General features: G+C 69.7%; 46 protein-coding genes and 3 pseudogenes (1 of these 49 cut by a window edge). 16 read left to right on the forward strand and 33 right to left on the reverse strand.

Going from position 1 to position 44881, the window contains the following annotated elements:
• The 6 genes and pseudogenes from ABZ624_RS23740 to ABZ624_RS23765 all read right to left on the reverse strand — a co-directional run.
• On the reverse strand, window positions 1-851 hold the 5' portion of the coding sequence (locus tag ABZ624_RS23740; RefSeq protein WP_360092291.1) for a bifunctional class I SAM-dependent methyltransferase/NUDIX hydrolase. The gene continues 316 nt to the left of window position 1, outside the view; only the first 851 of its 1167 coding nucleotides appear in the window; it begins with the start codon at window positions 849-851; its stop codon lies off the left edge, out of view.
• A 23-nt stretch (window positions 852-874) separates the two neighbouring features.
• Window positions 875-1456 carry a class I SAM-dependent methyltransferase gene (locus ABZ624_RS23745; protein ID WP_360092294.1) on the reverse strand — a complete coding sequence of 194 codons (582 nt, stop codon included), beginning with the start codon at window positions 1454-1456 and terminating at the stop codon, window positions 875-877.
• Window positions 1453-2625, reverse strand: coding sequence for a methyltransferase domain-containing protein (locus ABZ624_RS23750; protein WP_360092297.1), 1173 nt, complete (start codon window positions 2623-2625; stop codon window positions 1453-1455). Before ABZ624_RS23750 ends, ABZ624_RS23745 begins: the two co-directional genes overlap by 4 nt.
• Before the next feature lie 19 nt (window positions 2626-2644).
• Window positions 2645-4003, reverse strand: a pseudogene (locus ABZ624_RS23755) (ABC transporter ATP-binding protein); the annotation flags it as partial.
• A 269-nt stretch (window positions 4004-4272) separates the two neighbouring features.
• Complete coding sequence (locus ABZ624_RS23760; RefSeq protein WP_360092300.1) at window positions 4273-5115, reverse strand: ABC transporter permease; 843 nt, start codon at window positions 5113-5115, stop codon at window positions 4273-4275.
• Window positions 5115-6113, reverse strand: coding sequence for an ATP-binding cassette domain-containing protein (locus ABZ624_RS23765; RefSeq protein WP_360092303.1), 999 nt, complete (start codon window positions 6111-6113; stop codon window positions 5115-5117). Before ABZ624_RS23765 ends, ABZ624_RS23760 begins: the two co-directional genes overlap by 1 nt.
• Before the next feature lie 63 nt (window positions 6114-6176).
• On the opposite strand from ABZ624_RS23765, the gene ABZ624_RS23770 reads away from it, so the two are divergent.
• Entirely contained in the window at window positions 6177-6848 is a 672-nt protein-coding gene (locus ABZ624_RS23770) for a TetR/AcrR family transcriptional regulator (protein WP_360092306.1), read from the forward strand.
• A gap of 27 nt (window positions 6849-6875) precedes the next feature.
• On the opposite strand, the gene ABZ624_RS23775 is transcribed toward ABZ624_RS23770, so the two are convergent.
• From ABZ624_RS23775 to ABZ624_RS23805, 7 genes and pseudogenes are all read right to left on the reverse strand, one after another.
• Window positions 6876-7373 (reverse strand): hypothetical protein, encoded by a 498-nt coding sequence (locus ABZ624_RS23775; protein ID WP_360092309.1) that lies wholly within the window; start codon window positions 7371-7373, stop codon window positions 6876-6878.
• Between the two features lies 1 nt (window position 7374).
• Window positions 7375-9414, reverse strand: coding sequence for an integrase (locus ABZ624_RS23780; RefSeq protein ID WP_360092312.1), 2040 nt, complete (start codon window positions 9412-9414; stop codon window positions 7375-7377).
• Between the two features lie 137 nt (window positions 9415-9551).
• Window positions 9552-11294 carry a hypothetical protein gene (locus ABZ624_RS23785; protein WP_360092315.1) on the reverse strand — a complete coding sequence of 581 codons (1743 nt, stop codon included), beginning with the start codon at window positions 11292-11294 and terminating at the stop codon, window positions 9552-9554.
• Entirely contained in the window at window positions 11279-12745 is a 1467-nt protein-coding gene (locus ABZ624_RS23790) for a site-specific integrase (RefSeq protein WP_360092318.1), read from the reverse strand. Before ABZ624_RS23790 ends, ABZ624_RS23785 begins: the two co-directional genes overlap by 16 nt.
• 105 nt (window positions 12746-12850) lie before the next feature.
• Window positions 12851-13459 (reverse strand): annotated as a pseudogene (locus ABZ624_RS23795) (ABC transporter ATP-binding protein); the annotation flags it as partial.
• Between the two features lie 582 nt (window positions 13460-14041).
• Window positions 14042-14449 (reverse strand): ANTAR domain-containing protein, encoded by a 408-nt coding sequence (locus tag ABZ624_RS23800; protein WP_360092321.1) that lies wholly within the window; start codon window positions 14447-14449, stop codon window positions 14042-14044.
• Between the two features lie 283 nt (window positions 14450-14732).
• Window positions 14733-14927 carry a hypothetical protein gene (locus tag ABZ624_RS23805; protein WP_360092324.1) on the reverse strand — a complete coding sequence of 65 codons (195 nt, stop codon included), beginning with the start codon at window positions 14925-14927 and terminating at the stop codon, window positions 14733-14735.
• A gap of 121 nt (window positions 14928-15048) precedes the next feature.
• Between ABZ624_RS23805 and ABZ624_RS23810 the strand changes: the two genes are divergently transcribed.
• The gene (locus tag ABZ624_RS23810) at window positions 15049-16083 is read left to right on the forward strand and encodes a DNA topoisomerase IB (RefSeq protein ID WP_360092327.1); all 1035 of its coding nucleotides are present in this window, start codon (window positions 15049-15051) and stop codon (window positions 16081-16083) included.
• Window positions 16084-16365: 282 nt separating this feature from the next.
• Here the strand turns inward: ABZ624_RS23810 and ABZ624_RS23815 are convergent, their stop codons facing one another.
• Window positions 16366-17964, reverse strand: a complete 1599-nt coding sequence (locus ABZ624_RS23815) for a YibE/F family protein (RefSeq protein ID WP_360092330.1) — start codon at window positions 17962-17964, stop codon at window positions 16366-16368.
• A gap of 695 nt (window positions 17965-18659) precedes the next feature.
• Here ABZ624_RS23815 and ABZ624_RS23820 point away from each other — a divergent pair.
• The gene (locus tag ABZ624_RS23820; RefSeq protein ID WP_360092333.1) at window positions 18660-20726 is read left to right on the forward strand and encodes a putative Ig domain-containing protein; all 2067 of its coding nucleotides are present in this window, start codon (window positions 18660-18662) and stop codon (window positions 20724-20726) included.
• A 103-nt stretch (window positions 20727-20829) separates the two neighbouring features.
• On the opposite strand, the gene rpsN is transcribed toward ABZ624_RS23820, so the two are convergent.
• On the reverse strand, window positions 20830-21135 hold the full coding sequence (gene rpsN, locus ABZ624_RS23825; protein ID WP_360092336.1) for a 30S ribosomal protein S14: 306 nt from the start codon (window positions 21133-21135) through the stop codon (window positions 20830-20832).
• The gene (gene rpmB / locus ABZ624_RS23830; protein WP_360092339.1) at window positions 21135-21371 is read right to left on the reverse strand and encodes a 50S ribosomal protein L28; all 237 of its coding nucleotides are present in this window, start codon (window positions 21369-21371) and stop codon (window positions 21135-21137) included. Before rpmB ends, rpsN begins: the two co-directional genes overlap by 1 nt.
• Before the next feature lie 82 nt (window positions 21372-21453).
• Here rpmB and rpmG point away from each other — a divergent pair, with 82 nt between their 5' ends.
• Genes rpmG through rpsR form a run of 4 tightly spaced genes read left to right on the forward strand, consistent with a single transcriptional unit; the run spans window position 21454 to window position 23315 of the window.
• Entirely contained in the window at window positions 21454-21618 is a 165-nt protein-coding gene (gene rpmG / locus ABZ624_RS23835) for a 50S ribosomal protein L33 (RefSeq protein ID WP_069776639.1), read from the forward strand.
• Window positions 21619-21623: 5 nt separating this feature from the next.
• Window positions 21624-21881 carry a type B 50S ribosomal protein L31 gene (locus ABZ624_RS23840; RefSeq protein WP_360092342.1) on the forward strand — a complete coding sequence of 86 codons (258 nt, stop codon included), beginning with the start codon at window positions 21624-21626 and terminating at the stop codon, window positions 21879-21881.
• Window positions 21878-23053 carry a GTP-binding protein gene (locus ABZ624_RS23845; RefSeq protein ID WP_360092345.1) on the forward strand — a complete coding sequence of 392 codons (1176 nt, stop codon included), beginning with the start codon at window positions 21878-21880 and terminating at the stop codon, window positions 23051-23053. The genes ABZ624_RS23840 and ABZ624_RS23845 overlap by 4 nt, the downstream gene beginning before the upstream one ends.
• A 19-nt stretch (window positions 23054-23072) precedes the next feature.
• Window positions 23073-23315, forward strand: coding sequence for a 30S ribosomal protein S18 (rpsR, locus tag ABZ624_RS23850; protein WP_360092348.1), 243 nt, complete (start codon window positions 23073-23075; stop codon window positions 23313-23315).
• An 8-nt stretch (window positions 23316-23323) separates the two neighbouring features.
• Here the strand turns inward: rpsR and ABZ624_RS23855 are convergent.
• Window positions 23324-23473, reverse strand: a pseudogene (locus tag ABZ624_RS23855) (50S ribosomal protein L32).
• Between the two features lie 41 nt (window positions 23474-23514).
• Between ABZ624_RS23855 and ABZ624_RS23860 the strand changes: the two are divergent.
• On the forward strand, window positions 23515-23850 hold the full coding sequence (locus ABZ624_RS23860; RefSeq protein ID WP_360092351.1) for a metalloregulator ArsR/SmtB family transcription factor: 336 nt from the start codon (window positions 23515-23517) through the stop codon (window positions 23848-23850).
• Window positions 23851-23852: 2 nt separating this feature from the next.
• On the forward strand, window positions 23853-24578 hold the full coding sequence (locus ABZ624_RS23865; RefSeq protein WP_360092354.1) for a cation transporter: 726 nt from the start codon (window positions 23853-23855) through the stop codon (window positions 24576-24578).
• Between the two features lie 33 nt (window positions 24579-24611).
• Here ABZ624_RS23865 and ABZ624_RS23870 read toward each other — a convergent pair whose 3' ends face one another.
• From ABZ624_RS23870 to ABZ624_RS23890, 5 genes are read right to left on the reverse strand one after another with little or no spacing between them, the layout of a single operon-like run.
• Window positions 24612-25070, reverse strand: coding sequence for a Fur family transcriptional regulator (locus tag ABZ624_RS23870; RefSeq protein WP_360092357.1), 459 nt, complete (start codon window positions 25068-25070; stop codon window positions 24612-24614).
• Window positions 25071-25084: 14 nt separating this feature from the next.
• Window positions 25085-25954: a metal ABC transporter permease gene (locus tag ABZ624_RS23875; RefSeq protein ID WP_360092360.1), complete on the reverse strand. Its 870-nt coding sequence runs from the start codon at window positions 25952-25954 to the stop codon at window positions 25085-25087.
• Window positions 25951-26859, reverse strand: a complete 909-nt coding sequence (locus tag ABZ624_RS23880) for a metal ABC transporter permease (RefSeq protein ID WP_360092363.1) — start codon at window positions 26857-26859, stop codon at window positions 25951-25953. Before ABZ624_RS23880 ends, ABZ624_RS23875 begins: the two co-directional genes overlap by 4 nt.
• Window positions 26846-27787, reverse strand: a complete 942-nt coding sequence (locus tag ABZ624_RS23885) for a metal ABC transporter ATP-binding protein (RefSeq protein WP_360092366.1) — start codon at window positions 27785-27787, stop codon at window positions 26846-26848. Before ABZ624_RS23885 ends, ABZ624_RS23880 begins: the two co-directional genes overlap by 14 nt.
• 9 nt (window positions 27788-27796) lie before the next feature.
• On the reverse strand, window positions 27797-28771 hold the full coding sequence (locus tag ABZ624_RS23890) for a zinc ABC transporter substrate-binding protein (protein WP_360092369.1): 975 nt from the start codon (window positions 28769-28771) through the stop codon (window positions 27797-27799).
• Window positions 28772-29058: 287 nt separating this feature from the next.
• On the opposite strand from ABZ624_RS23890, the gene ABZ624_RS23895 reads away from it, so the two are divergent.
• The 4 genes from ABZ624_RS23895 to ABZ624_RS23910 all read left to right on the forward strand — a co-directional run bounded on the left by ABZ624_RS23895 (window position 29059) and on the right by ABZ624_RS23910 (window position 33939).
• Complete coding sequence (locus ABZ624_RS23895) at window positions 29059-30546, forward strand: Y4yA family PLP-dependent enzyme (RefSeq protein WP_360092372.1); 1488 nt, start codon at window positions 29059-29061, stop codon at window positions 30544-30546.
• Window positions 30543-31862 (forward strand): pyridoxal-phosphate dependent enzyme, encoded by a 1320-nt coding sequence (locus tag ABZ624_RS23900; RefSeq protein ID WP_360092375.1) that lies wholly within the window; start codon window positions 30543-30545, stop codon window positions 31860-31862. Before ABZ624_RS23895 ends, ABZ624_RS23900 begins: the two co-directional genes overlap by 4 nt.
• A 6-nt stretch (window positions 31863-31868) precedes the next feature.
• The gene (locus tag ABZ624_RS23905) at window positions 31869-33077 is read left to right on the forward strand and encodes an aminotransferase class V-fold PLP-dependent enzyme (RefSeq protein WP_360092378.1); all 1209 of its coding nucleotides are present in this window, start codon (window positions 31869-31871) and stop codon (window positions 33075-33077) included.
• A gap of 97 nt (window positions 33078-33174) precedes the next feature.
• Window positions 33175-33939, forward strand: coding sequence for a class I SAM-dependent methyltransferase (locus ABZ624_RS23910; protein ID WP_360092381.1), 765 nt, complete (start codon window positions 33175-33177; stop codon window positions 33937-33939).
• Between the two features lie 16 nt (window positions 33940-33955).
• Here ABZ624_RS23910 and ABZ624_RS23915 read toward each other — a convergent pair whose 3' ends face one another.
• The 10 genes from ABZ624_RS23915 to ABZ624_RS23960 all read right to left on the reverse strand — a co-directional run bounded on the left by ABZ624_RS23915 (window position 33956) and on the right by ABZ624_RS23960 (window position 42945).
• Window positions 33956-34348: an SCO5389 family protein gene (locus tag ABZ624_RS23915; protein ID WP_360092384.1), complete on the reverse strand. Its 393-nt coding sequence runs from the start codon at window positions 34346-34348 to the stop codon at window positions 33956-33958.
• A 45-nt stretch (window positions 34349-34393) separates the two neighbouring features.
• Window positions 34394-35353: an adenylyl-sulfate kinase gene (locus tag ABZ624_RS23920; RefSeq protein ID WP_360092387.1), complete on the reverse strand. Its 960-nt coding sequence runs from the start codon at window positions 35351-35353 to the stop codon at window positions 34394-34396.
• A 292-nt stretch (window positions 35354-35645) separates the two neighbouring features.
• Window positions 35646-36896 (reverse strand): S53 family peptidase, encoded by a 1251-nt coding sequence (locus tag ABZ624_RS23925; protein WP_360092390.1) that lies wholly within the window; start codon window positions 36894-36896, stop codon window positions 35646-35648.
• 315 nt (window positions 36897-37211) lie between these two features.
• Window positions 37212-37574, reverse strand: a complete 363-nt coding sequence (locus ABZ624_RS23930; protein ID WP_360092393.1) for a metalloregulator ArsR/SmtB family transcription factor — start codon at window positions 37572-37574, stop codon at window positions 37212-37214.
• Complete coding sequence (locus tag ABZ624_RS23935) at window positions 37561-37950, reverse strand: (2Fe-2S) ferredoxin domain-containing protein (protein ID WP_360092396.1); 390 nt, start codon at window positions 37948-37950, stop codon at window positions 37561-37563. The genes ABZ624_RS23930 and ABZ624_RS23935 overlap by 14 nt, the downstream gene beginning before the upstream one ends.
• Window positions 37951-37988: 38 nt before the next feature.
• Window positions 37989-39014 (reverse strand): hypothetical protein, encoded by a 1026-nt coding sequence (locus ABZ624_RS23940; RefSeq protein ID WP_360092398.1) that lies wholly within the window; start codon window positions 39012-39014, stop codon window positions 37989-37991.
• Window positions 39011-40060, reverse strand: a complete 1050-nt coding sequence (locus ABZ624_RS23945; RefSeq protein ID WP_360092401.1) for a GTP-binding protein — start codon at window positions 40058-40060, stop codon at window positions 39011-39013. The genes ABZ624_RS23940 and ABZ624_RS23945 overlap by 4 nt, the downstream gene beginning before the upstream one ends.
• A gap of 9 nt (window positions 40061-40069) precedes the next feature.
• Complete coding sequence (locus ABZ624_RS23950) at window positions 40070-40345, reverse strand: hypothetical protein (protein ID WP_360092404.1); 276 nt, start codon at window positions 40343-40345, stop codon at window positions 40070-40072.
• Entirely contained in the window at window positions 40288-40764 is a 477-nt protein-coding gene (locus tag ABZ624_RS23955) for a Fur family transcriptional regulator (protein WP_360092407.1), read from the reverse strand. Before ABZ624_RS23955 ends, ABZ624_RS23950 begins: the two co-directional genes overlap by 58 nt.
• 201 nt (window positions 40765-40965) lie before the next feature.
• Window positions 40966-42945 (reverse strand): heavy metal translocating P-type ATPase, encoded by a 1980-nt coding sequence (locus tag ABZ624_RS23960; protein WP_360092410.1) that lies wholly within the window; start codon window positions 42943-42945, stop codon window positions 40966-40968.
• Between the two features lie 96 nt (window positions 42946-43041).
• Between ABZ624_RS23960 and ABZ624_RS23965 the strand changes: the two genes are divergently transcribed.
• Window positions 43042-43440 (forward strand): metalloregulator ArsR/SmtB family transcription factor, encoded by a 399-nt coding sequence (locus ABZ624_RS23965; RefSeq protein ID WP_360092413.1) that lies wholly within the window; start codon window positions 43042-43044, stop codon window positions 43438-43440.
• Window positions 43441-43488: 48 nt separating this feature from the next.
• On the opposite strand, the gene ABZ624_RS23970 is transcribed toward ABZ624_RS23965, so the two are convergent.
• Window positions 43489-43632: a hypothetical protein gene (locus tag ABZ624_RS23970; RefSeq protein ID WP_360092416.1), complete on the reverse strand. Its 144-nt coding sequence runs from the start codon at window positions 43630-43632 to the stop codon at window positions 43489-43491.
• A 65-nt stretch (window positions 43633-43697) separates the two neighbouring features.
• Here ABZ624_RS23970 and ABZ624_RS23975 point away from each other — a divergent pair, with 65 nt between their 5' ends.
• Together ABZ624_RS23975 and ABZ624_RS23980 are read left to right on the forward strand one after the other, a co-directional pair.
• The gene (locus tag ABZ624_RS23975) at window positions 43698-44012 is read left to right on the forward strand and encodes a hypothetical protein (protein ID WP_360092419.1); all 315 of its coding nucleotides are present in this window, start codon (window positions 43698-43700) and stop codon (window positions 44010-44012) included.
• 48 nt (window positions 44013-44060) lie between these two features.
• Window positions 44061-44576 carry a tyrosine-type recombinase/integrase gene (locus ABZ624_RS23980; protein WP_360092422.1) on the forward strand — a complete coding sequence of 172 codons (516 nt, stop codon included), beginning with the start codon at window positions 44061-44063 and terminating at the stop codon, window positions 44574-44576.
• Window positions 44577-44881: the final 305 nt, after the last annotated feature.

Consider the following 44881-nt stretch of genomic DNA (forward strand, 5'->3'; position numbering starts at 1 on the left):
ACGACCGCCTGCTGTAGTGACTCGCCCGGCTCCACCGTGCCGCCGGGCAGTTCTCGTGTGCCCAGCCGGTGCCGGCCCAGGAGCAGGCCCCGGGGTCCGAGCAGCGCAGCGCCGACGCCGACGGCCGCGTGGGCGGCAGGCGGTTTCGCGGTGCGCGGACGGGCGGTGATCCGGGCCGGTCGGTGGGCCTGGAACAGCCGGTAGGAGGCGTGGTTGTTCTCCTCCGGCGCGTCGAGGACGGTGACGCCCTGCACGCGGAACCCGTACTGCACGAGCAGGTCTTCCCACAACTCGGGGGTGAGCACCCACATGTGCACGGTGAGGTCGTCGCCGCCTGCCAGGCGCAGGATCTCCGGGCGTGGGGTGACGGTCGAGGTCGGGCCGTCGCCGACGGAGTTGGTGTGCAGCACGGTGAAGCACAGCCGTCCGCCCGGCTTGAGGGCGGTCGCCAGGGCGGGTAGGAGTCGGTGCGGGTCGAGGAAGTGGAAGGTGCTGAGGGAGTAGATCACGTCGTACGGCGCTGCCGTGCCCAGGTGGTCGACGGCGTCGGCGTGGACCAGCCGCAGGCCCGGCACATCGGGGTAGCGGGCGCGGGCCCGCTCGATCTGGCTGAGGGAAGCATCGACGGCGTCCACGTGTGAGCCGTAGGTGCGGGCCAGGTGGGCGGCGTGCCGGGCGGGGCCGCAGCCGATGTCCAGGACACGCAGGCCGCTGAGGTCCCCGAGAAGATCATCCCCCGGCCCGTTCGCTGCGGGGCCCCAGGTGATCCGGTCCACTTCCGTGAGGGGCGTACCCTGCCGCAGGTGGTGTTCTCCGTACGCCTCCCAGATGAGGCGGGTCTGCCGTTCCATGTCCAACGTTCTGGCTCCGATGTTCAGGGGCGGAGTGCGTAACAGCGCAGCACGTCGATGTCCGCGGTGCGTACGACGGACCAGCCCGCGGTGAGGATCTCGGCCTCGACGGGGCTGATCCCGAGGCGCTGGCAGGGATCACCGACCTCACGGCGGCCGGCGAGTTCGGTGACGACCCAGAAGGTCCCGCCGGGGGCGAGGACCTGCCGGACGCGGTCCAGGAAAGCCGGCTTGTCGTCCATCCACCGGTACACCAGGCGGCAGGTGACGACCGCATACGCGGGATACGGCAGTGCGCTCAGGTCGTCGGTGGTGAAGTCCATCAGCCGCCAGGCCGGGCCACCATCGTGCTGGGGAACCTGGGTGTTCCGGGCTGCGGCGATGGCGCTGGGCGCGAAGTCGATGCCGGTGGTGTGGTAACCGAGCTGGTGGAGGTGGCCAGCGAGGGCGCCGTCGCCGGTGCCGATGTCGAGCGCCGGGCGTCCGCGGCCGGGTCCAACGTGGTCGGCCAGCAACGTGGCCTCGGCCCGGTTAACCTGCCGGTATCGGCGCCCGCCGGCCCAGAGTGGCTCCCAGTAGTCGGCGGTGGCTGAGGTGGTCGTCATTCGGCTCCTTCTGGCGAGCGGGCTGGGCCTGGCTGTTGGGCGAGACAACGGCCTTGGCCGTCGGTGAGCAGGGCCGCGGCGCGGGGAACGACGGGCCAGTCGGTCTTGATCCGCGTGTGCTTCTTGTGGAACAGGTGTAGGCCGCCGGTGCCGGCGCTTGTCGGTCCGGTGCCGTCCTGGAGCCGGACGGTGATGTGCGGGCAGGGCGCGGCGCGGTCGTTGCGCTGTCGGTGCTGGACGTGCTCGGTCATCTCCGTGGCCGACAGGTGACCGGTCGGCCCGTAGCCGTGAACGGCGAACTCGTATACGCCTTCGCCGTGATCGCCGTCCCCGATCCGCTCGTGTGCCAGCGTGCGAGTGACGTCCCGCGCACGATGGCCCCGCCGCGCCGGTGCGGCGGCGGGGGCTGATGGCGCTGGTGTCGTAGTCCGGGTCGACGGACAGGCAACAGAAGTCGGGGCGCGCAGGTGCGGGTCCCATGCGCCGGCGCCCTGCACGGGGACGAAGCCGCACACGGTCAGCGGCTCGTCACTGATGAGCGCACCGTCACGTTGGGTGAAACCGATGGACCACACGTACGGGTGGAGGCGTAGCACGGCGACGAGGCGTCCGCCTGCTGCGACCATGTTGATCCACGGCAGGTCCCAGGCGGTGAGCGTGACGATCACTGCGTCGAAGTCGTCTTCGGGGACGGCCTCGGTGGGCAGATGTTCGGCGTCCGAGGCGAGGACACGGACACGGTCGTATCCGGTCGTGGCGAGGAAGCGAGTGGAGCGGTCGGTGACGTCTGCGTCGATGTCGGCGGTGGTGACCTCTCCGGCCGGGCCCACCAGTTCGGCGATCAGGGCGGCGTCGTAGCCGCCCGAGCCGATCTCCAGGACGCGGTGGCCGGGCCGGAGACGGGCGGCTTCGAGCATGTCGGCCTGGAGCCACGGTTCGCTGACGGAGCTGCAGATGCGGCCGTCGGGCGTGTGCCGGGTGGGGATGATGTCATCGGCGTACGCGGTCTGCACAGGCACTTCCGGTGCGCAAGCATGACGGGGAGCCCTGCGCAGGGCGGCCTCGACAGTGGTGGTGCGGATGTGTCCGGCTGCGAGGAGACGATCGACGAGCCGGTTCCGCAGTGCGCTGGGATCGTGTTCCTGCGCGGTGGTGGGAGGAGTCGTCACGCTGGGCCTTTCGAGGGGGTCATGCGGGATCGGCGAGGGTGGGGGAGCCGGGGCGGGGGATGGTGCCGGCGGGGGCGTACTGGGCGGCTTGCGCGTTGAACATCGAGGCGTAGCGCCCTTGGGTGGCCATGAGTTCGTCGTGGCTGCCGTGCTCGACGAGCCGTCCGTGGTGCAGAACGTAGATGCGGTCGGCGTAGCGGACGCCGGACATGCGATGGGTGACCAGGACGACGGCCCGGTTCGGGGCGGCGAGCTCGCGGATGCGGTCGAAAGCGGCGATCTCGGCTTCCGGGTCGAGGGCGGAGGTGGGCTCGTCGACGATGAGCACGCCGTCGTCGTCCGAGGTGGAGCTGCGCCAGTGGGTTCTGGCGAGCCCGATCTTCTGCCACTCGCCGCCGGACAGTTCGCTCGCGCCGCGGAACATCCGGGCCAGCAGGCTGCGCAGCCCCTTGGGAAGTTTCGCGACGACCGGTCCGGCACCCGCGTAGTCGACGGACGGCTGGAGGTCCTCGGGGCCGGCTTCTCGGGCGGGCCGGCCGATTCGGATGTTCAACCCCGCGGTCACGGGCCAGCGTTGGAAGTCCTGGGTGAGAAGTGCGACGCGTTCGAAGACCTGGGAGCGGTCCAGGGAGGAAACCTCGGCGTCACCCCACCGCACGGTCCCGCTCTGCGGCAGCAACAGGCCCGACAACACCTTCATCAGCGTGCTCTTGCCCGAGCCGTTCTCGCCGACCACGGCGGTGACCGAACCCATGGGCAGAGCGAGCGAGACCCCGTCCAGGGCGGGGGCTTCCCGGTCCGGGTAGCGGTAGCCGACCCGGTCGAGGACGACCTGCTTCACCTGTGCGGGAACGGGATCGCCGCCGCTGGGGATGGTGCGTCGTGTCGCCTCGTCCAGGAAGCGGGCGTGGTCGCGGACGTAGAGGGACTCCTCGTGCAGCTGGTTGATGTTCATCACCAGCGCGCCCAGGCTCGCCGAGCCGGACCGGACGGCGATGACGGCGGTCCCGGCCACGGCCAGGCTCATGTGCCCGCTCGTGATCAGCAGGAACAGGGCCGCGTACGTCGCCGCCATGGCAAGGCCGGACAGTGCGGCGGCCACCCACTCGGTGACGGCTTTGCCGGCGGCCAGCCGCTCCTGCTCGGCCTCCGCGCTCTCGGCCATACGCTCGTAGCGGCTGAGCAGGAACGGACCGACGGCGTGGATGCGCACTTCCTGCGCGGCGGTGCGCTCCGTGAGCAGGTTGCCGATGAGGCGGCTGGCCCGCACATGCTCGACCCAGCTCATCACCGACACGTACCGTTCCTGCGCCACCCGCATCGCACCCCAGCCGCGCGGCGCCGCGATCAGGATCAGCATCGGCAGCAGGACCGGGTGAGTCGTTGCAGACGCCGTGTCCCCCGCAGGCCGTGTCCCATTAGCGGTGGGTCGACGCCTCGGCTCGTGTCACGTGACGGCGGCGCATCGTGTCTCTTTCATCGGTTGTCGGAGCGACGGAAGCCGCGCTGCTCTGGCTGATTGATGCCCATCATCTCAGGCCCAGGTTGTCGCCAGGATCCAGGCGCCGCGGGGCTCGCCGCAGAAGCGTGGCCGCACCCGAGGGCTCCACTTGGGGCGGCCACTCAGGTGTGGCCTGGTCGCCAGGGTCAGGTGACGACGCGGCGCTGGAAGTGGTGCATCCCTTGCCAGAGGAGCAGGGCCGTGAGGCCGATGAGGGCTGGGTAGACGATGTAGAGGCTCAGGTGTGGGGCGGTGGTGACCGAGGCGCGGAAGCCTTCGCTGACGTAGGTCAGGGGATTGGCCAGGGACAGCGCCTGGACCCAGCGGATCTGGTCGAGTGTGCTCCACGGGTAGAGGGTGCAGCCGAGGTAGAGCAGCGGTGTCAGCATGATCGCGAATAGCGCGGTGACGCTGCGCGGATCGAGGGCGGTACCCAGGAAGAGGCCGAGACCGGAGCACATCAGTGCCCCGATCGGTGCCAGGGTCAGGAGCACGGCCCAGTGGAGGTGGAGGTCGGGCCGGGCTGAGGGGACGAACTCCGCGAGCGGGAAGACGACGACCGCGGCCAGCAGGCCCTGGAGCGCACCGGCGAGGACTTTGGCGAACGCGACGAGCCCGACGGGAATCGGGGACAGCACGCGGTCCTCGATCTCCCGTGTGTAGCCGAACTCCTGCACCAGTGGCATGGCGACGGCGAAGATGCCCTGGAAGAGGACGACCATCGCGAGCATTCCCGCCAGGAGCGTGGTGGCCTCATCCGCCGCCTGGGCGCCGGAGCCGTGGCCCGGTGTGATCTTCGGGGTGACGTAACCGAGCACGAACAGCAGCATCAGCGGTTGCACGACGGTGCGGGCGACGAAGTTGCTCGGCTGCTTGCGCAGGACCGTGAGGTCGCGGGCGAGCAGGGCGCCGACCGCGCGGCAGGTCGCGATGGCGGAGGGGCGGATCGGTGCGGCGGCTGGGGCGAGAGCAGCGGTGGTGGTGTCCATCAGTCGCGTAGTTCCTTGCCGGTGAGGCGGATGAAAACGGTCTCCAGGGAGGGTTCTTCGACGCGGACATCGCGCAGGCCGATGCCCGCGTCCGCCACGGCGGCGGCGATGGCCGGGAGCACTGCCTGGTCTCCGTGGACGGTCAGCAGGACGGAGTCGTTGAGGATGTGCACGTCGCGGACCCCGGGCACCTGCTTGCTCAGGAGTGCCGCGAGAACCGGCGGGCCGGTGTCGGCGGTCACCGCGACGACGGTGTCGGCGTCCACCGAGCGTTTGAGTGTCTCCGGGGTGTTGAGGGCCAGTAGATGTCCGTGGTCGATGATGGCCACCCGGTCGGCGAGCTGGTCGGCCTCCTGCATGTCGTGGGTGATCAGGACGATCGTCTGACCGGCGGCGCGCAGTCCGCGCACGATCTCGTGCAGGGCGAGACGGCTTTGGGGGTCCAGGCCGGTGGTCGGCTCGTCGAGAAAGAGCACCTGTGGCCGGTGCAGGATCGAGCGGGCGATCATCAGCCGATGTGTCATGCCTCCAGACAGGCCGTCCACCGGCTTGCCGGCGACGTGCGCGAGCGCGACCTGCTCAAGCCTGATATCGGCCTCGCGTCCTGCATTGGCGGTTCGCATGCCGAAGAACCGTCCGTGGAAGACCAGGTTCTCGCGCACGGTCAGGCTGCGGTCGAGCGTGTTGCGCTGGGGTACCACGCCGATGTTCCGGCGGGCGTCGGCGGGCCGGTCCGCGACGTCGATGCCGGCCACCCAGGCCCGGCCGACTGTTGGTACGACGCCTGTGGTCAGCATGCCCACCGTGGTGGACTTGCCCGCGCCGTTCGGGCCGAGGAGGGCGAACACCTCGCCCCGGCGCACCGACAGGTCGAGGGCGTCCACGGCGGCCGTGCCGTCCGGATAGATCTTGCTCAACCCTTCGGTGTGGACGATCGCGTCGGCGGGTGGAGAACCCTCCGAGGAGGGGGCTGTGCGGCGCTGGAGGAGAGAGGGCATGGGCGCTCCCGAGTTTTTTGACTAGACCGTCTAGTCCAAGTTGGTGCCTATAGTATTGGACTCATGAGTCCAAGTCGTCAACATCAGACTCCTGCGGGGGCGGCGCCCTCAGCACACGGCGCCCGCCCAGGCCGACCCGGGAAGCGGCGGGCGATCATCGACGCGGCCAGACACGTGTTCCTGCGCAACGGCTTCACCGACACCAGCGTCGATGCGATCGCAGCGGAGGCCGGAGTCTCGAAGCAGACGATTTACAACCACTTCGGGGACAAGAAGAGCCTGTTCACCGCGGTCATCGAGACGGCACAGCGCGACGCGACGAGCGAGTCCGAGTCCCGGTTCGCGACCGAGTTCAAGGAATCGGGTGACCTGGACCGGGACCTTCGCGCTGCCGCACGTCTCTGGGTGGAACTGGTCCTGGCAAAGGACCTCAACGCACTACGCCGCGTCATCATCTCCGAGCAGGTGCGCCACCCCGAGCTCGCCGAAGAATGGGCGCGCCCGCGTGCCCCGTTCGAGGCGGCCCTCGCGCAGGAGATCGAGCGGCAGGTGCGAAAGGGTGTCCTTGATGTGCCCGATGTCGACCTGGCTGCCCATCAACTCGTCCTTCTCACCGCCCATGAGGCGGCGCATCAGTCCAGCTATGGCATGCACGAGCTCTCACCCGCCGAGATCAAGAAAATCGTCGATGATGGCGTCGACATGTGGCTGCGCAGCTACCGAACACGGCAGTGAGGAGCGGGGCGATGGTGCTCTCGGCGGTCAGTTGCACGACCCGAACGGAGCAGTGCGGTTGCTGCTAGCGGGGAGTCGGCGGACGTTCTCGCCGTTGGCGGCCTGCTCGCGCAATCGCATGATCTCGTCGTGCTGGGCGGCCAACCGGGAGATCGCCAGGGTCTTGAACCCGGACAGCTTCGTCAGCTCCTCATCGCGGGCGGTGATGCGTCTCTTCAGTTCGGCGTTCTCCTTCTTGAGCCGCTCGATCTGCGCGACTCGGGGATCGAGGATTTCCCCAGCGTCCTGAAGTTCCCTGAGCCGTCGCTCGAACTCCTCGGCAAGGTGCTGGTAGGCGCCGGGCCTGACGGTGCCGTCGCGGTTGGGTTTGGGGTAGAAGCCGGTGCGGGTGACCCCGGCCAGTGCGGCGAGGGTCTTGAGGTCCGCCTTCCCCCCGGGCGGCAGGTTGCCGCTCAGGATCCGTTCCATAGCAGCCCGGATTGCGGCCTCGTTGCGAGCCTTGTCGTCCTGGGTGAGCCGGGCCATCTCACTCCCCTCCACCGGGCGCAGCCTGGGCGGCGTCGATCTCTGCGACGACCCGCAGGGCGCGATCGCGTTCGGGTGCCAGCCGTGCCTTCTCGCCCTTGGCCACCCGGGGGCTCCCGATGAACACATCGATGGCGGTGGCCTGTCCGGCCCAGACGGGACGATGACATGGGTGGTGGGTGGCCTGCGGGCAACGAGCCGAGTCGCACATTCCGACCAGCGGCTTCGTCGCATTCGGTGTGCCGGCCAGGCTCAGGCACAGGGCCTTGGACGGGTCGCGGAACCAGCAGAAGTTGGCGGGGCCGACGTGGAGCGTCTTGGCCTGTTTACGCAGGAGATTCTCGAGGTGACGGTCGTCCTTGAGGATCTTCGGGTCTGTGCGGGCCGCGTCCTTCAGCTGGGCATCCACGTGGTGGAACGCCTCGATCAGGCCGCGTGCACCGGGACCGGCGGGCATACGGCCCGCTTGGACATCGCGGAATGCCTGCACTGTCAGCTGCACATGATGGGCTTCCTCGGCCTCCTCGATCTCGGCATGGAAGAGCCGCTGGGATCCGCCGGGGCGAGCGGCGTAGCCCTCCGTGGTGGCCACGGAGATGTGCTTGAGGGCGATCTTCGCCGCCAGCAGACCGCCCGGACGCTCCGCGATGGCCAGGGACAGCGTCCGGCGCAGCATCCTGGCATTGAGCGGGCCCCGGGGGATGACCGGGAGTCCCCAGCGCTCCCGGTTGCCAGTCCGCTCCAGCCAGCCACGCAGATTCTTCAACCGGCCGGCCAGGTCGATGGTGCCGAACAGAGCCTCACCGGCCGGCCGGTTCACCAGCCGTTCGGCGAGGGTCACGGCCCGGTCCACCTGCTCGATGACCACCCACTCGTCGGGGACTCCCCCGAACTTCTGCCCTTTGATCAGGCGGCTGGCGAGCCGGAACCGGCGGCCACCCCCGGGCGTCGCCACAGCAGGGAGTCGGCATCCTGCCTCGATCTCCAGGAGTTCGCTGGTCCGCATCCCGCTGAGGGCGCAGGTCACCACCAGACAGGCTGTCACCGCATGGTCGACCATGAAGAGGAGATCGCCCTCGGCCAACGGCAATGTCCACGGGATCAGTTCGCCGTCCCCCATGCGCGGGATGGCTGCGGCCTGCCGGGCCAGCGGCGGCTGGAATCCGACCTCGGCGGCCAGCGTGGTCAGTTCAGGGAACATTTGCCGACGCGCGTCGTCTCCGAATCTGCGGGCGCCGACGGTGCGGGCGAGTGCTTCCCACCCCAGGCGTTTCAGAGGGCCCTCCTGTTCCAGCGTGGTGCGCTTCCGCAGCTGAACATCATCAACCGCGGGTAGCGGTTCGCCACTGGCCCGCATGAGGTCCAGGACCTGCCGCAGAGCGGGAAGGCGCGCCAGGGTGACGCTGCCCGACGCCGTGGTGTCCGCTCGGGAGGTACGCGCCGCGTCCATCAGGTCTGCCAGATGCGGCCCCACTTCATTGACCAAGTACAGGCAGGTGGCCAACAGCGGCTGCAGCATGGAGTCCGGCACGGGCGGTGTGAGGTTCGGCCCCTTCGACTTGTAGCCGACGACCTGGGTGGCGGTCTTCCCCCTCCACGGGACAAACCCGGATTCGTAGCTGTCACTGGACAGCAGTTCCTCGTACTGGGCGATCAGTTTGAGGATCCGGACGTGCGCCACGGTTGAGTACGGTTCGAGACGTCGCCTTGGCCGCCCGGGGACCGGAACGCTCCACGAGTAGTGCTCCAGGTACCGTTCGCACATCTCCTGCGTGACATCCTCCAGAGCCGTGATCCCCTGCTCTGTGAGCCAGTTGAACCACTCGGTGTATCGCTGCAGGAAGTTGAAACAGGTCCGGGGAGAACGGGCGGCCCGTAGCGCATGCGCGCACTCCAGCACCGCCTCGTACTGCGGGGCCAGCATCGCCAGCAGGATCTCCTTGGCCACAACCCTCCATCGCGGATTGACGATCCGGGTGAAGTCCCAGATCTGCTCGTGGTCGGACATCATCCGGTGTGCGTCCGCGAGGCCGGAGAACACCCAACGGTCCTGCTCGAACCGCGGGCGTGTCGCGCCCTCGACGCGTCGCAGCCCTGCGATCTCACATACGTCACTCTGAGCGAAGACCGAGGCTGGCCGACGGTGACGGGAAAGAAGTGTATGTACGGGATGGGACGTCACAGTGTGGCCTCCTCGGGCCTCAGCGGGAGATCAGTGTCGTCGTCAGCCACCTCGCGTTCTCCCTTTACCTTGGCCTCGGTGGAGAGCTTCGGCAGGATCTCGTTGGCCAGACGGTCGGCGTACGGACCGAAGACCCGGACGAAGTTCTCCGTGGGCATCTGCCGGAACTGCCGCGCGAAGAAGGCGTTCAGCCGGAGCAGGTTCGCCGCATGACGTGGCAAGAACACCGCCAGCGGGCACAGAAGACATACCCACGGCCGGGCCGGACACGGTTGCCCGGCAGGACCGTGGACCCCGGCCAGTTGATCGGCGCACGCAGCGGTGAACACATCGCGCTCGCCGCCCACCAGCTCAGCGATGGCCGCGGCATCCAGCTCGAGTCGCTTCACCTCGTCAGGAAAATCCTCGGCGAACCGCGCTGCCTGCTCGGCCGAGAGCACCACCGGCGGTAGCGCCTTGCGCAGGATGTCGGCCTGTTCGTCCTCGATGATCGACTCCACCGCATCGAGCTGAGCAGGACTGGTCGGAGTGACGTAGTGATCGCCTTCGGTGCGGGCGGTGTGGTTCGGATCGATCGTGGCCCGCCCGGTCCACCCGCGCCTGGCCAATCGCTCGTGGTACGTCGCACGAATCCGGCCGCGATGGATCACGAACGGCTTCCCCGCATCGTCCACCAGGCCCAACTGCTTCACCAGATCACGATGACGGCCCGTGCCCGACGGAGGGCCGACGACCGAACTGAACTCCCCACTCGCCGTGAACCACTTCGGCGTGTACGAGATCCACAGCTGCCCGCGGATCTCGGCGTCAGCGAAGTTCCGCAGTGGCGCCGAGTACGCCAGCCACCGTTCCAGCAGCCGCACCGCCCGAGTCGGAAGATTGGAACTCTCTCGCGCAGTACGCCCCTTGATGTAGGTGATCAGCATCGTGGCGTCGCCGGTCCACTCGAGACCGTCCAAGCCCAGATCGTCAATGCCGTCCGGTACGACTCCGCAGTACATGCCGAACAGGACGGAGTAGGCGACTTGGACGACCGGGTGCGGAAACAGATCGCTGCGTACCTGCCGCACTGCCCGGCGCAGGTCCCACTGCGTCGACTTCGTGCCCTGTGTCTGCGCCCGGTACACGGGCCGGTCCGGGAAGGGGCCGTCCCGCAACAGCAGCCAGGCGATGTCCTGCGGACTGTGCTGCGCGCTCGTCGACGGCTCCCCGCCCTGCGCGGCCAGTTCCAGAGCCCGCCGGTGACGGGCCCAGCTGTCGTCCACCACCGCCCGGCACGACGTCTCCAGCCGCTCCCACTCTCCATCGGTGTACGCCTTGTACGGACTGGTGCTTCGATACGCCTGGATCTGGTTCCCCGTGAGGTACGTCCGCACCTCCGGATGCAGGGCTCCGGTGACCGCGTCGAAGCCCTTCAACAGGATGCGGGTCTCGCGTTCACGGGTATACGTGCTGGCCATCCAATAGCGGACCAGCGTGGCCCGCGTCAGATCCGGGGCATTCCCGGTAAACCCGGCCTCAGTCAAAGCGTTCACCATCTGGCGCAGGGCCACCGCGTACGCCTTGGCTGTGTTTTTGGCTCCGATGCCGCCCTCAGGGTGCGCGTTGGCCGCGAGCCCTTTCGCAAGGTCGCGCGCCAGCCCGGGATTGGGCAGACCGTCCAGAACGGCCGTCCACTCACGGCCGTTGGGGAACACGAAGTGCACGGCCAACGGCTCGTCCATCACATACGCGGGCATCCGCTGGCCTCCTCGTCATCGAACTCGGCCGCAGCCTCGGCGGCGGCCTCCGGATGCGGCACGCCGGTCGTGTCCTTGTAGGCGTCGCGATAGATCCGTGTGACGTCCAGGCGAGCGACGTAAAGCTCCGTCGACAGGACGCTCTGGTGGCCGAGCAAGTCCCGCAGGATCAGCATCGGATCGTTCCGGGTCAGATAGAGAGCCATCGCGGCGTCGTTTCCGGTGTCCGCCGCGAGGGCAGCCGCCCGCTGGTAGTAGCCCGTGACCAGCCACTCCAGGGTCGCCATCGCCATCGAGTGACGCAGCCGGTGCGGGGCCACCGTCGGAAACCGCGGCTCGAACCGTTCGCGGATACGGGCTGACGTCCGACGGAAGACCGTGGCCCAGTCCACGAACGGCTGCCCCGAGGACTGCAAACCCAGCAGCGGCGAACTGCCATCCGGAGCGACCAGGCGCAGCCTCTCGGACGGACGTAACTTCCGCCACGACCTCCGCTCCCCGTTGAGGAACGCGCCCTCCCAGTCGGGCTCCTCCACTACCAGCGGCTCACCCAGCTTCGACGGCGGCCGCCACGTGAAGCCCTCGGCCGACGCCGCCCGGTCCAACTCGATGTACTGGTGCACTTCGGCGAGCGCCTCATAGCTGATCCACGATGTACGGGCCTTCTGCCCCTTGGTGATCGCATGGCTCAGCGGAAACAGCACCGGCAGCGTTCGCGGGCGGGGCGGAAGAGGTGGTACCTCGTAGATCGTCAGGTGCGTGAACTCCTGACGCCGCAGGCCACTGGACAGCACCAGACGGGCCATCGCCGCGTTGCGGGCCCCTTCCCGGCCGCGGTAGCGCGGGTCCGGCTCACCATCCGGGCCGAGCCCTGCCAGGCCCCGCACGAACAGCTCCGCGAAGTCCCGTTCCAGGTACTTGATCGTCGTGTGCGGCCTCGGAGTGCGCAGCTTCGCGAGGTTCCGCTCCACCTCGACCAGCACCCCCTCTGCCATGCGCCGGCCCGTCCGGTAGCTGAACGGCACGGCGGAGGCGATGCCTTCTTCACGGGCCCATGAGTAAAAGCCTGACAGGATGCCCATGTTCAGGTTCCACGTGCTGGGGTCCCAGCGGTCCTTCAGCTTGCCGGCCAGCCGGTACTCGGCGTACATGCCCAGGGCGGCGCGCAGGTCCTGACCGTCACCCAGGGGGCTGACACCCCGGACGTGGAGGAACGTCAGCCAGTCGCGGAGGCAGCTGGCGCTGTTCTGCCAAGTGCGCGTGGCCGGGGCGCCGTTCAGCGGAAGCTCACGCAGCCAGCGATTGACGAACACCGTCGGCCGGGGCGCTCCTGGAGCGTCCTCGAATCTCAGGTCGTCGTCGATGAGTACAGGCATCCGGTTCCGGATGAGCGGCTGTCGAGCCACATCCCAGGACTCCCAGCCGGTCGCGGAGAAGCCGATCAGTTGCATGGCGCGGAGCCTAGATATTCGACACGACCTCAGTGCAACAGACTTGGAGAAATCACTCCAAGGCGTACCGAGAGGAAAGCGACACGACGATTAAGCGGCGACTTCCGGGTGGAGAATGGTGAGCACGCCGGCCGTGGAGATCAGGGAGATCGTTCCGTTCAGCGCGGCCACGCACGCGCCGATCATGCGGCGGGCGGATCCGGCGCCGTACTGGGCGACGTCGATCAGCCGCCGGAACTCCGGGTCCTCGATGGCCTCCAGCTCCACCGACGCGGCGGCGGCCAGGTACTGGGTCGTGGCGATCCGCTCGACCAGCGGCTCCAGCCGGCCCGCCCGCGAGGTCGACCATCCGGCCAGGCCCGAGTTCACCACGGCAGCCCCGGCGGCGGCGAGCAGCCCGGGCAGGACTGCGTGCAATCGCTGCCCAGGCGTGCCCGAGCCGAGCAGCGCATGCATGACGGCGTTGACCGCGAGCAACCCGACCGCCGCGGCGAGACCCTGCCCGACCTCGCTGATCGCGACCGTGAGCAGAGCGCGGCGGTCCGCCTGCCACGCCATCCGCAACGCCGCCCCGACCAGCCTCGGCATAGAGCGCAGAGCCGACATCATCGTCAAGTCCAGCCGGGCACGCTCGTGTTCCGACCAGCCGAAGTCGTAGCGCAAAGGACCGCCGAAGAGCTCCTGCTCGGCGTCGGAGACCTCCGGCTCGGCCATCCGCACACGCCCGAAAAACCTCTTCACAGGGCGCCACCCGGCCCGGACCAGCCCGGCGCCCGGAGAGCCGGCGTGGGCAGCCACCGCGCCATCGAGACGGTGCTCATCCGCACAGGAGCCCTGGAACTGGACTCGTCGCGGTACGAGTACTCCTCGCCCCGTGCCACGTTATGGAGAGTCGTGTGTGCTTGTGTCTTGGCCGAACTCAACGGGGTCCCCCTCGACGGTTGTGCGGCTACTCCTGTCGCTCAACGAGCCGGCCGGAATTTCGAACACACGTGTTTCGGTCGTGTTGGTAGCCCCGGGATTGAGCGCGCGCCGGAGCTTGTGGGTTGCATCGACCCTTGCGGTGCAAGGAACGGGGGCTGGAGCGGCGATGGCCAAAACGCCGAGCGTGCCGCTGTTCCGGCGCCCGTGGCCGGGGCGTTCGATGAAGCGCGGCACCTCCACGCCTTCGCTACGGTCCAGTGGCCCCTGGGGGAGATGCCGGAACATTGGCAGTGGCGACCACCACGCCGTCGAGGCGTTTTGCCTCGGGGCTCCCCAGGTGCTGCGGCCCATTCCCGGTCGGGCGCTCACCCACTACCCGTGCATGCCCGTCTCGCGTGCGCGGCGCCACGCGTCGACCGCTGCCGCGAGGTGGTCCTGCAACTTGGGGGGCATCGGTTCCCGGCCGGTCGCGGCCGCCGTCACCGTCTTCGCGAGCAATCGCAGCTTGATATTGCTGTGCTGCGAGACCATCGCCAGGATCTCGAAGGCGTCATCAGGCGGGCAGCCGAAACCTGCCATCAGTACTCCCCGCGCCATGTCGATGACCGGTCGGCTCTCCATCGCCTCTCTGAGCTGGGCGTTCTCGCATTCGAGTTGCGCAAGCCGTTCCCGTTCGGGTGTGCCGGTGTCTGTACTCGCTGCCGCCCGGCCACCGCACGGCGAGGAAGCGTGTCCTTCGCTGCGGCCACGCCGGACGTACTCGCGCTGGGGAGGTCGCATAGAAAATTTCCTGCCCCGTCCGCCCCCCGGCACACGCCATCACAGGGTCAAGGTCACCGGGACGGACCGGCAGGTGCCGATCGGCGCCACGTGTCTGCGCTGCGCGACCGGCTGAACCTGCGCTTTTCCGCCGCCGATCGGGCGTTTGTACTGCTCCTTCAGCTGCGTCAGGTGTTCGCGCGAGCACCCGACCAGCATCCGCTCGCCGTCGTACGTCGACTCCGCGGCGCGGGTCGCAGACGAGCCCGGTATCGGCGCATGCCGAGCTCTCTCCCCGGCCGGATCACCGCCCCGCACAGATCGCAGATCTCAGGCGGGGGACGACGCGTGCCTGCCTGCTCCAGAGCACCGCCGGCCCCACCGTCGAGGGATCGCCGCTGGCCACCCACCTGAAGCGGGCCACCGTCATCAGCTCGTCGACGCTTTCCCGTACGAACCCGTCCACGAGGTCTGGGACGTGGCCGGTGGTGTGGGGCACGGCTCAACCCTGGAGGAAACCATCGAGGCGATGGGGGTAGTCGAATGATGAACCAGGTGACCGGCTCATGGTGCGGCGACGAGGGAGGAGACCGGTCTTTGGTGAGTCTCAGGAGGTTGGGATGCGTCTCTACCACAGTCGTCCCACTGACCCCGGGTACCGCCGCCTGCGGCATGGGCGCGGCTTCCGGTACCTCGACACCCTGGGTGAGCCACTGCGCGATCCGGCGGAGCTGACCCGGATCCGGGCGTTGGTCATACCGCCGGCCTGGCGTGATGTGTGGATCTGCACCCGGGCCAACGGGCACCTTCAGGCCGTGGGCACCGACGCTGCCGGACGCCGCCAGTACCTGTATCACCCCCAGTTCCGTGCCGAACAGGAGCAGGCCAAGCACGAGCACGTACTCGACGTCGCTGAGGTCTTGCCCGCGCTGAGGGAGGCAGTCGAGGGGCATCTGAGCGATCGGGGGCTGACCAGGCAGCGGGTCCTGGCCACGGCAGTACGCCTGCTCGACCTCGGTTTCTTTCGCATCGGCAGCGACCGCTACACCGAACTGAACCACAGCTACGGCCTCACCACTCTGCTGCGCGAGCACTCTCGCTGCCAGGCCGGTGCCGTGCTGTTCACCTTCACCGGCAAGCACGGCAAGGAGATCATGAAGACGGTCGCAGACCCCGCCACCTGCCGCACCCTGACCGCGTTGCGGCGGCGCCGGGGCGGCGGCGACCGGCTCCTGGCCTACTGGCAGCAGCACACCTGGCACGAGCTGAGCGGCGACGACATCAACGCCTACCTCAGGGAACTGGCCGGCCTGGATATTACCGCCAAGGACTTCCGCACCTGGCACGCCACCGTCATGGCCGCCGTGGCCCTCGCCGTCTCGCAATCCGTCGCGCGCAGCGAGACTGCCCGGCGCCGGGCCATCGCCCGGGCGGCGCGCGAGGTGGCCGGGTATCTCGGCAACACCCCCGCGGTCTGCCGCGCCTCCTACATCAACCCGCGGGTGATCGAACTGTACGAGGAAGGCGTGACGGTCGCCGCCGCACTGCCCCAGCTCGGCGACGAAGGCCCCTACGGCATCCCCGCCACGCACGGACCTGCCGAACGAGCCGTACTGCGCATGCTCCGGACCGGCCGCCCGCCCGAGACCCAGTAAGCGGCAAGAGGCAGCTCAGGACACGAAATCTGACAGGAGTACTGGGCCCTGTCCGGCGGATCATCCGAGCGCCGCAGGGATTGGAGTCATCGGCGCCGTATCGACGGGTGATCGCCGGAAGGGGCTGCTGGACGTGTGGCCGGACTCGTGGGCTGTGGTCGCCGAAGCCGACCGAGAGCAAGGGGACTATGCGGCGCCGGAGCGGGAATTGACGGCTTCTCCACGCCCCGGCGGACGAGGCAGTGGATGACGTGGCTTGGGACCATCTCGAAGAGATGGCCCTCAACGTTTCCGTCGACGTCCGCCCCGGCCCCCAGCCGCTCGGCCAGCCGCTGCTGGGACCGCAGTTGCCGTTTCCGCCTGCGGGCCGGGCCGGTCGGCCGAGACGACCAGGGCGGCGAGAAGCGTGGTGACCGGCACAGAGGCCACCAAGCCGATCGATCCGACCAGTGTGCGCACGATCTCCTCGGCCACCAACTCGCTGTTGGCGACCGTGCCCACGCCGCTTTGGGCGATGGAGAAGAGAAGCAGCAGCGGCAGTGCGGCGCCGGCGTAGGCGAGGACGAGGGTGTTGACCACGGAGGCGATGTGGTCGCGGCCGATGCGGATGCCTGCTCGGTACAGGCCGCGCCAGCCCATCGTGGGGTTGGCGTCGTGCAGTTCCCAGACGGCCGATGTCTGTGTCACCGTGACGTCGTCGAGCACGCCGAGGGAGCCGATGATGACGCCGGCGAGCAGCAGACCGCTCATGTCGATCTTCGGGTACAGGCCGTGGATCAGGCCGGTGCTGTCGTCGGTGTTGCCGGTGAGAGCGGCCCAGTCGATGAACTCCGAGCCCAGGATGCCGATCAGTCCCAGCGAGACCAGGGTGCCGAGCACCGCCACCGACGTACGGGCCGACAGGCCGTGGCACATGTACAGGGCGATCAGCATGATCGCACTCGAGCCGACCACTGCCACGAGCAGCGGATTCGAGCCGTGCAGGACCGCCGGCAGGATGAAGAAGTTCAGCACCATGAAGCTGATGGCCAGCGCGGCCAACGCCATCACGCCGCGCAGCCGGCCGACCACCACGACGGCGAGCGCGAAGATGCCGGCCAGCAGGCTCATCGGGAATCCGCGGTTGACATCGGTGACCGAGTACTGCAGGTCCTTGGGCGCGGAGGGTTCGTATGCGGCTACGACCTTCTCGCCCTGGTGCAACTGTCGCGCCTGGTCAGGCTGCACGATCTCGATGAACGTACGGCCCTTGTCCTTGCCGGTGTCAACCCGAATCGTGGCCTTGTGACAGGTGCCGTTCGCCTCCTGCTGTGCCGAGTTGCCCTCGGCGGTGGAGGTATCGCCGGTCGGGGTCTCGCCCGAGGCGTTCACCGACTTGCAGCTCACCTCGACGAGTCTGGTGACCGTCGCCTGCTGGGTCTGCTGGTCGAAGCCGACGCCGGTGCGCTTGTGCGGCGGTGCTTCGCCCGGCCACAGCACCACTAGCCCCACCACGACCGCGGCGGTGAACGGAATCAGGATCGCCGCGATGACCTTGCGCAGATGCCGCGAGACGGGGGCGGCAGGCCCGTGGCTGTGGCTGTGGCTGTGACCGTGCGCGTGGCCGCTGGCGCCCGCTTCGTGACCGTGGTCGGAGCCCTGCCCGGTGCCAGTGACCGCGGCGCGCCCGTCGCCTGTCACGGGGGTGTGCCCGTGGCCGATGGCCGGAGAGGGGACATGGCCCGCGTCGAAAGGGGATCCGTAGCCGGGGTGAGGCGCCGACTCGGGGAGATCCCCGTACCGGTAGTCGTGGCCGTACTCGCCGGTGCGACCACTCCTGGCTGTGGGCCGGTTGCCGACATCGTTCCAGTCCCCGGCACTCTGCCGGTCAGCGGCTCCCATGCCGTCTCCCTCGCGGTTGTCCGTGCCCCCTCCGGAGCCGGTCCTGCGCGGCGGCTCTCGGGAAGGGTACGGGAACGGTGTGTCGTAGTCTCAGCCCGATCTCCGCAAGACCCTCGGCACCCTCTTCATGGCGTCTGGATCAGGAACCCTTTCACTGGCTGCATGATCAGCGCCACCCGTGGGGGTGCGCCGTGGAACTCCCCGCCGCCGTCGGTGCGGTGCGGTGCGGATCAGGCGGGGCAGGCGCACGGCTGCTCTCCATCATCTGGCTCGTCGAATGTGTCCAGGCGCAGACGCCTCGGTGAAAAGAGCGCTCGCGGTTGCTGTACGGTCGCGAGGGGCGTTCAGGCTCGTCGGCGGAATGAGCCGCCACGGCAGAGGCCATCGAGACGCCGCAGGAGCAGCCTCCCGGTATGGTCGGGCCTCAGTCGTTCTCTGCGCCGCGTCAAGCCCGCCCCTGTTCCCTCCAATGAAGTGGCCAATCTCGTCCTATGGAGGGGCAAAAAAATCCCTGCGGCACTGCCGGTTCGCGTGCTTCGGAATTACGGTCACCCCGCACCCTGTCATGTCGCGTTCACGCGGTATGCGCCCGGTGTGAGTGTCATGCTCATGACTGCGCGGTTCGACCGCCGCCACGCGCGTCACGGGCCTGCCCATCCAGTGCGATACCCCACGTCAACCGGAGGCAGTTCCCCATGCGTGAGTCACGCCTGAGCAAGCGCAGACGGAGTCTGCGAAGACTTCTCGCCGTCTCCTTCCCCGCCCTCACCCTCACCGTCGCCGGACTCGTCGCGGCGCCGACGGCCGGGGCCCAGCCCGCAGCGGCCCACCCGCACATCTCCAAGGTCACGCAGAACGCCAAGGCCCTGACCGCCCCCGAGCGGCAGACCTACCACTCCACCGGCAAGGCCGGCCAGAAGGTGCCGACCCAGCATCTGTGCGCCACCGCCGAGCCGGGCCACGCGTCCTGCTTCGCCCAGCGCCGCACCGACATCAAGCAGCGCCTCGCCGCCGCCCTCGCGGCCGCCGCGCCCTCCGGCCTCTCCCCGGCCAACCTGCACAGCGCCTACAACCTGCCCACCACGGCCGGTTCGGGCATGACCGTCGGCATTGTGGACGCCTACAACGACCCCAACGCCGAGTCGGACCTGGGCACCTACCGCTCCACCTACGGTCTGTCGTCCTGCACCAAGGCCAACGGCTGCTTCAAGCAGGTCAGCCAGACCGGTTCCACCACCTCGCTGCCGACCAACGACAGCGGCTGGGCCGGCGAAGAGATGCTCGACATCGACATGGTCAGCGCGGTCTGCCCGAACTGCAGCATCGTCCTGGTCGAGGCCAACTCCGCGAGCATGGCCGACCTCGGCGCCGCCGAGAACGAGGCCGTGGCACTCGGCGCCAAGTTCGTCTCCAACAGCTGGGGCGGCTCCGAGGACTCCTCCCAGACCAGCGACGACACTTCGTACTTCAAGCACCCGGGCGTCGCGATCACCGTCTCCTCCGGTGACTCCGCCTACGGCGCCGAGTACCCGGCCACGTCCCAGTACGTGACCGCCGTCGGCGGCACCGCGCTGACCACCGCGTCCAACTCCCGTGGCTGGAGCGAGTCGGTGTGGCACACCAACTCCACGGAAGGCACCGGCTCCGGCTGCTCGGCCTACGACCCGAAGCCGAGCTGGCAGACCGACTCCGGCTGCTCCAAGCGCATGGAGGCCGACGTCTCCGCCGTCGCCGACCCGGCCACCGGCGTCGCGGTCTACGACACCTACGGCGGCACCGGCTGGGCGGTCTACGGCGGCACCAGCGCCAGCTCGCCGATCATCGCCTCCGTCTACGCCCTCGCGGGCACCCCGGGCACGAGCGACTACCCGGCGAAGTACCCCTACCAGCACACGGGCAACCTGTACGACGTGACCAGTGGCAACAACGGCTCCTGCTCACCGTCGTACTTCTGCACCGCGGGCACCGGTTACGACGGCCCGACCGGCTGGGGCACCCCGAACGGCACCGCCGCCTTCACCGCCGGCTCCAGCACCGGCAACACGGTGACCGTCACCAACCCCGGCAGCCAGTCGACCGCCACCGGAAGCTCGGTCAGCCTGCAGATCAAGGCGACCGACAGCGCGGGCGCGGCCCTGACCTACAGCGCGAGCGGCCTGCCGACCGGCCTGTCCGTCAACAGCTCCACCGGCCTGATCTCGGGTACGGCGTCCACCGCGGGCACCTACCAGGTCACGGTCACCGCGAAGGACTCCACCGGTGCCTCCGGCTCGACGTCCTTCACCTGGACCGTCGGCTCCGGGGGCGGCGGCTGCACCTCGGCGCAGCTGCTCGGCAACCCTGGCTTCGAGTCGGGCAGCACCGGCTGGACCGCCACCAGCGGTGTCATCACCAACGACTCCGGTGAGGCGGCCCACGGCGGCTCGTACTACGCCTGGCTGGACGGCTACGGCTCCTCGCACACCGACACGCTGTCCCAGTCGGTGACGATCCCGGCGGGCTGCAAGGCCACGCTCACCTTCTACCTGCACATCGACACCGCCGAGACCGGCAGCACCGCGTACGACAAGCTGACGGTGACCGCCGGTTCGAAGACCCTGGCGACGTACTCGAACCTCAATCACGCTTCTGGCTACGCCCAGAAGAGCTTCGACCTGTCCTCGCTGGCGGGCCAGACGGTCACCCTGAAGTTCAACGGCGTGGAGGACTCCTCCCTCCAGACCAGCTTCGTCGTGGACGACACCGCTCTGACGACCAGCTGACCGCCTGACCGGCACGAGCTGAGCACCTGGTCCCGCACGCGGAAGCCGTCCGCGTGCGGGACACGCCGTTACCCGTACCCGTTGTGGGTCCCTCGGTGGCAGGTCACCAACTGCTCTTGGTCACGCCGGGGAGCTCGCCCGCGTGGGCCATCTCGCGTACGCGGATCCGGGACAGGCCGAAGGTGCGCAGGTGGCCGCGGGGGCGGCCGTCCACGGAGTCGCGGTTGCGCAGACGGGTGGCGCTGGCGTCGCGGGGCTGTCGGCGCAGTTCCCTCTGGGCGGCGACGCGGTCCTCGTCGGAGCTTCCGGGGGACGAGATGATCGCTTTCAGTTCCGCGCGGCGTGCGGCGTAGCGGGCCACGATGAGGCGCCGCTGCTCATTCTTCGCGATCTTGCTCTTCTTCGCCATCAGACCTTCCCTCCCCGGGCGCGGATCCGATGCACTGCGGCCTCGATGCCGATCGTGTCGACCGTCTTGATGCCCTTGGTTGAGAGCGTGAGCCGGACGTGGCGGCCTTCACTCGGCAGCCAGTAGCGCTTGCTCTGGACGTTCGGATCGAAGCGGCGCTTGCTCCGCCGGTGCGAGTGGGAGATGCGATGGCCGAAGCCGGGCTGTCGACCGGTGAGTTGGCAGTGGGCGGACATGCTTGTTCCTCCTTGGGGGTGGATGCAGCAGCACACTAGCGCCTGATGAAAATGAAAACCAATCTCTTGTATGGTGCTGTCCATGGCCCGTAACGAACTGCGCCCGATCATCAAGCTGAGGTCCACCGCCGGCACCGGCTACACCTACGTGACCCGCAAAAACCGCCGTAACAACCCCGACCGGCTGACGCTGCGCAAGTACGACCCGCTCGCCGGCCGTCACGTCGACTTCCGTGAGGAGCGCTGAGAGCAGTGAAGCCCGGAATCCACCCCGAGTACCGCCCGGTCGTCTTCCGCGACCGCGCCGCCGACTACGCCTTCCTGACCCGGTCGACGGCCACCAGTGACAAGACCGTCGAATGGGAGGACGGCAACACCTACCCGGTCATCGACGTCGAGATCTCCTCGGCGAGCCACCCCTTCTACACCGGCACCCAGCGGGTCCTGGACACCGCGGGGCGGGTCGAGCGCTTCGAGCGGCGTTACGGACGCGGACGGAGCGAGCAGTGAACCGGGACCAGGCGCGGCTGCCGGTCGCGATCGTCGGCGGGTTGCACGCCGACGCTCGCCGGGCCGCGGTCGAGGAGATCCTGCGTACGGTCCCCGGCTCGGTCGCGCTGCACCACGACCTGACGTCCGCCGTCGACAGCGCGGTGCAACGGACCGTACGAGACGTCGACGGTCTGCTGGGCAGCGGCGGCGCACCCCTGGTGAGCAACTGCGCGTGCTGCGCCCTGCGTGAGGACCTGGTCCCTGAACTGCTGCGGCTCGCGGAGGAGGGAAGGTACCGGCTGGCCGTCGTGGAACTGTGGGACTCCGTCGAGCCGCAGGCCATGGCCGGAGTCATCGCCGCCGCCGGGGCACCGCTGGTGTTGACCGGGGTCGCCACCGTGGTCGACCCCGCACTCGTCCTGCCCTATCTGTCGAACGGTGACGACCTGGCCGACGTCGGCCTGGCCGCGGCCCCGACCGACCAGCGCACTGTTTCGGACACCTTCGCCCGGCAGTTGGAGTACCCCACGGTGATCGCTCTCGTGGAGAGCAGTTCGCGTGGAGAGGGCGGCGAGGTCGCCGATGACACCGACCGCGCGCTGCTCACCCAGCTCACGCCAGGCGCACGCAAGGTACGCGGGGGGAGCGGCGCGCTGGGGGCCGCGCTGCTGGCGGGCTTCGACGTGGCAGCGGCCGCCGCCCGTGTGCATCCTGCGTGCGCGCTGCTGCCGCAGGAGTGCGACGAGCACGGCGTGAGCACCTTCGTCTGGCGGCGCGAACGGCCCTTCCACCCGCAGCGTCTGTACGCGGCGCTGGAGGACCTGACCTGCGCGGCCGCTCGCAGCCGTGGGCGGTTCTGGCTGGCGGACCGCCCCGACACGCTGCTGTCCTGGGACGCCGCCGGCGGCGCGCTGTGCGTGGAGTCGGCCGGCCCCTGGCTGGCCGCCCTGCCCGACGCCGCCTGGGAGATGGTGCCCGCCGAGCGCCGTATCGCCGCCTCCGTGGACTGGCACCCCGAGCACGGTGACCGCTGCCAGTACCTCAGCTTCACCTCGCCCGGCCTGGACCGCGACGGTCTGTCGGTCCTGCTCGACTCGTGCCTGCTCACCGACGACGAGTACGCGGCGGGCAGGGAACGGTGGCAGCAACTTCCGCACACTTTCGATGACTTGCTCGACCCAGTGACCTGAGAGAGGACCGACCTCACCCATGCCCCGACGTACAAGCACCGGGCGGCAGACCGACAAGCGGCAGCGCGTCAATCCGCTGGACGCCGCCGGCATCACCTACATCGACTACAAGGACACCGATCTGCTGCGGAAGTTCATCTCCGACCGCGGAAAGATCCGCAGCCGTCGGGTGACTCACGTGACCCGTCAGCAGCAGCGGCAGATAGCCCAGGCCATCAAGAGCGCACGAGAGATGGCGCTCCTTCCCTGCAGTTCCCGATAGGGCGGTGGTCACCGGCCGGAGTTAGTCCTACGCCCGCGCTCGTATGCCTTCACCAGCCGCTGCGGCACCAGCTGTGAGCCGCCGTCGCCGGTGACTGGCGCGAGCGTCGGCGTGGTCGCCTTCCACTGGGCGAGGCTGTGGCGAGTCTGTCAGTCGATTCAGGATATCCTGAATTCAGGATCACGTGTACAGTTGATGTGTGCTGACTGTTGACTCCGACATCGGGGTGCTGGCCCGGTTCGGGCGGGCGCTCGCCGATCCGATCCGCTGCCGCATCCTGCTCGCGCTGCGGGAAGCACCCGCCTATCCCGCCGACCTCGCCGACGCGCTGGACGTCTCCCGCACCAGGCTGTCGAACCACCTGGCGTGTCTGCGTGACTGCGGCCTGGTCGTCACCGTCCCCGACGGCCGTCGCACCCGCTACGAACTCGCCGACGAACGCCTCGGCCATGCGCTCGACGACCTGCGCGCCGCCGTGGTCGCCGTCGAGGGCGACCGGACGTGCGTCGATGCCGACGACAAGGGGTGGTGCTGACCATGAGCGCTGAGATGTCCATGCCGCTAGGCCCCGACCCGGCCAGGCGTGGCGCGCTCGCCAGGCGGATACGGCTGCTGGTCGCCGCGACCATCACCTACAACGCCGTCGAGGCGGCCGTCGCCCTCACGGCCGGGACCGTGGCTTCCTCCACCGCCCTGATCGGCTTCGGCCTCGACTCCGTCATCGAGGTGTCCTCGGCCGCCACCGTCGCCTGGCAGTTCTCCGCCCGCGACCACGCGGTGCGCGAGGCCAGGGAGAAGACCGCGTTGAGGATCATCGCGCTGTCGTTCTTCGCGCTCGCCGCCTACGTCACCGTCGATGCCGTACGGGCCCTGACCGGCATGGGCGAGGCTACGCGCTCCCTGCCCGGCATGGTGCTGGCCGCCCTCTCGCTCGTGGTCATGCCGTTTCTGTCGGCCGCCCAGCGCCGCGCCGGACGGAAACTCGGCTCCGCGTCGGCTGTGGCCGACTCCAAACAGGCTCTGCTGTGCACCTATCTGTCGGCGGTCCTGCTGGTGGGCCTGGTCGCCAACGCCGTGCTCGGCTGGTCCTGGGCCGATCCGCTCGCGGGTCTGGTCATTGCCGCGGTCGCGGTGAAGGAGGGGCGGGAGGCGTGGCGTGGGGAGGGGTGCTGCGCGGCTCCGGCGGCCGTCGCGCCGATGGCCGGCCGACGGGAGATGGAGGATGCCTGCGGTTGTGCTCCGGGATGCGACTGCTGCGCTTGACGTAGGTCACGCGGGAAAGGGCCTGGCGCGCGGTCACCGTCGTTCGGCTGCCGCGTGCCGTGAGCCGCAGTCCGGGCACACCCCGGACAGCTCCACCGTGTGCCGGACGTTCGCGAAGCCGGAGGTCTGTGCGATGGTGTCCGCCCAGTCCTCGACCGGGCCGGAGTCGACGGGCCGGCTCAGGCCGCATTCCGTGCAGATGAGGTAGTGGCGGTGGTCGGGGCCGGGCCGGTAGCGGAAGAGGCGTTCACCGGCTGCGTCGCGGACCAGGTCGGCCCGGCCGGCGGCGGCCAGGGCGGTGAGGGTGCGGTAGACCGTGGACAGGCCGACCGCTGAACCGTCGGCGGCGAGTCGGTTGTGGAGCGCCTGCGCGCCGACGAAGCCCTCGGCTCGGATCAACGCGTCCACGACCGCGGTGCGTTGGTGGGTGAGCCGGCCAATCAGCGTGACGTCGGCCAACGGTGCGGGGGCGTGCTGTCGGTCGCTTTCCATCAGAGTGCCTTCGCTCAGGTACCGGCGGGGACGGCGGTTCGCGTACGAGGACCGGGGGCGGGCCGTCGTATCAGGAACGTCGCGGCGTAGACGGCCGTGGCGACGGCCATGATGGCGAAGCTCGGCGGCATCCTCGGCACCGCGTAGGAAGCGAACAAGCCCGCCCACATCTCCAGCACCCCCAGCCCGGCGGACAGGGCAAGCGCCCGGAAGGGCCTGTCGGTGAGCCGGATCGCGGCTCCCGCGGGGGCGGTGAGCAGGCCGAGCAGGAGCAGGGAACCGACCGCCTGGGTGGCCTCGGCGGCGCTGATCCCGGCCAGGGCGAGGAAGCCGTAGCCGAGCAGCCGGACCGGTACCCCGCGGGCGGCGGCCACGGCCTCGTCGAGCGTGGCGAACAGCAGTGGCCGGGCGATCAGGACCACCAGCAGGGCGACCCCGGCGGCCACCAGGGTCGCGACGACCGCGCCGGCGGAGGAGATGCCGAAGATGGAGCCGAACAGCACGCTGACGCCGGCGGTGCCGTTGGTGGTGCTGCGGGAGGTCGTGTAGAGGGTGATGAAGAAGGCGCCCAGGCCCAGGATCCAGGAGAAGACGCTTCCTATGACCACGTCGTCGGGCCGGGCCCTGCGGCCGAGGGTGCCGAAGAGCAGAGCCACGGCGATGGTCGTGGCGAACAGGCCCAGTCGAAGGTCGGCGCCGAAGGCGAGGGCCGCCATCGCGCCGGTGAAGGCGACGTGGCTGAGCGCGTCGCCGGTGAAGACCTGGGCGCGCAGGACCAGGAAGTAGCCGACCAGTCCGCAGGCGGCGGCGATGGCGGTCCCGGCGAGGAAGGCGTGCTGGAAGAACGGCTGGGACAGCGGGGAGGCGGCGAGCAGGAAGGTCATGCCGTCACCTCCCTGGCGGCCGTGGACGCGACGACCCGGCGGCCCTGCATCTCGCGCAGGGAGCGCCAGCCCAGGGCGAGCAGGTATCCGGCGAAGGCGATGGTCGTCACGAAGAAGCCCAGGGGGTAGGGCGAGTAGTAGGCGGCGGTCAGCCCGAGCCAGGTGGCGGCGAACGCCAGCAGGACGGCCAGGGCCAGGCTCAGGCCCGGTCGGGGGGTGAGGACTTGGGCGGTGGCCGCCGGGATCACCATGAGGGCGAAGACCAGGAGCGTCCCGGTGATCTGGCTCGCCTCGGCCGTGGCCGCACCGAGCAGGACGAGGAAGACCACCGACAGCGCGCGGACCGGCACCCCGCGTCCGGCGGCCACCTTCGGGTCGACGGAGGCGAACAGCAGCGGCCGTCCGATCAGCGCCAGTACGGCGAGGACGACCGCGCCGACCACCATCAGCACGGTCACCTGCGACGACGTGATCCCCAGGAAGGTGCCGAAGAGGATGGTCTGCGGTCCCTCCAGCAGCCCTCTGTACAGGGCGGTGAACAGGAACCCGGAGGCGAGCAGGAACGCCTGCACGGTTCCCGTCAGCGCCGACTCCTCGTGCTCGCCGCCACCCCGGAGGGCTGCGATGACCAGCGCGGCGGCCACGCACAGGGTGAAGTAGCCGTAGACCGCGCTCACGCCGAGCAGGAGCGCCCCGGCGGCGCCGGGGAAGGCGACGGCGGAGACGGTGTGGGCGGCGAATGTCTGCCGCCGCAGCACCACGAACCACCCCACGAGCGCGGAGACCACGGCCACGACCGCGCCCGCGCGGAACGCGTTGACCATGAACGGGTACGACCACATCTCCTGGAAGTCGGTCAGGAGGTTCCACGACCAGGCAGGTGCCCCCGTCTCAGCCAGCAGCATGACCGCTCCCCGGGGTGTCGTGCCGGTCGGTGTGGACCGCCGGCGCCTCCGGCTGGCCCACGACGACCAGCCGCCCGTCCGAGGTGCGCAGCACCTCGACCGGTGTGCCGTACAGCCGGGTCAGTGTCTCGGAGGTGATGACCTCCGCCGGGGTGCCGGCGGCGGCCCCGCCCTCGGCCAGGTACACCACGCGGTCCAGGTGGTGGAGTATCGGGTTCACGTCATGGGCGACCATGACCACCGAGACGCCCTCCTGGTGGCAGATGCGCCCGATCAGCGCGGCGACCGCGCTCTGGTTGGGCAGGTCGAGGCTGTCCAACGGCTCGTCCAGCAGCAGCAGTTCGGGCCTGCGGACCAGTGCCTGGGCGATCAGCAGCCGCTGCTGCTCGCCGCCGGAACACTGCCCGATGGGCCGGTGTGCGTACGCTGCCGCCCCGACCAGCCCGATCACCTCGTCCACCCGCGCGCGGGCTGCCCGCCGACGCACGCTCGGGAACGGCAGGGGCACCCCCCATCGGTCACCGTCCAGGCCCATGCGCACCACGTCGATGCCGCGGATCCGCAGGCTGGCGTCGAAGCTGCGGCGCTGCGGCAGGTAGCCGATGCGGTCGTTGGCCTGTCCGGGCCGGGCCCCGAGCACCCGTACCTCACCGGCTGCCACGGGCAGGGCGCCCAACAGCACCTTGATCATGGTGGACTTGCCGACGCCGTTGGGACCGAGCACGGCGGTGAACTCGCCCGCCCCGATGCGAAGGTCCACATCCGCCCACAACGTACGGCCGCCCACCCGCACGGCGGCCCCGCGCAGGGCGACCACCGGGTCGCTTCCGCCGGCCGCGGCCATGTCGTGGCCGCCACTTCGGCGGCTGGGGACGGTGTGGCCGCTGTGGGTGGTGACGGCTTCTCGGGCCTTCGCTATCGGGTTCATGGCGTCAGCTCACTTTCCGGCGGCCTTGGCCAGGGCCTGCTCGATGCCCTGCAGTTGGGTGGTCTGCCACTGCTGGAAGGTGGCACCGGCGGGGGTGAGGGTCTCGGTCACGGTGGCGACCGGGATGCCCTGCGCCTTGGCGTCCTTCACCTGCGCCTGGACGTCGGGGGTGGAGTTCTGGGAGTTGTAGACGTAAATCTTGATCTTCTTGTTCTTGATCTGCTGGTCGATGGTGGCCTTGTCCTTGGCCGTGGGGTCGGAGCCCTCGCTCATCGCGTCCAGGAACGTCTCCGGGGTGAGCATTTTCAGCCCCAGGCCGTCCGACAACGGCGTGACGATGGACTCGGAGGCGCCGATCGGGGTGCCCGCGTACGTGGCCTTGATGTCGGCTATGAGCTTGTTGTACCCAGCGAGTGTCTTCGTCTCGAAGGTCGTCTTCTGCTGGTCGAAGTAGGAGGCGTCGGCGGGGTCGATCTTCTTGTAGTCGGCGGTGATTTTCTCGATGACCTGGTGGACGTTGTCCGGCGAGTACCAGCGGTGCGGGTTGCCGCCCGGCTTGATGCCGACCAGGTCGCCGACCTTGAGCTGGGTGCGTCCGCTGCCGGGGTTGGCGGCGAGCAGCTTGTCGGCCCAGGCGTCGTAGCCGATGCCGTTGACGATCGTGTACTGGGCGCCGGCCACGGTGCGGGCGTCGGCGGCGGTGGGCTCGTAGTCGTGCGGGTCGGCGTCCGGGTTGTTGATGATGCTGGTGACCTTCACGTGGCTGCCGCCGAGCTGGGAGGCGATGCTGCCCCAGAAGTTCTCCGCCGCCACCACCTGGATCGTCTTGCCCGAGCCGCTGCCGGTCGCGGCGGCGCCATGGGTCTTCGGCGAGGAGGAGGTCGAGCAGGCGGTCGCCGTCACGGCCGTCAGGGCGGCCGTCGCGGTGACGAGCACGAGTCTCGCCGACGGTCGGGCGGAACGGGAGGCGGGAACGGTGGACATGCGGGGCTCCTTCGGGCGATGCCGGGCACGCGGCGGACACGCGCCGTGGTGCGACACTCTCCACGCTAGATGGAAATGATTTTCAGATCAATCCCAGATGATAACCGTTGCCATTTTTTGACCGGGGGTACGACCGTCCGGGGACTGGCGAGGATCGTTCGCCTACCGCCCACTTTGGGCGACAGGGGTAAACCGGCCGAAGGGCGGGAAGGGCTATACGGCGAAATACGGGGAGTGGGTGGCCGTGCCCGGGATGCCGGGCCTGATGTGCCGGGGGAGAGTCGCGTATGGGCGGGGAGCCCTTGTATCTCGCACCGCGGTTGGGAAGGGGGCTGCGCTCGTTCCTGGAGTCGCCGGGGCTGCCGCACCTCCTCGCGGACGGTCTCGGGTCGCCGCTGGACGTGGTGGTTCCCGAACAACTCGCGGCGAACGTGGAGCAGTTCCGGTCGGTGTACGGCAGGCATCACCTGTCGGGTCAGGTGTTCTTCGCCCACAAGGCCAATCGGTCCAGTGCCCTGCTGCGGCGACTGGCGGCCACCGACGCCGGCGTGGACGTCGCGTCGCTGCGGGAGCTTCAGCATGCGCTGGGCTCCGGCTTCACCCCCGACCGGATCACCGCCACCGGCCCGAAGAACCCGGAGTTCCTGTGGCTGGCCGCCCGCACATCGGTCACCGTCGGTGTCGACAGCCTGGACGAGCTGGAGCAACTCGCCGTCCTCGGCCGCAAGTTCGCAATCCCCCGCCTGCGCGTCCTGCTCCGGCTGTCGGGGTTCGAGGCGTCCGGCGTGCGCGTGCTGAGCCGGCGCAGCCGTTTCGGAACCCCCATGAAGGAATGCGAGACGCTGCTGGAAGCGGTCGAGCGGCACAGTGACGTCATCGACCTGGCAGGGGTGGCCTATCACCTGGACACGACAAGCGTCACCGAGAAGGCGACGGCGCTGGAGGGCTGTCTGCGGGTGCTGGAGGAGTGCCGCGGCAGGGGGCTGCGACCATCGGTCGTGGACATCGGCGGCGGATTCGGGGTCGACTACCTTGCCGACGGCGAGCAGTGGGAGCGGTACACGACCGAGCTGACCGCCGCCGTCCTCGGCACCCGGCCGCCGCTGACCTGGGGCGGGCACGGCTACGGGCTGCGCAACGAGGCCGGCACGCTCCGCGGCTCGCTCGGCCTCTATCCCGCCCACCGCCCGGTCGCCGGACCGCGCTACCTCGACGAACTGCTCGCGCACCCGGCCGCATCCTTCGGCGGCCGACCCCTGGCCGGGCTGCTGCTGGAGCACCTGTACGACCTGCACGTCGAGCCGGGACGGGCCCTGCTGGACCAGTGCGGGCTGACCCTGGCCAGGGTGCTGGAGGTACGTACGCAGGACAGCGGCGGCGAACTCCTCGTACGGCTCGCGGCCAAGGCGGACGACGTGGGCCTGGAGGAGCACGGGGTGCTGGTGGACCCCGTCGTCGTTCCCCGGGATCCGGCGCGGGCGGCTGCGGGGCCGGTCGCCGTCCACCTCTTCGGCAGTCTGTGCCTGGAAACCGACCTGATCACGCGCCGGACGGTGTTCCTGCCGCGCAGGCCCGAACCGGGCGATCTGCTGGCCTTCGCCAACACCGCCGGTTACTGCATGGACTTCCATGCCACGCACGCCCAGCAGCAGCCCGTCGCGCGCAAGGTCGCCGTCTGGCAGGAGGGCGGCGCGTGGCGCTGGTGCCTGGACGACCAGTACTGGCCGACGGCATCCATGGGCGGGGTGGGGTACGACATGGGGGGAGCACAGTGAGGTACGACAGCATCACCGAGGCCATCGGCAACACGCCGCTGGTGCGCATCGACCCGGACGTGCACGGCCTGCGGCACATCGACCTGTACGCCAAGCTGGAGCTGCTCAACCCGTTCGGGTCGGTCAAGGACCGGGCCGCCTGGAACATGGCCGGCCCGCACCTGGCCGAGGCGGCCGAGCGCGGCAGCCAGGTCGTCGAGCTGTCCAGCGGCAACACCGCCAAGGCCCTGGCCGTCCTCGCCGGAATGCACGGCCTGACCTTCAAGAGCGTCACCAACCGGATGCGCGTCCCGGAGATCAAGGACCTGCTCCTGCTGCTCGGCGCCGAGATCGAGGAGCTGCCGGGACAGAGCGAATGCCTGGACCCCACCGCCACCGACGACCCGCTGACCCTCTTCCACCGGACCCTGTCCGAGCCCGGCAGCGCCTACCTGCACACCGACCAGTACTTCAACCCGCGCAACACCGAGGCCCACCTCACCGGCACCGGACCGGAGATCGTCAAGGACCTTGACGGCCGCGCCCCGGACTGGTTCATCGCCTGCGTCGGCACTGCGGGTTCGTCCACCGGCGTCGCCCGGGTCCTGCGCGAACACGATCCCGCCGTACGGGTCCTCGGGCTGGTCGCGGCCAAGTCCGACTTCATCCCCGGCATCCGCACCATCGACGAGGCACACCAGGTCGGGCTGTTCGACCCCGGCACCTACGACTCGATCGAGGCGGTGAACTCCGACCAGGCGATCGAGGGGATGCTGACCCTGAACCGCCGGTGCGGCATCCTCGCCGGACCCACCGGGGGAGCCGCCTACTTCGGCGCCCTGCGCCGGCTGAAGGCCGTCGACGCCGAGTCGCCGGAGCGGCAGACCGCCGTCTTCATCGTCTGCGACCGCGTCGAGAGCTACCTGAGCTACGTACGGCAGCGACGCCCCGACCTGTTCGGCCGCCCCCGCCGCGCGAACTCCCCAGCCGACCTCACCGACGCCGAGATACAGGCGGCGCCCGCCATCAACGCCCCGGACGCCCAGGCGTGGATCGCCACCGGCGATCCCCTCGTGGTCGACCTGCGCAGCCCCTTCGCCTTCACCGCCCGGCACATCGACGGCTCGGTCAACATCGTCGACGAGCTGTTCGAGGAACTCCTGCACGGTGGTCTGCCCTTCAGCCGCACCCGTCCGGTGCTCCTGGCCTGCCCGGTCGGCGAGAAGTCGGCCCGTTACGCCGCGCTGCTGACCCGGATGGGACACCCGGACGTGCGCAGCCTGGCCGGCGGCATCATCGCCTGGCGCGACGCGGGCGCCCCTCTGGTACGGGACTGACCACCCATGACCACGTGTGCCGACGACACGACCACCATCGAGGAATTGCGGAAGTGGCAGCGCGCCCTGCGCGCCCAGTTCCCGATCGTCACCGGGCACCCGGACCTCGCGTACCTCGACAGCGCGGCCACCTCCCAGAAGCCCCAGGCCGTCCTCGACGCCGTCCATACCTACCTCACCACGACCAACGCCAACGCCGGACGCGGCACATACCCGTGGGCCAACCGCACCACATCCCTGGTCGAAGAGACCCGTGACCGGCTCCGGCGCTTCCTGGAGGACCCGGATCCGCAGTGGTCGGCCGTGCACTTCACCAGCGGCACCACCGAGGGGCTGCGTACCATCGCCCGCGACTGGCTCCCCGGGCTCCTCACGGACGGCGACGAGATCGTCGTACCCGTCGCCGATCACCAGGCCAACATCCAGCCCTGGCTGGACACCCAGCGGCAGCTGGCGCGCCAGGGCACGCACATCCGCGTCCTGCCGATGCCCTACCAGCACGCATCCGGCGACTACGACCACAACGCCCTCGCGCAGCTGGCCGGGCCGCGCACCAGGTTCGTCGCCGTCACCCATGTCCACCACGTCTACGGCGGCAACATGAACATCCACCGCATCCGGCAGGCGGTCGGGCCGGACGCGGTCATCTGCCTGGACGCCGCCCAGAGCATCGGCCACCTGCCGGTGTCCGTGACCCGCCTGGACGTCGACTTCGTCGCCTTCTCCGGGCACAAGTCCCTGGCCCTGCCCGGCTCGGGAGCGGTCTGGGCACGCCACGCACGCGGTCCTGAGTTCGTTCCCGGCGGCTGGTCCGGAACGCCCAACACCGTCGGCATCGTCTCCCTGGCCGCCGCGCTGGAGTGGCTTCAGGCCGCCGGCACCGACCGGATCGAACGGTGGACGGTAGCCCTGGCCGCCCGGCTCACCGACGTGCTGCGCCGCCTGGACGCATACGAGGTCCTCGGCTGCCAGACCAGCCTGGCCGCCGACTCACCCGTCCAGCGGCGCCAGGGCATCGTCACCTTCCGGCACCGCGAGATCGGGGCCGGCGACCTGGGGTTCATCCTCTTCAGCCACGGCTTCATGGTCCGCAGCGACCACCACTGCCAGGGCGGCGCGGGGGAGAAGAGCGAGTCGGTGCGGGTGAGCCTGCACGTCTACAACACCGTCGAGGAGATCGACCGGCTGTTGTCGGTCCTTGCCACTCTCGGGTGACAGGACGCCCGGGAAATCGTAATGGAAACCGTTTCCACCTGTAGGGTTTCGAGGGAGAAAGGATCTGCGGAGCGAGACGGCAAGGTGGCACGAGCGGATGGGACTGAGCCTGGCGACGGCCGAGAAATGGGTGGAGCGCTGGGAACTCCAGCAGCAGCGGTACGCCGTCGACCGCGAGGACCGCTTCACGGTGATCGCCGATGTCGTCGAGCACATCACCGCGGCCCGCACGGACCGGCCCCTGGTCGTCGACCTCGGTTGCGGCCCAGGATCGCTGGCGGCCCGGCTGGCGCGCAGGCTGCCGCACGCGGAGATCGTGGCCGTGGACCGGGACCCCCTGCTGCTGGAACTGGCCCGCACCCACCACGCCGACGCGGCCCGGTACGTCGACACGGTGATCGGCCAGGACGGCTGGACGCGGGCTCTTCGCCTGGACCGCCCGCTGGACGCGGCCGTCTCGTCCACCGCCCTGCACTACCTCGGCACGGACGCTCTGCACCGCGTCTACCGGGAGCTCGCCGCTTTGCTGCGGCCGGGCGGTGTCCTCGTCAACGGCGACCACCTCCCGCAGGACGACGCCGTACTCGCCGAGGTGGCAGCGTGCGTGGGGCGCCGTCGGGCCGAGCGGCAGCGGGCCCTCGCCCACGAGGACTGGGTTTCCTGGTGGACGGCCGCCGCGGGGGAGCCCGAGTTGGCCGACCTCCTCGCCGTACGCCGCGAGCGGCTGCCGGCCGCCGGTACCGCCGGCGCGGCCCGCCTGTCCCTGGCCGACCACGTCCGCCTTCTGCGCGGTGCGGGGTTCGGACGGGCCGGCGCTGTCTGGCAGTACGGCGACAGCTGCGTCGTCGTCGCGATCCGCTGACCCCCGGGCAAGCGGCTCAGCAGTCGCGGAACTCCGGTGACTGGTTGAGGACCTGGGCGCGCACGGAGGTGAAGCGGGCGTGGGTCTCGCCGCCGCGTGCCTCGGGGCGGAAGGCGGCGACTCGGTGGCAGTTCTGGAAGGCGAGGGCGATGCCGAAGTGGCGTTCCAGGCTGCCGCGGATGGCGTCGCTGGACAGGGCGCGCAGGAGCTGGCCGCGCTCCTTCTCGGAGGGCGGCGGGGTCTGGTTGTCGGCGAACTCGGCAGTGCCGGAGCGCAGTTCGGCGGCCAGGCGGGCGATGAGGCTGTAGGCGTACGGCAGGGAGGTGCGCACCGTTTCCACGAAGTCCTGCTCCCGTACCTCGCCGTTCTCGGCTTCGGCGAGCAGCTGCGGGGAGACGTCGAGTGACATGAAGGGCTGTCCTGTTCTCTGGTTCTGGTCTTGAGGCAGTGGGGCTCAGGCGAAGGCGGTCAGTGCCGTGGGGCCGTGCCGGAAGTCCGGGTCGATCTGGCCGGCGAGATCCTGGCCGGTGGCCTCGTTGGCCCAGGCGGCGGCGTTGCGCAGGTGGAACTCCACGGCGTGCTTCTGGAAGGCCGCCCAGTCCTTGGTGCGGGCGTCCACGGCCGCGCGCAGCAGGTCCAGGGTGCGGGTGTTGTGCGGCTCCAGCTCGCCGTGGCCGCGGCCCTGTTCCTGGGCGCGTACGTAGGAGGACTGCTCGCAGTGGGCGAGCAGGTCCTCGCCGACGTGCTCCTTGAGGAAGAGCAGGTCGTCCTCGCCGGTGACCTTGTTGCCGACGACCGCGATGGGGATGCCGAACTCGGCCGCGTGATCGCGGTACTGGCGGTACACGGAGACGCTCTTGCGGGTCGGTTCCACGACCAGGAACGTCATGTCGAAGCGGGTGAACAGTCCGGAGGCGAAGGCGTCGGCGCCCGCGGTCATGTCGACGACGACGTACTCGCCGGGGCCGTCCACGAGGTGGTTGAGGTACAGCTCGACCGCGCCGAGCCTGGAGTGGTAGCAGGCCACTCCCAGGTCGCTCTCCTCGAAGGCACCGGTGACCATGAGCGGAACGCCGCTGACCTCCTGGACGTGGTGGCTGTGGATCTCGTCGTCGCCGAGCAGGCGCAGCAGCCGGGAACCGTGTCCGGGCGGGGTCGTCTTGACCATGGCGTCGCGGGACGTGATCCGTGGGTTCGTGCCGCGCAGGTACTCCTTGATCTCGCCGGTGCGTGCGCTGAGCGGTGGCGCGGCGAAGGCCTCGTCCTCGTCGAGGCCGAGGGCGTGGGCCAGGTGCTGGTTGATGTCGCCGTCGATCGCGACGACGGGCGCGCCCGAGTGCGCCAGGTGACGGGAGAAGAGGGCCGACAGGGTCGTCTTGCCGCTGCCGCCCTTGCCGACGAAGGCAACACGCATGGCTAGCCACTTCCTGTATTGAAAATGGATGTCATGAGCATAGGCTGAGGGTGTGAACCGCGAGCTGTCAAATAACCAGAGCCTCAACAAGCCCATGTCTGCGGCGCGTTGAGGCTCGCGCGGCTGCAGACAGGGAATCCCTTCGGCCCGGGGCTTCCGTACCCGGCTGGCCAGGCACAGCTTGGAGCGTGTGGTCCGGGACCGGCTGGAGGACTGAGACGGGGCAAGGGCTGGGTGCGCGCCGCTGCAGTGCGACGCGCACCCAGCCCTTGTCGGCCGGAGAGCGCTGCCGTCAGAAGGCGCCGGTGCCCTTGGGTGTGCCGAGACCGGTCGGCCCGTCGTATCCCGGCCCCGCGGTGCACAGGTACCTGCCGCCGCAGAAGCCGTTGCTGCCCGAAGCGACGTCGTTGAGCGCCGACCTGTGGCTGTACGGGTACGAGCCGTTGACGACCCGAGAGGTGTTTCCGGCCAGTGCGTAGACGCTCGCGATGATCGGCGACGAGACGCTGGTGCCTCCGACTTCGACCCATCCGTCGGCCCCCTGTGCGAGGCCGAGCTGAAGCTCGGTGTCGCACAACGATCCGCCGGCGCAGCTGTTGTACGTGTCGTAGACCGCCACCCCGGTGTTGGGGTCGGCGACCGCCGACACGTCTGCGACGGTGCGCTTGGCGCATCCCGGGTCATGCTGCCAGGACGGCTTGGCCTCGTACGCCGAGCAGCCCGAGCCCGCGCCGCTCCATGCGGTCTCGGTCCAGCCGCGCGAGTTGGACGCCTTGCTCAGCGAGGTGCCGCCCACGGCAGTGACGTACCGGGAGGAGGCCGGCCAGGAGACGCCGTAACCGGAGTCACCCGAGCTCGCTGTGATCGCGACGCCGGGGTGGTGGAAGTGCGAGTCGAAGGAGGTGACGGTGTTGTCCTCGGACCCACCCCAGCTGTTGGAGACAGAGACCACGCCCGAAGTGGCGGCGGCGGTGTCCTCGGCCTTCATGAGATCCGCGACGTCCGCCGAGTCCGCCTCGACCAGGAGGATGTGGCAACCAGGGCATGTCGCCGAGACCATGTCGAGGTCGAGGCTGGTCTCTTCCGCCCATCCGTAGTCACCGGAGGGCAGCGGCGAAGCCTTGCCACTCTGGTTCACCTTGCGGAAACAGCCGTTCGCGGTGGTGCACGACGGCAGACCGTAGGCCCTGCGGTACGTGGCCAGGTTGGACTCGGCCTTCGGGTCGTCCATGGCGTCGACGATTGCCACCGTTCGACCGGATCCCGAGGTACCGGCCAGTTTGTAGGCGGAACGCAGATCGGACGGCACGTACCCCATCGTGGTCGGAGATCCGGTGGTGAACGGTGACACCCGGCCCGAGGCGGTGCGGTGGGCCTTCAAGACGCCGAAGCAGCGGGCTTGTCCTGCTTGTGAGGGATGGGCGCAGCCGAAGCCGGTCGTACCCGAGGAGGCGGACGCGTGCTGGACGGCCGAGAGAGCGGCGGCGGCCCGGACCCCGGTGGCCAGGCCCATGGTGAGGGCAGTGACGGTGAGTGTGAGCATCGCGGTGAGGGCAGCCGCCATCCGCCGCACTCGCCGTCTCGGTCGGTGAAGGCGGTTCTCCAGGGATCCGGGGGGTATCTCGCGGCGATGCATGAAGCCTCCGTGCGGTTTCAGGCGGTTCGGTACGGCCACATGGCGAAAAACAGCATTGACTGACTACCTGTCAGGTCACCTGCGAGCCGGAGGTTTCACCATGCGGCCGCCGTCTTGTGCTGGTCAAGGCCATGTCAATGCAGGTCTTGTGAGGCTGCCGCGGTAGGCGAGTGAACCGCCGGTGGCGCCGGTGTGTCCGCGGTAGTGCTCGTGGAGACTGCGTCAGTCGAGGTCGTGCACGCTGAGGCGCAGGTGCTCGATGTGGTGGACGGCCTGGTCGAGGAGCTGGGCGACGTGGTCGTCGTAGAGGCTGTAGACGATGCGTCGGCCGTCACGGCGGCCGGTGACCAGGCCGAGGGCGCGCAGTAGGCGCAGTTGGTGGGAGACCGCGGACTGTTCCATGCCGACAGCGGCGGCGAGTTCGCCCACCGCGTGGGGGCCCTGTCGGAGGGTGGTGAGGATCAGCAGCCGGGACGGGGTGGCGAGGGCCTGGAGTGTGGCGGCGACGGAGGCGGCGGTGGCTTCGTCGAGCCGGGCGGCCGCGAGGATGTCGCGGCCGTCGGCGTCGATGTCATCGGCGTGCACGGGTGCGTGCCTCGCGCGGCGGGCGGATGAACTGGAGCGCCAGGGTGGCGGGCGGTTCGGCTATACCGGGTCCACCCGCCTGGACCCACCGCAGCAGGTCGTCGGTGCTGTCGTCATCCATCGCGAAGCCGACCCAGACGGCACGGCCTCCGGCCCGGCGCCCTGCGGTGGAGGGCTGGACGACGATGACGTTGGCCTGGTCGCAGGGGCCGAGGCAGTCCGTCGTACGGACCTGGAAGCCGTGTTCCGCCGCGCCGGCGTGCAGCCGGTCCAGTTGCCAGGCGTGGTCGGTGCCGGGGTGTTTGCGCGGGTTGCCGCAGCAGCAGCCCCGGCACACGACGAGGGTGCAGGGACGGGGCGTGGCGGCCCGGAGCACGGACCGGTTTGTGGCAGGCCGGGGCGTGGCGGACCGGTTCACAGGGCGGTCCGGGAGGGCACGCCGTACGTCCGCACCCGCCCGTCGCGCCAGGCGACCGCCAGCAGGTGCGGTCCGGCCCAGCCCAACGCCGCGACCGGCGCGCCGGTACCTTCCAGTTCGCGTGCAGGTTGCAGGCGTGCCTCGGGGCGTCCGGCGGTGGCGTGCCACAGGGCCACGATTCCGTCGGCGCCGCCGCTGGCCAGGTGTCCGGCGGCGCCCGGCCGCCAGGCGAGCGCCGTGATCGTCTCGTGGCAGCGCAGGGAGCGGGGTGCCGTGCCCTCCGGGCCCTTGCCGGAGAAGTCCCACACGGTCACGTCGGGTGCGCCGTCGGCGGCCAGCCAGAAGCCGGTGTCGTCGAAGGCGAGGCGGGAGACCTTCTCCGGGTAGCCGGACATGGTCAGTTCGCCGCCGTCGCGCGCTCTCCAGATGTGGATGGAGGCGTCCTGGTTGCCGCTGCAGATCCACCGACCGGTGGGCGCGACGGCGAGGGCCAGATGCGAGCCGACGTAGGGATAGGTGGCGACGGGCTTCTCGGTGTGCCGTTCGTGGCAGCGCACGGCCCCGTAGGCGGCCACAGCCAGGCGCCGTCCCTGCCGCATCCAGGCCACGTCGGTCACGGTGGACGCGGCGGGCTCCGTACGCCACAACTCCTCGCCGTCGGTGTCGAGTACGAGTGCGCGGCGGCCGGAGGCGACGGCGACCCGCGTGCCGTCGGCCCAGGCGGCGGCGGCCGACCAGGCGCCGGACTCCCGCACGGTCGCACGTCCGTCGGAGCGGCGCCACACGGCGTAGCCCATGGGCCCGGTCGCCACCACGTGCCCGGCATCCAGGGAGAGCGCGATGCTGAGTGCGCCTCCGGGAAGGTCGAAAGACCCGATCTCGGCGCCCATCGCCGCGTCGAGGACCTTCACGGTCCCCTCGGCCCCCGCGACGGCGACCAGATCGCCGCGTGCACTGAGCGCGACGGGCGCGTCATCGACGCCGGCGTCCCAGGCGAGCGGGGACTCCACAGTCGTACTCACGCGACCGCTCCCGCCGTGGCCAGGCAGTCGGCGAAGCCGCGTTCGAGGGCCTCGCGTTCGAGGTGGCGGCCGATGAACACCAGCTTGTTGGTACGGGGTTCGGCCTCCCGCCAGTCGCGTCCGAAGGTGCCGTCCAGCAGCATGTGCACGCCCTGGAAGACGTACTGCTTCGGCGCTCCGGCGATGGCGAGGATGCCCTTGGAACGGAAGAGGTCGACGCCCTTGGTGCGCAGCAGGGTGCCGAGCCAGGCGTTCAGCCGGTCCTCGTCGAGTTCGCCCGCCAGCTCGATGCCGACCGAGGTGACGGTGGTGTCGTGCTGGTGCTCGGTCTCGGTGAGGAAGGCGGGGTCGTCGGCGAGCACTCGCTCCAGGTCGAACGCGCCCACGTCGAGGACCTGGCGGAGGTCGATGGCGGCGTGCTGGGCGCGCAGGATCTGCACCGGCGCGTTGATGGACCGTACGCGTGCCTCGACCTCGGCGATCGTCTCCTCGTCGGCCAGATCCGTCTTGTTGAGCACGATGCGGTCGGCGAAGGCGATCTGCTCGACGGCCTCGTTCTCCACGCCCTCGGGTTTGACCTCGTCCAGGTGCTGGAGGACGTGGGCGGCGTCGACGAGGGTGACGATGGCGTCCAGGCGCAGCTGGGAGGCGATCTCGTCGTCCATGAAGAAGGTCTGGGCGACGGGCGCGGGGTCGGCCAGTCCGGTGGTCTCGATGAGGATGTGGTCGAACTTCTCGCGGCGCCGCATCAGCGCGCCCAGGATGCGGATGAGATCCCCGCGCACGGTGCAGCAGATGCAGCCGTTGTTCATCTCGAAGATCTCTTCCTCGGCGTCGAGCACGAGGGCGTCGTCGATGCCGACCTCGCCGAACTCGTTCTCGATGACCGCGATCCTCATGCCGTGGTGCTCGGTGAGGATGCGGTTGAGGAGGGTGGTCTTGCCGGAGCCGAGGAAGCCGGTCAGAACGGTGACGGGCACCCTCCCCCAGACTTCGTCCGGGGGTGCCCCCACGTCGCGCGGCTCGCCGGTTTCGGGGGTGGTCAATTCAGTCTCCTAGTCGTGCTGTTCAGGGGCGCGCAGGGCGGCGCGCAGGTCGTCCTCGGTGATTTCGTCGGCGGGTCGGTGCAGGGTCCAGCGGCGGGCCGCGCCCTCCATCGGCAGCACGACGACGACCGTTTCCAGTGGCGGGCAGCCCGGTTCGGTGCAGGCGAGCTGGCGGATCATGACGGCGGTGTCGTCGTCGAGGGCGAGCAGGGCGCGTACGGTCCCCTTCAGCTCGCGCAGCTGCGGACTGGGTCCCGGGGGGCCCGGGCGTGATCCCAGTGGCATGGCGGTTCTTCTCCTTCGTCCCCGGACGGCCGGACGCCGTCTGCGCGGGGCAGACAGTCGGCGCAGACGCCGGTGAGTTCGACGGTGTGCTCGACCGCGGTGAAGCCGGTCTCGGCGGTGATCCGGCCCGCCCACTCCTCGACGACCTCGGAGTCCACCGGGCGGCTTCGACCGCAGTCACGGCACATCAGGTAGTGGCGGTGCCCGTCGGCGGGGCGCAATCGGTAGAGCCGCCCGCCGGTCTCGTCGCGTACGACGTCCACGCCGCCGTCCGCCTCCAGCTCGCGCAGGGCGCGGTAGACGGTGGTCAGGCCGATCGCGTGATCGCCGGCCACCAGAAGGGCGTACAACTCCTGGGCCGACACGAAGTCCTGGCAGCCCGCGAGTGCCCGCGTGACCGCCTTGCGTTGTCGGGTCATCCGGCCGCCCATGGCGCATCACCCCCTACTGGCTGGTGCCGGGTCGGCATACCTCCACCGTAGATGGAAATGAAATCCATGTCCATATGAACTCTCGGTCATGTGTTGCCTGTGGCGTCCGAGCCGAGGCGCTGTCGAAGCAGTCGCACGGCCACGGCCCGCTGCACCAGCGCTGGTGCAGCGGGCCGTGGGGTGTAACGGTCAGCGCCGGCCTTCTGCGTGGGCCCGGGTCCACGCCGCCTCGCGCAGCAGCCGTAGGCCGTTGAGGCCGACGATGACGGTCGAGCCCTCGTGGCCGAGGACGCCGAGGGGCAGGGGGAGGGTGGCTGTGAGGTCCCAGACGACCAGGCCGGAGATGAACAGCGCGGCGATGGCGAGGTTCTGCACGACCAGGCGGCGGGCACGGCGGGAGAGGGCCACCACGGCGGGCACGGTGGCCAGTTCGTCTCGCACGATCACCGCGTCGGCGGTCTCCAGCGCGAGGTCGGAGCCGGCCCGGCCCATGGCGATGCCGGTGTGGGCGGCGGCCAGGGCGGGCGCGTCGTTGACGCCGTCGCCGACGACCAGGACCTTGCGGCCGGTCTGCTCCAGTTCCCGGACCGCGGCCACCTTGTCCTGCGGGAGCAGCCCGGCCCGGACGTCGGTGATGCCGACCTCGGCAGCCAGGCGGGCGGCGGCGCGAGGATTGTCGCCGGTGATCAGCGTCGGAGGCGTTCCGGCGAGCGAGGTGAGCGATACGACGGTGGCGGCGGCCTCCGGCCGCAGTTGGTCGGCGATGCCCAGGACGCCGGCCGGTGTGCCGTCGGCCACCACCAGGACCGCGGTGCGTCCGCCGTCCTCCAGTTCGGCGGCGGCGGTGTGCGCGTCCTCGGCACCGGACAGCAGTCGGACGGGGGAGCCGACCGCGATCTTGCGGCCGTCGACGGCGGCGGTGACCCCGACGCCAGGTGTGGAGGTGAAGTCCTCCGCGTCGGGCAGGGCGAGAGTCCGGGCGCGGGCGGCGGCCACGACGGCGCGGGCCAGCGGGTGCTCGCTCGGGTGCTCGGCCGCCGCCGCGAGACGCAGCAGCTCGTTCTCGTTCAGCCCGGAGCCCGGCAGCGGCCGGACATCGGTTACGCGCGGGGTGCCTTCGGTGAGGGTGCCGGTCTTGTCCAGCGCCACCGCGTCCACCTGACCCAGTCGCTCCATCACCACGGCCGACTTCACCAGCACACCGTGCCGCCCGGCATTCGCGATCGAGGACAGCAACGGGGGCATGGTCGCCAGTACGACAGCGCACGGCGAAGCGACGATCATGAACGTCATGGCCCGCAGCAGCGACCCGGTCAGCGCGGCGCCGAAGGCAAGCGGCACCGCGAACACGGCCAGCGTGGCCGCCACCATGCCGATCGAGTAACGCTGCTCGACCTTCTCGACGAAGAGCTGGGTCGGCGCCTTGGTCTCGGACGCCTCCTCGACCATCTGCACGATCCGGGCGATCACCGAGTCGGAGGCATCCCGCTCGACCCTTACGCGGAGGGCACCGGTGCCGTTGAGGGTGCCGGCGAACACCTCGTCGCCCGGCTCCTTCGCGGCGGGCAGCGGTTCTCCGGTGATGGTGGCCTGGTCGACCTCGCTCGCCCCGTCAAGTACCCGCCCGTCGGCGCCGATCCGCTCGCCGGGCCGGACCAGGACGGTGTCGCCGACGGCGAGCTCGGTGGTGGGCACGGTCTCCTCGCCGCCGCTGCCGTCGCCGCGCAGCCGGGTCGCGGTGGCCGGAGCCAGGTCGAGCAGGCCGCGCACCGAGTCGGCGGTGCGGGCGGTGGCCAGCGCCTCCAGGGCGCCGGAGGTGGCGAAGATGACGATCAGCAGAGCGCCGTCCATCGCCTGACCGACGGCGGCCGCCCCGAGCGCGGCGACGATCATCAGCAGGTCGACGTCGAGGGTCTTCTCCCGCAGCGCCCGCAGTCCGGCCAGCGCCGGTTCCCAGCCGCCGGCGGCGTAGGCGAGTCCGTACAGCGGTCCCCACATCCAGGCGGGCGCGCCGGTCAGCTGCAGCGGGAGTGCGAGCAGGAACAACACCGTGGCCGCCGCGGCCCAGCGAGCCTCGGGCAGCGCGAACACCCGAGTCCGCCGCCGAGGAGTGGCATCCGGGCGCGAGGTCGAGGCGGGCGCGGGCCGCTCGGTCAGGGTGGAAGGCATGACGAAGAACCCTTCGGGAGGGCGGGACGGATCGACTCAACCACCATACAGGTACATATGAAGACCTCTTCAAGTATCGCTTGTATGATGGCCGTCATGGGCCATGGAGCAGCTCCCGCGAACACCCCCGTCCCGCGCACGCGCCTGGACGCGGACAGCGCCGCCCGGGTGGCCACCACCCTCCAGGCCCTGGCCACGCCCTCTCGGCTGCTGATCCTCTCCCGCCTGCGCGAGGGCCCGTGCGCGGCGACCGAACTCGCCACCGAGGTCGGCATGGAGCAGTCCGCCTGCTCCCACCAGCTGCGCCTGCTGCGCAACCTCGGCCTGGTCATCGGCCGGCGCCAGGGCCGCTCGGTGATCTACGCGCTCTACGACAACCACGTCGCCGAACTCCTCGACCAGGCCGTCTACCACATCGAGCACCTGCGCCTCGGGCTCAGCGACACCGCCGACGCGGACCGGGCCGAGGAGACGGCGCTCGGCGTGCGGCGCTGAGCGAGGGCGCAGTCCGCCGGGCGATGCCGTCCAGCTCCCGACCGGGCATCAGCCGGGGGCAGTTGGCCGCTTGCCCGCCGCGGATGGTGCGTCGATTCCAGGGCCCTTGGCCCTGTCGCCCCAGTAGTCGTCGTAGTCCTCGATGGACGCCGCCGAACCGGCGTTGACCTTGGTCGGTTCGAGCGGGCCCATGTCCGCAGGGTGGGTGCGGCCACCTTTGTCGAACTTATTGAAAATCGTTTTCGTTTTCTGCTAGCGTGCGTGGCCATACGGCGCACCGGTCTCTCTCGTCGGTACGGCACCTCGACTCACTGCTGGAGCACCACCTCTACCCGGCGCTCGGCAGCCGGCGGATGCACTCCTTCGACCACAAGGTGGTCGACGGCTTCATCCGCACGATGGAACGCAATGGTGTTGGTGTGGCGAGGCAGTCCAACGCGTTCGACAAACTGCGCGCAGTGCTCCTTGAGGCGCATCGACTTGGCCTCTATTCCGACGATCCGTTGGTTGGTGTCAAGCCGCCGCAGTATGACCCGGCTCGGGCGGTGATTCCGTCCCTCGAACAGCTATGAGCGATACGCACCGCTGGTGACGACGCCTTCATCCTGGTCGTCGATCTGATGAGCGGGTGCGGTCTGCGTAACGGCGAGGCCTTCGCGGTGAACCTGAACAACATCGTGGCCGACGACGTGTACCGGGCCACCGAGCGGCCCGTACTGTCTACTCGCCAGTACGGGCCGCTCAAGCACCGGAAGGCGGGGGACTACCGCGATGTGCCCCTCCCCGCTCGGATCAGGGAGACGATCGAGTGGTATGCCGAGAAGTACGGCACGTTCGACGGCTACCTGCTGCGTCAGCCGACCGACCCTGGCAAGCCGTATCCGCATTGGGGGATGGACAACCAGTGGAAGCGGATCAGGGCAGCTGGCAAGGTGGACATCCCCGAAGGGATGATCCTCTACGGGAACCGCCACTTCTACGCGTCAAACTGTCTGGGCAACGGCATCCCGATCACAGACGTCGCTGAGTGGATGGGACACAAGAGCGTCGACGTCACATTCAAGATCTACCGGCACCTCCTGCCGGGATCGATCGGCAAGGCGGCGCAGGTGTTGGGCGTGGCTCTCGCGGCCTGACGTGACGGGTGATTCCTGGCGGCGCCAGCGGCCAGGAAATCCCCCTGCGCCTGCGCCTTCAGCCACGCGTCCACGGTCTCGTCTCTGCTGGGTACCTCGGTCGGCGGATTGACCAGGTGCTGGGAGCCGCTCGGCAGCAACCCCGGGCGCCCGGCCAATTCCTCCGGAGAGAGCGCATGGGCCTTGACCCCTGATCTTGGACACACGAGACACTGGATCCTGAGGATCTGAGAACGGACATCTCGTGGTCATGAAGAACTATCCGCCACAGTTCAAGGCGGACGCGGTCGCGCTGTACCAGTCGC

This window comes from Streptomyces sp. NPDC007205 (assembly GCF_040634095.1).
In the GTDB taxonomy this organism is placed as follows: domain Bacteria; phylum Actinomycetota; class Actinomycetes; order Streptomycetales; family Streptomycetaceae; genus Streptomyces.

What these genes read in the sequence shown, in the direction of transcription:
- ABZ624_RS23890 (WP_360092369.1), bottom strand. Translation starts at nt 28,771, where the DNA reads ATGTCCACCGTTCCCGCCTCCCGTTCCGCCCGACCGTCGGCGAGACTC.
- rpmB (WP_360092339.1), bottom strand. Translation starts at nt 21,371, where the DNA reads ATGTCCGCCCACTGCCAACTCACCGGTCGACAGCCCGGCTTCGGCCAT.
- ABZ624_RS23895 (WP_360092372.1), top strand. Translation starts at nt 29,059, where the DNA reads ATGGGCGGGGAGCCCTTGTATCTCGCACCGCGGTTGGGAAGGGGGCTG.
- ABZ624_RS23950 (WP_360092404.1), bottom strand. Translation starts at nt 40,345, where the DNA reads ATGCCACTGGGATCACGCCCGGGCCCCCCGGGACCCAGTCCGCAGCTG.
- ABZ624_RS23820 (WP_360092333.1), top strand. Translation starts at nt 18,660, where the DNA reads ATGCGTGAGTCACGCCTGAGCAAGCGCAGACGGAGTCTGCGAAGACTT.
- ABZ624_RS23880 (WP_360092363.1), bottom strand. Translation starts at nt 26,859, where the DNA reads ATGCTGCTGGCTGAGACGGGGGCACCTGCCTGGTCGTGGAACCTCCTG.
- ABZ624_RS23910 (WP_360092381.1), top strand. Translation starts at nt 33,175, where the DNA reads ATGGGACTGAGCCTGGCGACGGCCGAGAAATGGGTGGAGCGCTGGGAA.
- ABZ624_RS23770 (WP_360092306.1), top strand. Translation starts at nt 6,177, where the DNA reads ATGAGTCCAAGTCGTCAACATCAGACTCCTGCGGGGGCGGCGCCCTCA.
- ABZ624_RS23865 (WP_360092354.1), top strand. Translation starts at nt 23,853, where the DNA reads ATGAGCGCTGAGATGTCCATGCCGCTAGGCCCCGACCCGGCCAGGCGT.
- ABZ624_RS23920 (WP_360092387.1), bottom strand. Translation starts at nt 35,353, where the DNA reads ATGCGTGTTGCCTTCGTCGGCAAGGGCGGCAGCGGCAAGACGACCCTG.
- rpsR (WP_360092348.1), top strand. Translation starts at nt 23,073, where the DNA reads ATGCCCCGACGTACAAGCACCGGGCGGCAGACCGACAAGCGGCAGCGC.
- ABZ624_RS23965 (WP_360092413.1), top strand. Translation starts at nt 43,042, where the DNA reads ATGGGCCATGGAGCAGCTCCCGCGAACACCCCCGTCCCGCGCACGCGC.
- ABZ624_RS23775 (WP_360092309.1), bottom strand. Translation starts at nt 7,373, where the DNA reads ATGGCCCGGCTCACCCAGGACGACAAGGCTCGCAACGAGGCCGCAATC.
- ABZ624_RS23800 (WP_360092321.1), bottom strand. Translation starts at nt 14,449, where the DNA reads ATGCGACCTCCCCAGCGCGAGTACGTCCGGCGTGGCCGCAGCGAAGGA.
- ABZ624_RS23885 (WP_360092366.1), bottom strand. Translation starts at nt 27,787, where the DNA reads ATGAACCCGATAGCGAAGGCCCGAGAAGCCGTCACCACCCACAGCGGC.
- ABZ624_RS23915 (WP_360092384.1), bottom strand. Translation starts at nt 34,348, where the DNA reads ATGTCACTCGACGTCTCCCCGCAGCTGCTCGCCGAAGCCGAGAACGGC.
- ABZ624_RS23745 (WP_360092294.1), bottom strand. Translation starts at nt 1,456, where the DNA reads ATGACGACCACCTCAGCCACCGCCGACTACTGGGAGCCACTCTGGGCC.
- ABZ624_RS23760 (WP_360092300.1), bottom strand. Translation starts at nt 5,115, where the DNA reads ATGGACACCACCACCGCTGCTCTCGCCCCAGCCGCCGCACCGATCCGC.
- ABZ624_RS23785 (WP_360092315.1), bottom strand. Translation starts at nt 11,294, where the DNA reads ATGCCCGCGTATGTGATGGACGAGCCGTTGGCCGTGCACTTCGTGTTC.
- ABZ624_RS23925 (WP_360092390.1), bottom strand. Translation starts at nt 36,896, where the DNA reads ATGCTCACACTCACCGTCACTGCCCTCACCATGGGCCTGGCCACCGGG.
- ABZ624_RS23790 (WP_360092318.1), bottom strand. Translation starts at nt 12,745, where the DNA reads ATGCAACTGATCGGCTTCTCCGCGACCGGCTGGGAGTCCTGGGATGTG.
- ABZ624_RS23810 (WP_360092327.1), top strand. Translation starts at nt 15,049, where the DNA reads ATGCGTCTCTACCACAGTCGTCCCACTGACCCCGGGTACCGCCGCCTG.
- ABZ624_RS23765 (WP_360092303.1), bottom strand. Translation starts at nt 6,113, where the DNA reads ATGCCCTCTCTCCTCCAGCGCCGCACAGCCCCCTCCTCGGAGGGTTCT.
- rpmG (WP_069776639.1), top strand. Translation starts at nt 21,454, where the DNA reads ATGGCCCGTAACGAACTGCGCCCGATCATCAAGCTGAGGTCCACCGCC.
- ABZ624_RS23870 (WP_360092357.1), bottom strand. Translation starts at nt 25,070, where the DNA reads ATGGAAAGCGACCGACAGCACGCCCCCGCACCGTTGGCCGACGTCACG.
- ABZ624_RS23970 (WP_360092416.1), bottom strand. Translation starts at nt 43,632, where the DNA reads ATGGGCCCGCTCGAACCGACCAAGGTCAACGCCGGTTCGGCGGCGTCC.
- ABZ624_RS23875 (WP_360092360.1), bottom strand. Translation starts at nt 25,954, where the DNA reads ATGACCTTCCTGCTCGCCGCCTCCCCGCTGTCCCAGCCGTTCTTCCAG.
- ABZ624_RS23955 (WP_360092407.1), bottom strand. Translation starts at nt 40,764, where the DNA reads ATGACCCGACAACGCAAGGCGGTCACGCGGGCACTCGCGGGCTGCCAG.
- ABZ624_RS23815 (WP_360092330.1), bottom strand. Translation starts at nt 17,964, where the DNA reads ATGGGAGCCGCTGACCGGCAGAGTGCCGGGGACTGGAACGATGTCGGC.
- rpsN (WP_360092336.1), bottom strand. Translation starts at nt 21,135, where the DNA reads ATGGCGAAGAAGAGCAAGATCGCGAAGAATGAGCAGCGGCGCCTCATC.
- ABZ624_RS23980 (WP_360092422.1), top strand. Translation starts at nt 44,061, where the DNA reads ATGAGCGGGTGCGGTCTGCGTAACGGCGAGGCCTTCGCGGTGAACCTG.
- ABZ624_RS23905 (WP_360092378.1), top strand. Translation starts at nt 31,869, where the DNA reads ATGACCACGTGTGCCGACGACACGACCACCATCGAGGAATTGCGGAAG.
- ABZ624_RS23960 (WP_360092410.1), bottom strand. Translation starts at nt 42,945, where the DNA reads ATGCCTTCCACCCTGACCGAGCGGCCCGCGCCCGCCTCGACCTCGCGC.